At 69.0% G+C, this 56,250-nt stretch carries 56 protein-coding genes and 1 tRNA gene (1 of these 57 only partly in view); 38 read left to right on the top strand and 19 right to left on the bottom strand.

All coding sequences use genetic code 11. The annotated features are described in order from the left end of the window. The first annotated feature begins 56 nt into the window (after positions 1-56). From V3W46_RS09385 to V3W46_RS09355, 7 genes are all read left to right on the top strand, one after another. Positions 57-1,388, top strand: coding sequence for an ABC transporter substrate-binding protein (locus tag V3W46_RS09385; RefSeq protein WP_331782831.1), 1,332 nt, complete (start codon positions 57-59; stop codon positions 1,386-1,388). Between the two features lie 115 nt (positions 1,389-1,503). Then, positions 1,504-2,544, top strand: coding sequence for a carbohydrate ABC transporter permease (locus tag V3W46_RS09380; protein ID WP_331782830.1), 1,041 nt, complete (start codon positions 1,504-1,506; stop codon positions 2,542-2,544). Further along, entirely contained in the window at positions 2,541-3,440 is a 900-nt protein-coding gene (locus tag V3W46_RS09375; RefSeq protein WP_331782829.1) for a carbohydrate ABC transporter permease, read from the top strand. Before V3W46_RS09380 ends, V3W46_RS09375 begins: the two co-directional genes overlap by 4 nt. Further along, entirely contained in the window at positions 3,440-4,903 is a 1,464-nt protein-coding gene (locus tag V3W46_RS09370) for a GH1 family beta-glucosidase (protein WP_331782828.1), read from the top strand. Before V3W46_RS09375 ends, V3W46_RS09370 begins: the two co-directional genes overlap by 1 nt. Before the next feature lie 164 nt (positions 4,904-5,067). After that, positions 5,068-6,090 carry a LacI family DNA-binding transcriptional regulator gene (locus tag V3W46_RS09365; protein WP_331782864.1) on the top strand — a complete coding sequence of 341 codons (1,023 nt, stop codon included), beginning with the start codon at positions 5,068-5,070 and terminating at the stop codon, positions 6,088-6,090. A 207-nt stretch (positions 6,091-6,297) separates the two neighbouring features. Then, complete coding sequence (locus tag V3W46_RS09360; protein WP_331782827.1) at positions 6,298-6,978, top strand: PadR family transcriptional regulator; 681 nt, start codon at positions 6,298-6,300, stop codon at positions 6,976-6,978. A gap of 182 nt (positions 6,979-7,160) precedes the next feature. Continuing rightward, positions 7,161-7,760: a TetR/AcrR family transcriptional regulator gene (locus tag V3W46_RS09355; RefSeq protein ID WP_331782826.1), complete on the top strand. Its 600-nt coding sequence runs from the start codon at positions 7,161-7,163 to the stop codon at positions 7,758-7,760. 155 nt (positions 7,761-7,915) lie between these two features. Here the strand turns inward: V3W46_RS09355 and V3W46_RS09350 are convergent, their stop codons facing one another. Together V3W46_RS09350 and V3W46_RS09345 are read right to left on the bottom strand one after the other, a co-directional pair. Next, positions 7,916-8,407 (bottom strand): glutathione peroxidase, encoded by a 492-nt coding sequence (locus V3W46_RS09350; protein WP_443069962.1) that lies wholly within the window; start codon positions 8,405-8,407, stop codon positions 7,916-7,918. 2 nt (positions 8,408-8,409) lie between these two features. Next, positions 8,410-8,724 (bottom strand): EthD family reductase, encoded by a 315-nt coding sequence (locus V3W46_RS09345; RefSeq protein ID WP_331782824.1) that lies wholly within the window; start codon positions 8,722-8,724, stop codon positions 8,410-8,412. A gap of 44 nt (positions 8,725-8,768) precedes the next feature. On the opposite strand from V3W46_RS09345, the gene V3W46_RS09340 reads away from it, so the two are divergent. Together V3W46_RS09340 and V3W46_RS09335 are read left to right on the top strand one after the other, a co-directional pair. Beyond that, on the top strand, positions 8,769-9,578 hold the full coding sequence (locus tag V3W46_RS09340) for a thymidylate synthase (RefSeq protein WP_331782823.1): 810 nt from the start codon (positions 8,769-8,771) through the stop codon (positions 9,576-9,578). A 7-nt stretch (positions 9,579-9,585) separates the two neighbouring features. Further along, positions 9,586-10,134 (top strand): dihydrofolate reductase, encoded by a 549-nt coding sequence (locus tag V3W46_RS09335; protein ID WP_331782822.1) that lies wholly within the window; start codon positions 9,586-9,588, stop codon positions 10,132-10,134. A 111-nt stretch (positions 10,135-10,245) separates the two neighbouring features. Here the strand turns inward: V3W46_RS09335 and V3W46_RS09330 are convergent, their stop codons facing one another. From V3W46_RS09330 to V3W46_RS09320, 3 genes are all read right to left on the bottom strand, one after another. Beyond that, positions 10,246-11,118, bottom strand: coding sequence for an HpcH/HpaI aldolase/citrate lyase family protein (locus tag V3W46_RS09330; RefSeq protein WP_331782821.1), 873 nt, complete (start codon positions 11,116-11,118; stop codon positions 10,246-10,248). A gap of 155 nt (positions 11,119-11,273) precedes the next feature. Next, positions 11,274-12,089: a mycofactocin-coupled SDR family oxidoreductase gene (locus tag V3W46_RS09325; protein ID WP_331782820.1), complete on the bottom strand. Its 816-nt coding sequence runs from the start codon at positions 12,087-12,089 to the stop codon at positions 11,274-11,276. A gap of 130 nt (positions 12,090-12,219) precedes the next feature. Next, positions 12,220-12,987, bottom strand: a complete 768-nt coding sequence (locus tag V3W46_RS09320; protein WP_331782819.1) for an alpha/beta fold hydrolase — start codon at positions 12,985-12,987, stop codon at positions 12,220-12,222. A 131-nt stretch (positions 12,988-13,118) separates the two neighbouring features. On the opposite strand from V3W46_RS09320, the gene V3W46_RS09315 reads away from it, so the two are divergent. The 7 genes from V3W46_RS09315 (at position 13,119) to V3W46_RS09285 (ending at position 19,701) form a co-directional block, all read left to right on the top strand. Next, positions 13,119-14,288 (top strand): LolA family protein, encoded by a 1,170-nt coding sequence (locus tag V3W46_RS09315; RefSeq protein WP_331782818.1) that lies wholly within the window; start codon positions 13,119-13,121, stop codon positions 14,286-14,288. A gap of 48 nt (positions 14,289-14,336) precedes the next feature. Further along, on the top strand, positions 14,337-15,305 hold the full coding sequence (locus V3W46_RS09310) for an ABC transporter ATP-binding protein (protein WP_331782817.1): 969 nt from the start codon (positions 14,337-14,339) through the stop codon (positions 15,303-15,305). Between the two features lie 79 nt (positions 15,306-15,384). Further along, positions 15,385-16,185, top strand: coding sequence for an ABC transporter permease (locus tag V3W46_RS09305; RefSeq protein WP_331782863.1), 801 nt, complete (start codon positions 15,385-15,387; stop codon positions 16,183-16,185). A 212-nt stretch (positions 16,186-16,397) separates the two neighbouring features. Then, the gene (locus V3W46_RS09300; protein WP_331782816.1) at positions 16,398-17,513 is read left to right on the top strand and encodes a fatty acid desaturase family protein; all 1,116 of its coding nucleotides are present in this window, start codon (positions 16,398-16,400) and stop codon (positions 17,511-17,513) included. A 100-nt stretch (positions 17,514-17,613) separates the two neighbouring features. After that, positions 17,614-18,276: a hypothetical protein gene (locus V3W46_RS09295; RefSeq protein WP_331782815.1), complete on the top strand. Its 663-nt coding sequence runs from the start codon at positions 17,614-17,616 to the stop codon at positions 18,274-18,276. A gap of 105 nt (positions 18,277-18,381) precedes the next feature. Further along, entirely contained in the window at positions 18,382-19,026 is a 645-nt protein-coding gene (locus V3W46_RS09290) for an FMN-dependent NADH-azoreductase (RefSeq protein WP_331782814.1), read from the top strand. A gap of 120 nt (positions 19,027-19,146) precedes the next feature. After that, entirely contained in the window at positions 19,147-19,701 is a 555-nt protein-coding gene (locus V3W46_RS09285) for a hypothetical protein (protein ID WP_331782813.1), read from the top strand. Between the two features lie 63 nt (positions 19,702-19,764). Here V3W46_RS09285 and V3W46_RS09280 read toward each other — a convergent pair whose 3' ends face one another. Beyond that, complete coding sequence (locus V3W46_RS09280) at positions 19,765-21,000, bottom strand: MFS transporter (RefSeq protein WP_331782812.1); 1,236 nt, start codon at positions 20,998-21,000, stop codon at positions 19,765-19,767. A gap of 112 nt (positions 21,001-21,112) precedes the next feature. Between V3W46_RS09280 and V3W46_RS09275 the strand changes: the two genes are divergently transcribed. Continuing rightward, on the top strand, positions 21,113-22,360 hold the full coding sequence (locus V3W46_RS09275; RefSeq protein WP_331782811.1) for an MFS transporter: 1,248 nt from the start codon (positions 21,113-21,115) through the stop codon (positions 22,358-22,360). Between the two features lie 32 nt (positions 22,361-22,392). On the opposite strand, the gene V3W46_RS09270 is transcribed toward V3W46_RS09275, so the two are convergent. Continuing rightward, the gene (locus tag V3W46_RS09270; protein WP_331782810.1) at positions 22,393-23,892 is read right to left on the bottom strand and encodes an MFS transporter; all 1,500 of its coding nucleotides are present in this window, start codon (positions 23,890-23,892) and stop codon (positions 22,393-22,395) included. A 121-nt stretch (positions 23,893-24,013) separates the two neighbouring features. Here V3W46_RS09270 and V3W46_RS09265 point away from each other — a divergent pair, with 121 nt between their 5' ends. Next, complete coding sequence (locus V3W46_RS09265; RefSeq protein WP_331782809.1) at positions 24,014-24,841, top strand: SGNH/GDSL hydrolase family protein; 828 nt, start codon at positions 24,014-24,016, stop codon at positions 24,839-24,841. Between the two features lie 55 nt (positions 24,842-24,896). Next, positions 24,897-24,968, top strand: a tRNA-Gly gene (locus V3W46_RS09260). A gap of 187 nt (positions 24,969-25,155) precedes the next feature. Here the strand turns inward: V3W46_RS09260 and V3W46_RS09255 are convergent. Next, the gene (locus V3W46_RS09255; protein WP_331782808.1) at positions 25,156-26,460 is read right to left on the bottom strand and encodes an alpha/beta hydrolase-fold protein; all 1,305 of its coding nucleotides are present in this window, start codon (positions 26,458-26,460) and stop codon (positions 25,156-25,158) included. A 138-nt stretch (positions 26,461-26,598) separates the two neighbouring features. Here V3W46_RS09255 and V3W46_RS09250 point away from each other — a divergent pair, with 138 nt between their 5' ends. Beyond that, a complete protein-coding gene (locus tag V3W46_RS09250; protein WP_331782807.1) occupies positions 26,599-27,987 on the top strand; it encodes a glycine--tRNA ligase in 1,389 nt (462 codons plus the stop codon). 38 nt (positions 27,988-28,025) lie between these two features. Here V3W46_RS09250 and V3W46_RS09245 read toward each other — a convergent pair whose 3' ends face one another. Further along, positions 28,026-28,568: a hypothetical protein gene (locus tag V3W46_RS09245; protein ID WP_331782806.1), complete on the bottom strand. Its 543-nt coding sequence runs from the start codon at positions 28,566-28,568 to the stop codon at positions 28,026-28,028. A gap of 193 nt (positions 28,569-28,761) precedes the next feature. Between V3W46_RS09245 and V3W46_RS09240 the strand changes: the two genes are divergently transcribed. Next, entirely contained in the window at positions 28,762-29,346 is a 585-nt protein-coding gene (locus tag V3W46_RS09240) for a LysR substrate-binding domain-containing protein (RefSeq protein ID WP_331782805.1), read from the top strand. Between the two features lie 124 nt (positions 29,347-29,470). On the opposite strand, the gene V3W46_RS09235 is transcribed toward V3W46_RS09240, so the two are convergent. From V3W46_RS09235 to V3W46_RS09225, 3 genes are all read right to left on the bottom strand, one after another. Beyond that, positions 29,471-29,737, bottom strand: a complete 267-nt coding sequence (locus V3W46_RS09235; protein WP_331782804.1) for a hypothetical protein — start codon at positions 29,735-29,737, stop codon at positions 29,471-29,473. Position 29,738: 1 nt separating this feature from the next. After that, positions 29,739-30,056, bottom strand: a complete 318-nt coding sequence (locus V3W46_RS09230; RefSeq protein ID WP_331782803.1) for a hypothetical protein — start codon at positions 30,054-30,056, stop codon at positions 29,739-29,741. A gap of 63 nt (positions 30,057-30,119) precedes the next feature. Then, positions 30,120-30,851 (bottom strand): hypothetical protein, encoded by a 732-nt coding sequence (locus V3W46_RS09225; RefSeq protein WP_331782802.1) that lies wholly within the window; start codon positions 30,849-30,851, stop codon positions 30,120-30,122. 56 nt (positions 30,852-30,907) lie between these two features. On the opposite strand from V3W46_RS09225, the gene V3W46_RS09220 reads away from it, so the two are divergent. After that, the gene (locus V3W46_RS09220) at positions 30,908-31,792 is read left to right on the top strand and encodes an alpha/beta hydrolase fold domain-containing protein (RefSeq protein ID WP_331782801.1); all 885 of its coding nucleotides are present in this window, start codon (positions 30,908-30,910) and stop codon (positions 31,790-31,792) included. A gap of 108 nt (positions 31,793-31,900) precedes the next feature. Here the strand turns inward: V3W46_RS09220 and V3W46_RS09215 are convergent, their stop codons facing one another. The 3 genes from V3W46_RS09215 to V3W46_RS09205 all read right to left on the bottom strand — a co-directional run bounded on the left by V3W46_RS09215 (position 31,901) and on the right by V3W46_RS09205 (position 33,712). After that, positions 31,901-32,452 (bottom strand): flavin reductase family protein, encoded by a 552-nt coding sequence (locus tag V3W46_RS09215; RefSeq protein WP_331782800.1) that lies wholly within the window; start codon positions 32,450-32,452, stop codon positions 31,901-31,903. Positions 32,453-32,487: 35 nt separating this feature from the next. After that, entirely contained in the window at positions 32,488-33,030 is a 543-nt protein-coding gene (locus tag V3W46_RS09210) for an NADPH-dependent FMN reductase (protein WP_331782799.1), read from the bottom strand. Between the two features lie 346 nt (positions 33,031-33,376). Then, entirely contained in the window at positions 33,377-33,712 is a 336-nt protein-coding gene (locus tag V3W46_RS09205) for a tryptophan synthase subunit alpha (RefSeq protein ID WP_331782798.1), read from the bottom strand. A gap of 139 nt (positions 33,713-33,851) precedes the next feature. Between V3W46_RS09205 and V3W46_RS09200 the strand changes: the two genes are divergently transcribed. From V3W46_RS09200 to V3W46_RS09190, 3 genes are read left to right on the top strand one after another with little or no spacing between them, the layout of a single operon-like run. Then, positions 33,852-34,373: a GNAT family N-acetyltransferase gene (locus tag V3W46_RS09200; protein ID WP_331782797.1), complete on the top strand. Its 522-nt coding sequence runs from the start codon at positions 33,852-33,854 to the stop codon at positions 34,371-34,373. Beyond that, a complete protein-coding gene (locus V3W46_RS09195; RefSeq protein ID WP_331782796.1) occupies positions 34,373-35,212 on the top strand; it encodes a thioesterase family protein in 840 nt (279 codons plus the stop codon). The genes V3W46_RS09200 and V3W46_RS09195 overlap by 1 nt, the downstream gene beginning before the upstream one ends. Before the next feature lie 45 nt (positions 35,213-35,257). Then, positions 35,258-36,781: an HNH endonuclease signature motif containing protein gene (locus tag V3W46_RS09190; RefSeq protein WP_331782795.1), complete on the top strand. Its 1,524-nt coding sequence runs from the start codon at positions 35,258-35,260 to the stop codon at positions 36,779-36,781. A gap of 321 nt (positions 36,782-37,102) precedes the next feature. On the opposite strand, the gene V3W46_RS09185 is transcribed toward V3W46_RS09190, so the two are convergent. Both V3W46_RS09185 and V3W46_RS09180 read right to left on the bottom strand, forming a co-directional pair. Next, the gene (locus V3W46_RS09185) at positions 37,103-37,483 is read right to left on the bottom strand and encodes a VOC family protein (RefSeq protein WP_331782794.1); all 381 of its coding nucleotides are present in this window, start codon (positions 37,481-37,483) and stop codon (positions 37,103-37,105) included. Positions 37,484-37,607: 124 nt separating this feature from the next. Then, entirely contained in the window at positions 37,608-40,037 is a 2,430-nt protein-coding gene (locus V3W46_RS09180; RefSeq protein WP_331782793.1) for an alpha/beta fold hydrolase, read from the bottom strand. Positions 40,038-40,103: 66 nt separating this feature from the next. On the opposite strand from V3W46_RS09180, the gene V3W46_RS09175 reads away from it, so the two are divergent. Beyond that, positions 40,104-40,775: a TetR/AcrR family transcriptional regulator gene (locus V3W46_RS09175; protein WP_331782792.1), complete on the top strand. Its 672-nt coding sequence runs from the start codon at positions 40,104-40,106 to the stop codon at positions 40,773-40,775. Between the two features lie 10 nt (positions 40,776-40,785). Beyond that, positions 40,786-41,658 (top strand): 3-hydroxyacyl-CoA dehydrogenase, encoded by an 873-nt coding sequence (locus V3W46_RS09170; RefSeq protein ID WP_331782791.1) that lies wholly within the window; start codon positions 40,786-40,788, stop codon positions 41,656-41,658. A 12-nt stretch (positions 41,659-41,670) separates the two neighbouring features. On the opposite strand, the gene V3W46_RS09165 is transcribed toward V3W46_RS09170, so the two are convergent. Continuing rightward, positions 41,671-42,843, bottom strand: a complete 1,173-nt coding sequence (locus V3W46_RS09165; protein WP_331782790.1) for an acyl-CoA dehydrogenase family protein — start codon at positions 42,841-42,843, stop codon at positions 41,671-41,673. A 108-nt stretch (positions 42,844-42,951) separates the two neighbouring features. Between V3W46_RS09165 and V3W46_RS09160 the strand changes: the two genes are divergently transcribed. Then, a complete protein-coding gene (locus V3W46_RS09160) occupies positions 42,952-44,403 on the top strand; it encodes a flavin-containing monooxygenase (RefSeq protein ID WP_331782789.1) in 1,452 nt (483 codons plus the stop codon). On the opposite strand, the gene V3W46_RS09155 is transcribed toward V3W46_RS09160, so the two are convergent. Further along, entirely contained in the window at positions 44,305-44,814 is a 510-nt protein-coding gene (locus tag V3W46_RS09155; protein ID WP_331782788.1) for a winged helix-turn-helix domain-containing protein, read from the bottom strand. The two genes, V3W46_RS09160 and V3W46_RS09155, sit on opposite strands and share 99 nt — an antisense overlap. A 313-nt stretch (positions 44,815-45,127) precedes the next feature. Here V3W46_RS09155 and V3W46_RS09150 point away from each other — a divergent pair, with 313 nt between their 5' ends. The 10 genes from V3W46_RS09150 to V3W46_RS09105 all read left to right on the top strand — a co-directional run. After that, a complete protein-coding gene (locus V3W46_RS09150) occupies positions 45,128-46,765 on the top strand; it encodes an ABC transporter substrate-binding protein (RefSeq protein WP_331782787.1) in 1,638 nt (545 codons plus the stop codon). After that, positions 46,762-47,733, top strand: a complete 972-nt coding sequence (locus V3W46_RS09145) for an ABC transporter permease (protein WP_331782786.1) — start codon at positions 46,762-46,764, stop codon at positions 47,731-47,733. Before V3W46_RS09150 ends, V3W46_RS09145 begins: the two co-directional genes overlap by 4 nt. After that, positions 47,730-48,605 (top strand): ABC transporter permease, encoded by an 876-nt coding sequence (locus tag V3W46_RS09140; RefSeq protein ID WP_443069961.1) that lies wholly within the window; start codon positions 47,730-47,732, stop codon positions 48,603-48,605. Before V3W46_RS09145 ends, V3W46_RS09140 begins: the two co-directional genes overlap by 4 nt. Further along, complete coding sequence (locus V3W46_RS09135) at positions 48,605-50,281, top strand: ABC transporter ATP-binding protein (RefSeq protein WP_331782785.1); 1,677 nt, start codon at positions 48,605-48,607, stop codon at positions 50,279-50,281. Before V3W46_RS09140 ends, V3W46_RS09135 begins: the two co-directional genes overlap by 1 nt. A gap of 110 nt (positions 50,282-50,391) precedes the next feature. After that, positions 50,392-51,756: an NtaA/DmoA family FMN-dependent monooxygenase gene (locus V3W46_RS09130; protein ID WP_331782784.1), complete on the top strand. Its 1,365-nt coding sequence runs from the start codon at positions 50,392-50,394 to the stop codon at positions 51,754-51,756. Then, a complete protein-coding gene (locus V3W46_RS09125) occupies positions 51,753-53,084 on the top strand; it encodes an acyl-CoA dehydrogenase family protein (RefSeq protein WP_331782783.1) in 1,332 nt (443 codons plus the stop codon). Before V3W46_RS09130 ends, V3W46_RS09125 begins: the two co-directional genes overlap by 4 nt. After that, complete coding sequence (locus V3W46_RS09120) at positions 53,081-54,301, top strand: acyl-CoA dehydrogenase family protein (protein ID WP_331782782.1); 1,221 nt, start codon at positions 53,081-53,083, stop codon at positions 54,299-54,301. Before V3W46_RS09125 ends, V3W46_RS09120 begins: the two co-directional genes overlap by 4 nt. A gap of 30 nt (positions 54,302-54,331) precedes the next feature. Then, a complete protein-coding gene (locus tag V3W46_RS09115) occupies positions 54,332-55,495 on the top strand; it encodes an epoxide hydrolase family protein (RefSeq protein WP_331782781.1) in 1,164 nt (387 codons plus the stop codon). A 214-nt stretch (positions 55,496-55,709) separates the two neighbouring features. Further along, entirely contained in the window at positions 55,710-56,060 is a 351-nt protein-coding gene (locus V3W46_RS09110) for a hypothetical protein (protein WP_331782780.1), read from the top strand. Between the two features lie 85 nt (positions 56,061-56,145). Next, positions 56,146-56,250 carry the start of an NYN domain-containing protein gene (locus tag V3W46_RS09105; RefSeq protein ID WP_331782779.1) on the top strand. The gene runs 1,020 nt beyond the window's last position, so 105 of the gene's 1,125 nt are visible here — the first part of the coding sequence; the start codon lies at positions 56,146-56,148; the stop codon falls past the right edge of the window.

Here is a 56,250-nt window from a genome sequence, read left to right as displayed (position 1 = left end):
TTCGTGAGAGCGCTCTCAGATTGTCCCATCCACACCACGCACACAAAGGAGTGACCGTGAAACTGTCACGACGCACCACAGGAGCAGCCGCGCTGGCAGGCGTTGCAGCATTTGCTCTGCTCGCCACCGGATGCTCGAGCGGAGGTTCTGCCAGCAGCACCGGCAGCTCCACCGACCCGATCACACTGACGGTCACGACGTTCGGAACCATGGGTTACGACGACCTGTACAAGCAGTACGAGTCGCTGCACCCGAACATCACCATCAAGGCCACCAACATCGACACAGGTGACAACGCCAAGACCGACTGGCAGACGAAAGAGGCGGCTGGGGCGGGCCTGCCCGACGTGCAGGCCGTCGAAGAGGGCTGGCTGAGCGCCGTCATGCAGGTCTCCGACCAGTTCAACGACCTGAGCCAGTACGGCGCCAATGACATCAAAGACCGCTGGGTACCCTGGAAGCTCGCTCAGGCCACCGACGCCAACGGCCGCATCATCGGCTACGGCTCAGACATCGGGCCCGAGGGCCTCTGCTACAACAGCGCCGACTTCGCAGCAGCCGGCCTGCCCACCGACCGCGACCAGGTCGCCGCGCTCTTCGGCGGCGACAACGCCACCTGGGACGACTACTTCAAGGTCGGCGAGCAGTACAAGGCAGCCACGGGCAAGGCCTTCTACGACCAGTCGGGCTTCATCTGGAACGCGATGGTGAACCAGCAGAAGGAGGGCTACTACAAGACCGACGGCACCCTGAACGTCGACGGCAACACCACCCTCGAAGGCCTCTGGAACAAGCTCGCCACGGCGACTTCGTCGGGCCTCTCTGCGAACCAGACCGCCTGGGACTGGGGGAAGGGCAAGGCCTTCACCGACGGAACGTTCTCGACGTTCGTCTGCCCCGGCTGGATGCTCGGGGTGGTCAAGGGCCAGGTCGAATCCGCCGGCGGCAGCGCCACGACGGGCTGGGACTTCGCGAACGTGTTCCCGGGCGGCGCAGCCAACTGGGGCGGGAGCTTCCTGACCGTTCCGACCCAGTCGAAGCACCCCCAGGAGGCGGCCGACCTCGCCGCATTCCTGACCAACCCGCAGTCGCAGGCGGCCGCGTTCGGTGTGGCGGGAACGTTCCCGAGCGACACGGCTGCACAGACCGACCCGGCTGTGACCGGAACGAACGACCTGTCGACGTTCTTCAACAACGCACCGATCGGCACGATCCTCGGCGAACGCGCCAAGGGCGTCGTCGCGCAGTACAAGGGCCCTGACGACTCGGTGATCCAGTCGCAGGTGTTCGGCCCGGCGGTGCAGGAGATCGACTCCGGCAAGGCCGATGGCCCGACCTCATGGAACGACGCCATCACCCTGCTGAACCAGCTCGTCGTCAACCAGTAAGCAGATTCGCCACAACTCGGTCTCGATACGGCCTGCGGCCTACTCGACCAGCGAACAACCGCCGGTCGAGTAGGCCCGCAGGGCCGTATCGAAACCCACCCCGGGAAAGAGCCTCATGACCGCAACACTCACGCCACCGCAGGAGCAGAAGCCCGCGACGGCAGCGCCGGGCACGAAGCCGAAGGCGCCGCTGCGGCACCGGCTGAACCGGCTCGACGTCAAAGCGTCGCCGTACCTCTACATCGCCCCCTTCTTCATTCTGTTCGGGCTCGTCGGCCTCTTTCCGCTCGGCTACACCTTCGTCGTGTCGCTGAACAAGTGGAACCTGCTGTCGGGCCCCGGCGGGTTCGTCGGGCTCGGCAACTACGTGACCGAGCTGAATGATCCCTTCTTCTGGAACTCGCTGTTCAACACGATCAGCATCTTCCTGCTGTCGGCCGTGCCCCAGCTCGTCGCGGCGGTGGTCATCGCCGCGGTGCTCGACCAGAACATCCGCGGCAAGACGTTCTGGCGCATGAGCGTGCTCATCCCCTACGTCGTCACCCCGGTCGCCGTGACGCTGATCTTCTCTAGCGCCTTCGACGAGAAGTACGGCGCGATCAACAACCTGCTGCAGTTCTTCCACCTCAATCCGATCATGTGGAAGACCGAGACCTTTCCGTCGCACATTGCGATCGCCTCGATGGTGAACTGGCGCTGGACCGGCTACAACGCCCTCATCCTGCTCGCGGCGATGCAGGCCGTGCCGCGCGACATCTACGAATCGGCCGCTCTCGACGGCGCGGGCGCGATCAGGCGCTTCTTCTCGATGACACTGCCGAGCATCCGCCCCACCATGATCTTCGTGATCATCACGGCCACCGTGGGCGGTCTGCAGATCTTCACCGAGCCCAAGCTCTTCAACCCCACCACGGCCACCCCGGGCGGCCCGCAGCGGCAGTACCAGACCACCGTGCTCTATCTGTGGGATCTCGCCTTCAACCGGCAGAACTTCGGCAAGGCCTCGGCCGTCGCCTGGCTGCTCTTTCTCATCATCGTGCTGTTCGGCGTTCTCAACTTTCTGATCTCGAGGCGCATCGCGTCGACCGAGGCCCGCATCTCGAAACGCCGAACAGCCCGAAGACTCGCCGAATACAACCGGAACAAGATCTCATGACAACTCTGACAGTTCGCCCGCCGGCACCGCAGCCCGCCGGCCCGGAGGCCCCGCGCCCGGTACGCCGCAAGGCGCTCGGCATCGACCGCCGCCCCGGTTTTCTCACCTACGGCCTGCTGATCGTGTTCTTCATCGGCGGCACGTACCCGCTGTACTGGTCGTTCATCGCCGGGTCGAGCCCGAGTTCTGTGCTCACCCAGACATGGCCGCCACTGCTGCCGGGCGGCCTGTTCTGGCAGAACGTCGCCGAGGTGGTCGACACCGTTCCGTTCTGGATGTCGCTGCTGAACAGCATCATCGTCTCGACGGTGATCACGATCTCGGTGGTGCTGTTCTCGACCCTCGCCGGCTACTCGTTCGCCAAGCTCAAGTTCCGGGGCCGCGAGGGCCTGCTCGTGTTCGTCATCGCGACGCTCGCGGTGCCCACCCAGCTCGGCATCATTCCGCTGTTCATGGTGATGAAGCAGTTCGGCTGGACAGGCACGCTCGGCGCCGTCATCATTCCGACCCTCGTGACGGCGTTCGGCGTGTTCTTCATGAGGCAGTACCTCGTCGACGTCATACCCGAAGAGCTGATCGAAGCCGCCCGGGTCGACGGAGCGAGCATGATCGGAACGTTCTGGCACGTGGGCATCCCGGCCGCCCGGCCGGCCATGGCCATTCTCGGGCTGTTCACCTTCATGACCGCCTGGACCGACTACCTCTGGCCGCTGCTGGTCGTTCCGCAGAACCCCACGCTGCAGGTGGCGCTCAGCCAGCTGCAGTCGGCGAAGTACGTCGACTACTCGATCGTGCTCGCCGGAGCGGTGCTCGCGACGGTTCCGTTGCTCATCCTGTTCATCCTCGCCGGGCGCCAGCTCGTGTCGGGCATCATGGCCGGGGCGGTGAAGGGCTGATGGCCAGAGCGAACGAGGCGATCGACCTCGCCCGGCACCCCTGGCCCGACGGCTTCATCTGGGGTTCGGCCACCGCCGCCGCGCAGATCGAGGGCGCCGCGCACGAAGACGGGCGTGAGGATTCGATCTGGGATCACTTCGCCCGCATCCCCGGCGCTGTGATCGGCGGAGACACCCCCGAGGTCGCCGTCGACCACTACCACCGCATGCCGCACGACGTCGCCCTGATGAAAGAGCTCGGCCTCGCCTCGTACCGGTTCTCGACCAGCTGGGCCAGGGTGAAGCCCGGTGACCGGTTCGTCAACCAGAAGGGCCTCGACTTCTATTCGCGGCTGGTCGACGAGCTGCTCGAGGCGGGCATCCTGCCGTGGCTGACGCTCTACCACTGGGATCTGCCGCAGGCGGTCGAAGAGACCGGCGGCTGGGCGAACCGCGACACCGCCTACCGGTTCGCCGACTACGCCGAGGTCGTCTACCGCGTGCTCGGCGACCGGGTCAGAAACTGGACCACCTTCAACGAGCCGCTCTGCTCGTCGCTCATCGGCTACACGGCGGGCGAGCACGCGCCCGGCCGGCGTGATCCGCGGGCCGGCCTCGCCGCCGTGCACCACCAGCATCTCGGCCACGGACTCGCCGTGCAACGCCTGCGGCGCCTGGGCGCGGCGGCGTTCGACGGCGAGGCGGGCGACAAGATCGGCATCACCCTCAACCTCACCACGGCGGTGCCGAACGACCCGGCAGACCCGGTCGACATCGAGGCCGCCCGGCGCATCGACGCGCTGTGGAACCGCATGTACCTCGAACCCCTGCTGCTCGGAGCGTACCCCGCCGACCTGCTTCAGGATGTTCGCGACTACGGCCTCGCCGAGCTGGTGCTGCCCGGCGATCTCGACCTCGTGTCTGCTCCCCTCGACTTCATCGGAGTGAACCACTACCACGACGACAACGTCAGCGGACACCCGCTGCCGGCGTCGCCGCCCTCGAACACGGCCGCCCCGTCGGCGCGGGAGAAGCGCTCGCCATTCGTCGGCTCGGAGTACGTCACGTTTCCGCCGCGCGACCTGCCGCACACGGCGATGGGCTGGGAAGTGCATCCCCAGGGCCTGTACGACCTGCTGCTGCGGCTCGGGCGTGACTACCCGACCCTGCCGCCGCTGTACGTCACCGAGAACGGGGCCTCGTACGACGACGTCGTGTCGGCCGACGGCGAGGTGCACGACCCGCTGCGGGTGTCGTACCTGCAGTCGCACATCGACGCCGTGGGCCGGGCCATCGCCGACGGCGCCGACGTGCGGGGCTACTTCGTGTGGTCGCTGCTCGACAACTTCGAGTGGGCCTGGGGGTACGACAAGCGCTTCGGCATCGTGCACGTCGACTACGACACCCAGCGCAGAACCATCAAAGACAGCGGCCGTGTCTACGCGCAGATCATCGAAGGGGTGCGTGAACGCGCTTACAATTGACCGCAACCGAGAATGTTGTGGAGGGTGCCGTGACGGTGGAGACGCCCAGTACGCAGGCGCCCGATACGCAGGCGCCCGACCCAGAGTCGGCAACCGGTACGCCGGCTGACGGTCTCGGCCTCGGCACCCACGCCATCGGCCCCGACGCCATCGGCCCGGATTTTATGGGCCCAGAGCCGCGCAGGCCGGTTCCGACGCTCGAGATGGTGGCGGCCCTGGCCGGAGTGTCGCGGGCGACGGTCTCGCGGGTCGTCAACGCGTCGCCGAAGGTCACGCCCCAGGTCGTCGAGGCGGTGAACGAGGCGATCGCGCAGCTCAACTATGTGCCGAACCGCGCTGCCCGCTCGCTCGCCAGCCGGCGCACGCAGGTGATCGCCCTCGTCGTGCCCGAGACGACGGCGAAGGTGTTCAGCGATCCGTTCTTCGCCACTGTGGTGCAGGGCATCGCCCTCTACCTCTCTGACACCGACTACACCCTGAACATGCTGATCTCGTCAGAGACGAAGTCGGAGAAGACCCGCCGCTACCTCATGGGCGGCAACGCCGACGGGGCGATCGTGGTCTCGCACCACAGCGGCGACCACTCCTATTCGCGGCTGGGGCAGTCGATGCCGATCGTGTTCGGCGGCCGGCCGCTGCTCGGGTCAGAGACCGACAGCTACTTCGTCGACGTCGACAACGCTGCCGGAGCCGCGGGGGCGACCCAGCACCTGGTCGACACCGGGCGCCGTCACATCGCCACGATCGCGGGCCCGCAAGACATGCCGCCCGGGCTCGACCGGCTCGCCGGCTGGCGCCGCACTCTGAAGGCCAACGGGCTCGGGCACTCGCTCGTCGAGGTCGGCGACTTCACGCCGGAGTCGGGGGCCGTGGCAATGCGCCGGCTGCTCGACCGCGGCGAGCCGATCGACGCCGTCTTCGCCGCGAACGACCAGATGGCGGCGGGGGCGTACTCGGCGATCTACGAGCGTGGGCTGAGCATCCCAGGCGACATCGCGGTCGCGGGCTTCGACGACAACTACTACGGATCGACGGCCACTCCCGCACTGACCACCGTGCACCAGCCGTCGCACGAACTCGGGGCGAAGATGGCCGAGGTGCTGGTCGCCCTCATCGAGGGCAAGACCGTCGACCGCGTCACCATGATGCCGACCACGCTCCTCCCCCGCGCCTCGACGGTCTCCTGACGTCGCATTCCGCGCGCCCGCCGGAGCCACCTCGGGCATCTCGAAACCGCCCCACGCCGTCTGGTTGGGGCGGTTTTGTGATTCACGTGAACGGGTGTTGACAGAACGATAGTTTGCGATATATCGTTAACACATCGCCGAAGATCGGTAATACATCAAACTTTGACCAGCCTGCCCGAGACGGCAGACAGAAAGGTGAACGCGATCATGAAACGCACTCACTCCAACAACTTCGACTATTCAGGCTCCGACCGCTCCGACCGCTCCGACGGCCGCGGCCGTCCTGACGCACACACCTCACGCGAGCACGCCATGCGCGGCCCGCACGGCCACCGCGGTGGCGGCTTCGGCGGCGCGAGCGCGGGCTTCGGCCCGGGCGCCGGTGCCGGCTTCGGTTTCGGCCACGGTGGCCCCGGGTTCGGCCCGGGCTTCGGCCCGCGCGGCCCGCGCCGTGCCGGCAAGGGTGACATCCGTTCGGTCATCCTCTCGCTTCTCGGCGAAGGGCCCTCGAACGGCTACGGCCTGATCAAGGCCATCGCCGAGCGCACCGGCGGCACCTGGCGCCCGAGCCCCGGCTCGGTCTATCCCACACTGCAGCAACTCGTCGACGAAGAACTCATCGTCGCGAAGGGCGACGGCCGCCGCACCGAGTTCGAGCTCACCGAGGCGGGCACCGCCTACCTCGCCGAGCACGCCGACGAGATCACCAAGGCCTGGGAGGCGACTCCCGGCCGCTCGCAGAGCGACACCGCGTTCTTCGAGAGCGTGGGCAAGCTCATGGGAGTCGTGCAGCAGTTCAGGCACTCGGCGACGGATGCCCAGCGCACCGCTGCCGCCGAGAAACTCGATGACGCCCGGCGCGCCCTCTACCTGATTCTGGCCGACTAGGCCTGAATCGCCATCGATTCACGAGTTCGGGTGGGTTGCGCACCGCCGCACTGTTCCGAACGCATGACTCGATTCACGCCGAAAGGCCGGCCTCCCTGTGGGGGGCCGGCCTTTCGGTGTGGGTCGGGAGGGATCGGTGGCAAAAGCAACGAGGGTTGCCTTACGGGCGTACGATTGGCGTCATGAACACGCAGACGGCGACGACGCCGGCGACCCACGACGCTGCACAGACCGCGGCGGCGGCCGCGCCGGCCCGGCGCACGGGCGGCCGCAGCGCCCTGGTGCTGTCAGCCGTGCGCGCAGCCGTCGAAGACCTCGTCAAGGAGCGCGGTGCCGAGCGGGTCACCGTTCCGATGATCGCCGAGCGCGCAGGAGTCAACCCCACGAGCATCTACCGCCGCTGGGGCGACCTGCCGACCCTGCTCAACGAGATCGCCACCTACCACCTCGACCCGGCGCGGCCCCTGCCGGCGAGCGGTGACCTGCGCACCGACCTGCTGGGCTGGGCGACCGAGATCATCGAGCACTACAGCACGCCCGTGAACGCCGCCCTGCTGCGGGCGGGTGCGGCGACCGCGGGCGACACCGAATCTGACTGCCTGCGCAACCGCCGGGCCGAGGCGACCCTGTTCGTCGAGCGCACCGAGAATGCGGCCGTCACCGTCGACCAGGTGATCGACCACCTCGTCGCCCCGATCATCTACCGCGTGATCTTTCTGCCGTCGAGCATCCGGCCCGCAACGGCAGAACGCCTCGTCGCCGAACTCTTCGACCGCGGCTGAGACTGCCGAGCCGTACCCGGTGGGCCAGGTTCGCCCACCGGGCCTCTGCGAGACGAGCGCGCGGGTCGGGCTTGCCAGGCGGGCTGCGGGTCGGGCTTGCGAGAAGGACTTCCGAGACGAGCTCGCGGGTCGGGGTCGCGGGTCGGGCTCGCGGGTCAGGCCCCTGCGGGCAACGACTGCTCGATGAGGCTCACGATGGCCGGGTCGTCCGGCTCGGTGCGCGGACGGAAACGGTGAACGGCGCCGTCGAGGGTGATGACGAACTTCTCGAAGTTCCACTTCACGCGCCCGGCCTTGCCTTCGGCATCCGGAGCCTTCTTCAGCTCGGTGTAGAGGGGGTGCTCGCCGCGGCCGTTGACCTTGATCTTCTCGAACATCGGAAACGTGATGCCCCACGTCGTGGAGCAGTACTCGGCGATGGCCTCTTCGCTGCCCAGCTCCTGCAAAAACTGGTTGCTCGGAAAGCCCAGCACTGTGAACCCGCGGTCGCCGTAGGTCTTCTGCAGGTCTTCGAGTTTCTCGTACTGCGGAGCAAGACCGCAGCGCGAGGCGACGTTGACGATGAGCTTCACCTTGTCGCCGTACTCGGCGAGCGAGGTCTCGGCTCCGGTGATCGTGACGATCGGAATCTCGTTCAGGTCGGCCACGGTCACGCCCCCTCTTCGATGTCGGAGAAGAGGATGCGCACGCCACCGGTCGCGAGACCGAAGATCGACGGAAAGAGTTCGGCGGCCTCGGCCGTGGCGACGGCGGCCGACGCGGTGTCGTAGTCGTCGAAGTACAGGTCGAACATGCGGTACGCCGGGGTCGGGGTGCCGTCTTCCTTCGGCCACACCTTCGAGCTCTCGAACCTGACGACTCCGGGCAGCTTCTTGGCGAGTTCGACCTGGCCGGCCGAGTACCCCTCTTCGAAGGCCGCAGCATCGGTGGGGTTGTCGTAGATCACAGTGATTTTCGTGGGCATGAATCTCACGCTACTCCCGCGAAACGTCAAATAGGCTGGTGGCGATGAATACGTCACTCGCCACCCCCTACGAAGACCTGCTGCGGCACACGCTCGAGACGGGCGCGGCGAAATCCGACCGCACGGGCACCGGCACCACGAGCGTGTTCGGCGCGCAGCTGCGGTTCGACCTGAACGCCGGCTTTCCGCTGATCACGACGAAGCGCGTGCACTTCAAGTCGATCGCCTACGAGCTGCTGTGGTTCCTGCGCGGCGAGAGCAACGTGGGCTGGTTGCGCGAGCACGGCGTGACCATCTGGGACGAGTGGGCCGACGCCGACGGCGAACTCGGCCCGGTGTACGGGGTGCAGTGGCGCTCCTGGCCGACCCCGTCGGGCGAGCACATCGACCAGATCAGCCAGGTCATGCACACCCTGAAGAGCGACCCCGACTCGAGACGCATGATCGTGTCGGCGTGGAACGTCGCCGACATCCCCTCGATGGCACTCGCCCCCTGCCATGCGTTCTTCCAGTTCTACGTGGCCGACGGAAAACTCTCGTGCCAGCTGTACCAGCGCAGCGCCGACCTCTTCCTGGGCGTGCCGTTCAACATCGCGAGCTACGCGCTGCTCACCCACATGGTGGCGGCGCAGGCCGGTCTCGAGGTGGGCGACTTCGTCTGGACGGGTGGCGACTGCCACATCTACGACAACCACCGCGAGCAGGTCATCGAACAGCTGACACGCGAGCCCTTCCCGCTGCCGACCCTGAAGCTGCTGCGCACCCCGCCGAGCATCTTCGACTATGAGTACGGCGATTTCGAGGTCGTCGACTACCAGCACCACCCCGCGATCACGGCGCCGGTGGCGGTGTGACGAGCACATGACGCTCGGGATGATCTGGGCCGAGGCCCGGGGCGGCATCATCGGCGACGGCGGCACCATTCCGTGGCGGCTGCCCGAAGACCTGGCGCACTTCAAAGAGCTGACCCTCGGCGACACGGTGCTGATGGGTCGAAAGACCTGGGATTCCCTGCCCGACCGCTTTCGGCCGCTGCCGGGGCGGCGCAACCTCGTGCTCACCCGCGACGACGCGTGGTCGGCCGAGGGAGCCGAGGTGGTGCACAGCATCGCCGACGCGACGACGATGGCCGCTGCGGGTGGCACCTCCAGGGGCGCCGCGGGCGCGTCTGGCACGGCCGCAGATGCGGGCGCGGGTGCGGATGCCCTGCTCTGGATCATCGGGGGCGGCGAGCTCTACCGGCAGGCGTTGCCCCTGGCCTCGCGGCTCGAAGTCACCGAGCTCGACCTCGGTGTGCGGGGCGACACCCGGGCGCCTGCGATCGACGCACGCTTCGCCCGCGTGGCGGCGTCGCCCTGGCTCGAGTCGACGACGGGCATCCGGTACCGCTTCGTCAGTTACGCGCGCTGACGCCCGCCCGCGCTGGTTGAGTAGCGCGCCAGCGCGTATCGAAAACCGGGAGTAGAGCGCGGGGGTCTCGATACGCGCTTCGCGCTACTCGACCGGCGATCGAATCCTGCGCTAGAGCGGGCGGATTCCGAAGGCGCGAGCCAGCTTGTCGATCTTCTGGGCACGACCGAGGCGCGGCAGGTCGCTGCCGTCGCGGATGACACGCCCGCGTGACTCGAAGTCGTCGAGGAAGTCGCGGGCCCAGGTCGCGTCAGAGCGGGTGGGGCTGATGACCTCGTTGATGACCGGCAGCTGTTCCACATCGAGGCAGAGCTTGCCCGTCAACCCGAGGGTGACGGCGAGCGCCGACTGCTCGCGCAGCACGGGGTGGCTACTGCCGACCGTGGGCCCGTCGATGGGGCCCGGCAGTCCGCCGATGCGACTCGCCACCACGAGTCGCGAGCGCGGGTAGGCCATGGCGAGGTCGTCGGCGCCGGTTCCCGTATCGCGACGATAGTCGCCGCTACCGAAGGCGAGGCGGAACGCGCCGCGGGCCTCGGCGATGGCTCGGGCCTCCTCGATGCCCAGCGCCGACTCGATCAGCGCGATGACGGGGGTCGATCCGCCGAGGCGGTCGTAGGTCTCGGTGACATGAGCGCCGAACTCGGTCTTCGCGAGCATCACGCCGCGCAGGCCGGGTAGCCCCTTCAACGCGTCGACGTCACCCGACCAGAAGTCAGAGGAGTGGTCGTTGATGCGCACCCACGCCTCGCCCCCGTTCGCCAGCCAGGCGGCGACATCGTCACGCGCCTTCGGCTTGAGCTTCGGGTCGACGGCGTCTTCGATGTCGAGAATGATCTGGTCGGCCCGTGACGAGGCCGCACTGTCGAACGTCTCGGGCCGGGTGGCGGCGACGAGCAGCCACGAACGGGCGATCTCGGCCGAGACCGGCTGGCCTCCGATGTCGAAAGTGGGCACAGAGAATTCATCGGGCAGGTCGGTCATCAGCGGCTTTCTCATTCACGTCGGCGTCGACCGTTATGGTATCGCGTCTCATCGATGGCCCCGGCCGCGACCGGATGCTCGGGCATCCGGCCGCAGGCATCCGGTCGCGGGTACCCGGGCATCCGGCCGCAGACGGCGGCCCCGCGGGCGGCGGGCTAGAAGTACTGCGAGCCGGCGTCGATGCTCAGGTGCTCGGCGGTGATGTACTTCGCATCGTCGGAGGCGAGGAAGGCCACGGCGTTCGCGATGTCTTCGGCCTCGACCGACCACACCGGCAGGAACGGCGTTCCCATGGCCGCGAGCGGCGGGTTGCTGGCGTTCGTGCGCGTGATCGCCTCGATCATGTCGCCCGACCCCATCGGCGTGTTCACGGCGCCCGGGTGCACGCTGTTCACCCTGATGCTGTGCTTGCCGAGTTCGGCCGCGAACGCCCGGGTCATGCCGGTGACCGCGTGCTTGCTCGCCGTGTAGTGCACCATGAAGGGCTGCATCTTCTTGCCGGCGTACGAACTGGTCAGGATGATCGATCCCCCGCCCGCGGTCACCAGGTGCGGTGCCCCGACCATCACGGTGTTCCACACGCCCACCACGTTCGTGTCCATGGTGACCTGGAACATCTCGGGCGTGGTCTCGTCCCACGTGGCCGGAATACAGATGCCGGCGTTGGCGACGACGATGTCGAGGTGACCGAGCTCGGCGACACCGCCGTCGACCACCCCGCGCATCTTCTCGAGGTCGCGCACGTCGCACTGCTCGGCGATGATGCGCCGGTCGAGCGCTTCGACGAGCCGCACGGTCTCGGCGAGGTCTTCGGGTGTGGCCGAGTCGTACGGCACGAGCGGAATCGGCCCGGCGAGGTCGATCGCGATGATGTCGGCGCCTTCGCTGGCGAGTTTGACGGCGTGGGCGCGGCCCTGGCCGCGCGCTGCACCGGTGACAAAGGCGACTTTGCCTTCGAGTCTTGCGGGCATTCGAGTGCTTCTTTCTGTGGCGTGACGGGTGGAGCGGCCGGCGTCGGGCCGGCTGCCCCTCACGCTAACGGCACCGGGTGCCGAAAGAAAGACTCGGGGTAGGGTCAGGCGGAGAATTCGCGGATGTCGATCAGACGAAGAACTCGCGCAGCAGCGGCGCCACGGCCGCCGCCTCGACGGCGTGGTTCTGGCCGGGCAGAACCACCGCCGTACCGTCGGCGACGACAGCCGCGATGCGCTCGGCCGCCTCGGCCGCCCATTCGTCGCTGGTACCGCCCGCGATGGCCAGCACGGGAACCGTCACGGTGGCGAGCCAGTCGCTCGACGCCGAACCGGTCACGGTGATCAGCTGGTCGTAGGGCAGCGTGTGGGCGAGGCCGAGCATCCCGGGCCAGAAGGGGGCATTCGAGATCCACTCGAGCTGCCCCTCGGGCATGCCGGTGCCGCGCAGGAACTGCTTTGCGGCGCCCTCCCGGTCGCCCTCGGCCACGAACGCCTTGAGAGTGTCGACGGTCTCGAGGGGCATCGGATGCCCGAACAGCAGGGGTGGCTCGTAGACCGCGAGCTTGCGCATCGGCACCCCGCTCGCTGCCGCATCCAGGGCCAGGATCGCTCCCGACGAGTGCCCGTAGACGAACGCCGCCTCACCCGTCGAACGGATGACCGCGTAGAGGTCTTCGAGCTCGCGTGCGACTTCGTAACCGGCGGTGCTGTCGCCGCTGTCGCCCCGCCCGCGCCGGTCGTACTCGAACACCGTGAACCGGTCGGCGAGCAGCGCGCTGAGGTCTTTGGTCGACTGTCGGGTGTTGAACGCTCCGCTGACGAGAACCAGCGCGGGGCCGTCGCCGGAGCGATCGACCTCGAGCACGGTCTCGTCGGTCGAGGTCACCTGGTACATCGGTCATCCCTTCGTCGCACGAGCAATGTAGACACCGTACACTACGGGTCGCGAATACTAAGCAAACTGACGGATTCGAGGAGTAGCGTCGGTGTGTCGGGTGAGCCCCGGCAGAGCAGTGGAGGTCGCCCGTGTCGGCAAACAACTGGAAGCGCTGGATTCCGGCTGCGGTCATTCCCGTGGTCATCGCAGGGGCCGCCATCGCGGTGCCGCTCTCGGCGAACGCCACCGCCAGCCTGCCCACCAAGACACCGCAGGAGGTGCTGGCCATGATCGGCAACAGCACCGTGACCGCCTTCTCAGGAACCGTCGAGCAGTCGGCGAACCTCGGCCTGCCCGAGCTGCCGGCCGGTGTGTCGTCGAGTTCGCTGGGCGCGTCGGGCGGTTCGAGCGACCCGTCGGCCACCGCGACGCCCGGCTCGGGGTCGGGCTCCGGCTCGACCGCCGACGCCACAAGCGCGGTCTCGTCGGCCCTCGAACTGCTCACCGGCACCCACACTGCCCGCGTCTACGTCGACGGGGCCACCAGCCAGCGCGTGCAGGTGCTCGACCAGATGGCCGAGACCGACGTGGTGCGCAACGGCAGCGACGTGTGGCTCTACGACTCGAGCAAGCAGACCGCCGTGCACAGCACGCTGCCGGCACACGACGCAGACGGGTCTGGCTCGTCAGACTCGACCACGACCATCCAGACCCCCGAGCAGCTGGCGCAGAAGTTTCTCGACGACGTCGACCCGAGCACCGACGTGTCGGTCGGCGGCGATGTGACGGTCGCCGGGCGCTCGGCCTACGACCTCATCCTGACGCCGCAGGCGACCGACACCCTCGTCGGCGCCGTGTCGATCGCGGTCGACTCTGAGACCGGCCTGCCGCTGCAGGTCAGCGTCACCGCTCGGGGGGCCGCCGACACGGCCTTCAGCACCGGGTTCACCGACCTCACACTGGCGACACCCTCGGCCGACCTCTTCACCTTCACCCCGCCCGCGGGCACGACGGTCACCGAGAAGGCCGCACCCGCCGACGGTTCGGCACCGGGCGCGAACACGGGCCCGGCTGATGCCGCCGCGGGCACGAAGCCCATCGTCACGGGTACCGGCTGGAACGCGATCGTCGAGCTCCCGGCAGGGGCCGACTCGGCCGCTCTCACCAGCTCGCCGCTGCTCGGCGAGCTGACCACGGCGGTCGACGGCGGCCACGTGCTGACCACCACGCTGGTCACGGTGTTCGTCACCGACGACGGCCGGGTCTACGCGGGCTCGGTCTCGGCCGACACGCTGCAGGCCGCGGCCGCCGCGCAGTGAGCGAACCGGGTACGCCCTGCGGCTCGGAGCGCCCGGCCGAACGCCGCAATGGCTGACACCGCAGCGAGCGCCGAGCTCGCCATCGAGACGCACGAGCTCACCAAGACCTTTGGCAGGCAGACGGCGGTGAACGGCATCGACCTCGCGGTTCCGCGCGGGTCGGTGTTCGGCTTTCTCGGGCCCAACGGCTCGGGCAAGACCACGACCATCCGGGTGCTGCTCGGGCTGGCCGGAGCCACGAGCGGCGACGTGCGCGTGCTCGGCCAGCAGCTGCCCGGGCGCCTGCCGCAGGTGCTGCCGCGCGTGGGGGCGCTCATCGAGGGGCCGGGGTTCTATCCCTTCCTGTCGGGCGCGGCGAACCTGCACCGGCTCGACGCGGCCGACCGGTTCGTGACCTCGTCGACCAGGCGAGCACGCGTCGAGACAGCGCTCGAACGCGTGGGCCTGAGTCACGCGGCCGGCAAGAAGGTGAAGGCCTACTCGCTCGGAATGAAGCAGCGCCTCGGCATCGCCAACGCGCTTCTCACCCCGCGCGACCTGATCGTGCTCGACGAGCCGACGAACGGCCTCGACCCGCAGGGCACCCGCGAGGTGCGCAACCTCGTTCGGTCGCTCACCGCAGAAGGAACCACCGTGTTCGTCTCGAGCCACCTGCTCGCCGAGATCGAGCAGATGTGCACGCACGCCGCCGTCATGCGGGCGGGCAACCTGGTGGCGCAGGGCAGCCTCGACCAGCTTCGGCGGGCCGGCCAGACGCGGGTGCGGGTCACGACGCCCGACGACCTGCGGGCCGAAGAGGTGCTTCGCCGGCTCGGGCTCGAGCCCGAGCATCCCGAGCCCCTGCACGACGGCGAGGCGGCCATCACGGCACCGCTCGCCGAGTCGCTCGCGCCCGACGCGATCGTGGCCGCCCTGGTCGCGGGTGGAGTGCGGGTGCGCGGGTTCGCGGTCGAACGGGCGACGCTCGAAGACCTGTTCGTGGCGCTCACCGGGGAGGGGTTCGACGTTGTCCAGTGAACCGCTGAACCCGGATGCTCGACCAGAACCTGAACCGATCGACGGCGTTCGCGGCCGGCCGAGCGCGGGCTGGGCGCTGATGGGGTCGGAGATCGGCGTGCTCTTCCGGCGCCGCCGAACCTGGATCATGCTCATCGCCCTCGCCCTCATCCCCGTTCTGATCGCCGTCGCAGTGCGCATCTCGTCGGCCGGTTCGACGCCCGGCCGCGGCCCGGCCTTTCTCAGCCAGATCACCGACAACGGGCTGTTCGTCGGGCTCGTGGCGCTGATCATCTGCATTCCGCTCTTCCTGCCGCTGACCGTCGGCGTCGTCGCGGGCGACACCATCGCGGGCGAGGCGAGCTCGTCGACCCTGCGGTACCTGCTGGTGGCGCCCGTGGGGCGCGGCCGGCTGCTGCTGGTCAAGTTCGTCGCGGCCGTTGCGTTCTGCGTCGCCGCCACGCTCGTCATCGTCATCGCGGGGGCGCTCATCGGGGCTGCACTGTTTCCCGTCGGGCCCGTGACGCTGCTGTCAGGCGACACGGTGAGCATCGGCGAGGCGGGCATCCGGGGCCTGCTCATCGCGGCCTATGTCAGCGTCTCACTGCTCGGCCTGACGGCGATCGGGCTGTTCATCTCCACACTCACCGACATCCCGGTCGGGGCGATGGCCGCCACCGTCGTCATCTCGATCGTCTCGCAGGTGCTCGACTCGCTGCCGCAGCTCGACTGGCTGCACCCCTGGCTGTTCACGCACTACTGGCTCGACTTCGCCGACCTGCTGCGCCAGCCCGTCGATCTCGGCTCGTTCGGGTCGAACGCCCTGCTGCAACTCGCCTACGTCGCCGTGTTCGGCGCCCTCGCCTACGGCCGCTTCACCACCAAAGACATCCTCTCGTAGCCCCAGTGCCTGCGCAGAGCGTGGTCGCCCCTCGAACCTGCTGATTTGCCGCCAAAAGGGCAAGCTGGGAGGTCGCCCCGCGCGGCTGCGCACGGGGTGCCGTAGCGTCATGAGTGGCTGCCCCAGACCTTGGTCACCAGTTGCGCGAAAGCGAGATGCCTCGGCCGCTTGCCCTTTCGCACCCGAACCGATCTGCGGAATGAGGCTCAATTATGAGCAGCCCACTGGTGACACCCGACGCCTCCAAACCCGTCGTCACCTTCACCAAGACCAAACCGGGTGGCAATCGCCAGAACCCGACCACCGAGTACTCGGCGCTGCTGCGCACCGTGCGCGACGCCGGTCTGCTGCGCCGCGCGACGACCTACTACTACCTGATGTTCGGCGGCCTCGTCGTGGCGCTCGGCGGGGTCATCACGGGCATGATCCTGCTCGGCGACTCGTGGTTCCAGCTGCTCATGGCAGCGGCGCTCGGCATCATTCTGACCCAGTTCGCCTTTCTGGCGCACGAGGCTTCGCACCGGCAGGTGTTCGAGTCGGGCAAGGCCAACGACGTCGCCGGCCGCACCCTCGCGAACCTCTTCGTCGGCATCAGCTACTCGTGGTGGATGACCAAGCACAGCCGCCACCACGCCAACCCGAACATCCGCGAGAAAGACCCCGACATCGACCGTGACGTCGTGTCGTTCACCGAGGAGCAGGCCGCTTCGACTCGCGGAATCTACGCCTGGTTCACGAAGCGCCAAGGAAAGTTCTTCTTCCCGATCCTGGTGCTCGAGGGCCTGAACCTGCACGTGCACGGCTTTCGCACCGTGTTCGGCCGGGGCAAGGTCGACAAGCGCACCGTCGAGATCGTCATGCTCGTCTCGCGCATCGGCGTCTACGTCGCCGCGATCTTCCTGCTGATGCCGCTGGGCATGGCGTTCGCGTTCATCGGTGTTCAGCTGGCCGTGTTCGGCGTCTACATGGGCTCGTCGTTCGCGCCGAACCACATCGGCATGCCCATTCTGCCCCGCGACTCGAAGGTCGACTTCCTGCGCCGCCAGGTGCTCACGTCGCGCAACGTCAGCGGTGGCTGGTTCATCAATTGGTTCATGGGCGGACTCAACTTCCAGGTCGAGCACCACCTCTTCCCGAACATGGCCCGCCCGCACCTGCGCGCCGCCCAGCAGATCGCCCGCGAATACTGCGAGACGCACACCATCCTCTACACCGAGACGACGCTGCCGCAGGCGTACGCCATCGTGGTGCAGTACATGAACAAGGTCGGGCTCGCCGCGGGGCGCGATGCATTCCAGTGCCCCGCCGCGTCGGCGTACGGCCGGTAGGGTCGACTCGCCCAGCGCGAGCACAACAGCTGCCCCTCAGAGACGTACGCGTCGTGACGGGCGGCTGTTCCTTTTCGGGCGCACATGCGACGATCGAACCGTGACCCGTGGCAGAGCACTCGACGAACGGTTCACCGGGCGCATCGCCGGATTCGGCACCACCGCCGGCCCCCGCATCGTGATCGGCATGTGGCAGTCGTCGCCGTTCGAGCGGTTCGCCGACGTCATGGTCGAACACCCGGATGGCCGCCGCCAACTGCTCGCGCCCACCGAGGCCGTGGCCGACTATGTGTCGTCGACCTACTCGTTCGATGAGGTGCGCGTCGTCGACGTGCGCTTCGGCCGCGTGACCGGCGGGCTGCGCGTGCGCGTCAGTGACCCTGCGCGCGAAGACCTCGTACCCGGCACCGGCATCCTCGATGTGCGGCTCAGCGTGGGAGGCCTCACGCCGCTGGGGCGGCTGCTGCGGGCGGTGCCGGCCCGCCTGGCGAGCGAGCCGCGGTGGCTGCGCGCGATCGATCCCGTCGCGACCGTGCTGATGCCGGGCGTGCACACGAGCGGGTCGGCCGGCGGCGGGCGGCGGGAGTACTACGGGGTCACGACGATCCGCGCGCTGACGGCGGTGTCTGGCCGGTGGGAGGGGCGCGACCTCGGGGGCATCGCACCACTCGATCCGCCCGTACGGTTCGGGTTCGGTTCTGCCCCGGCGGCGCCGAGCCTGGTCGACCTGACCACGGTCATCCGTTCGCCCTCCACCCCCTGACGTCAATAGATGCGCGTGGTGGAGCGAGCGGTGCGCCGGGCAGGACCACCCGCAGGCCGGCAGGCGGGGCGGGCGGGGCAGGCGGCGACGCGATAGCGTGGGGGGATGGCACACCTCCTGCATCTCGACTCGTCGGCCGACCCAGAGCGATCGCGGTCGCGCGCCATCGGGCGCACATTCGCCGAGGCGTGGCTGGCTGCGAATCCGGCCAACACCATCACCTACCGCGACCTGCACGCCGACCCGCTGCCGCACCTTCCCGATGCGGCGCTGCACTGGCCCGTGCGGCTGAGGCCCGAGGGGGCGAACCCGCCCGCCGAGGCCGAGGCGCTGCAGTCGACGCTGATCGCCGAGCTGACGGCGGCCGACGTGCTGCTGGTGGATGCTCCGCTGTACAACTACTCGCTGCCGTCGGCCTTGAAGGCGTGGGTCGACTACATCCACGTTCCGGCCGTCACCGCACCCTTCGACGTGCCGACGCAGCCGATGACCGGGCGCCCCGCCGTGATCGTGGCGAGCCGTGGTGCGTCGTACGACGCGGGCTCGCCGACCGACGGGTGGGATCACGCCGTGCCGGTGCTGCAGCTCATACTGGGCACGGCGCTCGGCATGGAGGTGTCGGTCATCACCACGAACCTGACGCTGGCCGACTCTGTGGCGGCGCTCGCCGACCAGCTGCCGCGCGCGGAGACCGAGCTCGCCGCGGCGCACGAGCTGGCTGCGGCGGAGGCGGCGCGGCTCGGCGCCTGACCCGCCGCCGCCCACACCCGACCGGCCGCCGCCACCCACCCCAGACCCTCCGCCTCGACCCGCGACCGACCCGCCCGGCGGGTCTGCCCGCCACCCGCCCAGCGCGGGTAAGCTCTCTTCATGGGGAGCCCGAACAGCACCACCCTCGTTCTCGTCGGAAACGAATCGCCGAACGCGTTCGGTGCCCTCGCGCGGCATGCCAACGTGCGGGCCGCCTCGCTCGCCGAGAGCAGCGACGAAGAGGCGCAGCGCTGGGTCACCCAGGCGAACGCTCCCTACGTCGTGCATGACAGGGATCCGCTGGCGCACGTGGCCGCGGCGTGGGTGGAGTTCTTTGACGACCTGTCGACGCTCGGCACGCTCGATCTCGAGGTCGAGCGTGCCTCGTCGGCCCTTCAGAGCGGCGAGGTGACCATGCCCGACTACTACATCGTGGTGTCGCCCGAGTCGCTCACCCCGACCTGGAAGCACTGGTGGCTCGGCGTGCTGCCGCAGGCGGCCCCGACCCGCGTCATTCCCTGGGAGGAGGGCCAGACGTCGCTCGCCCGCGTGCTGCGCCGCCTGCCCACGGGCCGGTCGTGGCCGACCCCGGGGCCGTGGCTGCACGAGGTGGCCCGCTCGGTTCCCGACCAGATCGGCAAAGGCTCGTCGGGCCCGACCCTGCTGGCCTCCTGACCCTGCTCGGCTCGCGCGGGCCAGAACCCCGGATGCCCGGCCGGCGTCAGCCCGCCGACGCCGTCAGCCCGCCGACGCCGTCTCACGCTGCCGCAGCAGCTGCGCCACCACCCCGATCGCCGCCACGACCAGGATGACCACCCCGAACCCCATCACCGTCACCAGCAACCCGAGAGGCGCGATGAGCTGGCCGGCGATGATCACCGAGACGCCGAACGCCAGGTACGCCACGAGGTAGACCCCGGCGAAGAGCCCTGCCCGTTCGTGCGGCTTCGCGAGCGGCCCGATGCTGCGCAGCGCGCCTGAGAACGAGGCGCCGAAGCCCACGCCGCCGATTAGCGCGCCCACCCAGAGCACCGGCAGCGACCCGACGGCGATGCCTGCGACGATGACGACGGCACCGGCGAACACTGCGACCGATCCGACGATGGTGGTGCGGCGGGCGTCGACCCGCAGGAACAGAAAACCGGCCACGGCCGCCGCGCCCGGTTCGAGGAACACGGTGATTCCGTTGACGACCCCGCTGTCGATGTGAAAGAGGTCGCGGATGATCGTCGGCACCAGCCCGAGGAACAGCCCCGCGAGCATCCACGCCGCCGTGTGCACCGGCAGCGCCGCCACGAACTCCGACCGCGCGGCGGCCGGCACGGCCACCCTCGGAATCAGAGACCGGGCCGCTCCGGCCCGCCGGCTCACCGTCTCGCGCGAGAAGACGGCGACCAGCAGCCCCACAGCCACGATGACCGACAGCGTCACGAACACCACGACATCGGGGTTCGCCGTGAACTGCACCGCCAGGCCGGCCAGCAGTGCGCCGAGCCCCAGCCCGCCGGCCGGAGCCGTGCCGCCGATGACCGACCCGAGCCGCTTGAACTTCGCGGGCGCGAGTTCGACGACCGAGGCCGTGAAGGCACTCGTGGCCGCGCCGGTGGCGATGCCCTGAACGACCCGCGCGATGATCACCCAGGTGATGTCGGTGGCGAACACGAACATCAGCATCGCGACCAGCTCGACCGCGAGCGCGCCGATCAGCACCGGCCGACGGCCGAGGTGGTCTGACAGCGATCCCACCACGAGCAGGCTGGCCAGCAGCCCGATGGCGTAGGCGGCGAACGCCACCGTCAGCACCCATGAGGGAAAACCCCACTGCTTCTCGAACAGCACCAGCAGCGAGGTGGGTGCGCCGGCCGCCAGGTAGAGGGCGGCGAACGCCAGCGCCGACCCCGCGAAGGCCGCCGTGGGCGGCAGCCTCGGGGCACGCCGGATGCCCGTGGTGGCGGGCGCCGTTTCGACTGACATCAGGCTCCTAAAGCAATTATCGTTGCGTTACGCCATCGTACGCGCGTCGGCAGGCAAAAGCAAAGGATGTTGCGTTTATGGCCTCCGCATTCGTGGGTAGGCTGGAACGACGATGCCCTTCACCACCCGCCGCCCCTTTCCCTGGGCCGTGTTCGTAGCCATCGTGCTCATCGGTTTCATTCTGCGCGGGCCCATCATCGCGGTCGCCCCCATCAGCGGAATCATGCGCCCCGACCTCGGCCTGAACGCCGCTCAGTTCGGCCTGCTGACCACTCTGCCGGTGTTGTGCTTCGCCTTGGTCACGCCGCTCGCGTCGTTCTTCGTGGGCAGGGCCGGCGCGAACTTCGCCACGATGATCGCCATTCTGGGCGTGGGCGTGGGGTCGATCATCCGGTCGGCCGGCGGCGTCGAGGCCGTGTTCGCAGGCACCATCGTCATGGGCGCGTTCATCACCATCGGCAACGTCGTGGTTCCGGTGATCATCCGGCGCGACGTCTCACCAGACCGGGTGGCGATCGTCACGGGTTCGTACACCTCGGCCCTCAACGTTAGTTCGATGATCACCTCGATCGCCACCGCGCCGCTCGCGCTCGCCTTCGGCTGGCAGCTCGCACTGCTCACCTGGACGGGCTTCGTGGTGCTGGCGGCCATCGGCTGGCTCGTCGCCATCGGCCCGCGCGCCGCGTTCCGTTTCGGGCCCCTGAAGCCCCTGATCGAGACGGGCGCGGGCGACACCGTGGCGATCGACACCAGCTCGATGCGCGCGATTCCGGATGGCCGGCCGCAGATCTGGCGCAACGCCACGGCCGTGCTGCTCGCGCTCGCCTTCGCGGGGCAGGCCTTCGCGTACTACGGGCTGACAGCCTGGTTTCCGACCATTCTCGAGAACGAGGTGGGCTTCTCGGTGACCGAGGCCGGATCGAGCTCGTCGATCTTTCAGATCGCAGCGGTGGTGGGGGCCCTCGGGGTGCCTCTGCTCTCGCGGCGCCTCGGCGTGCCACGCACCTACGCGATCGTCGCCGTGCTCTGGATGATCTGCCCCTTCGGCCTGCTCATCGCCCCGCAGGCCTGGCTGCTGTGGGCGTTCTGCGGCGGCGTGGCCCAGGGCGGCGGAATCACGATCGTGTTCATGCTCATCGTTCAGCTTGCTATGAACGGCACCCACGCACGGCGGCTCTCGGCGATGATCCAGGGCGTCGGGTATGCGCTCGGCGCCACGTCGCCCACGCTGGTCGGCGCCGTGCACGACGCGACCGGGGGCTGGCAGCTGCCGCTCGTGGTGGTCGGCATCGGCACGGTCGCGTTCAGCGTGGCCGGGTTCGCGGGGGCCGTGCGGGCGAGCAGGCCGCGGGAGTCCTGACCCGCTGCCGCCGCGCCGACCCGCCGCCGCCGCTACCCGCGCTGCTCGACCCGTTTCGGCAGCACGAACACCAGCGCGAACGCCACCACGGCGAAGGCCGCGCTCACCATCATCGCCGAGGCCGCGCTGTGCGTGAATCCGGTCGCCACCGCCTCGGGCGACGGACCGCTGATGGTCAGCGTGCCGAAGAACACGCTGCCGATGATGGCGATGCCTACGGCGCTGCCGATGCGCTGCACGCTCGAGATGACGGCGCTGGCCGACCCCGCGTCTCGCCGGTCGACGGTGGCGACGATGAACTGCAGGTTCGGCGCAATGAACAGCCCGCTGCCGATGCCGCCGATGAGCAGAGGCGCGAGCAGCAGCCAGTGCGTCAGGTCGGCCGCCGCGGTGCCCTGCAGAATCAGCCACAGCCAGATCAGCCCGATGGCCACCAGCCCCGTACCGATGATGAGAACGGTGCGACCGAGCCGCGCCGCGAGCCGGTTGCTCTGTGACGAGCCCACGATGAGGCCGCCCGCGAACGGAATGGTCACCAGCCCCGTTTCGAGGGCGGAGTGCCCCAGGCCGGTCTGCCAGAGAATCGACAGCGAGAAGAAGATGCTGGTGAACGCGGCGAAGTAGACGAGCGCCAGAATCACTCCGCCGGTGAACGACGGATGCCGGAACAGGCTCGGCGGCACCAGCGGCAGCCGGCCGCGCTTCGTGTACGCCACCTCCCAGAACCCGAACGCGGCGAGCAGCAGCACGCCGAGCGCGAGCACCACGTACGTCCAGACCGGCCAGCCCTGGTCTTCGCCCTCGATCAGCGGCACGAGCAACGCCACGAACCCGGCTGAGACGAGCAGAACGCCGATCCAGTCGACACCGCCGGCGACCTTCTGGTCGTCGGGCCGGCGTTTCGGCAGCAGCAGGGCCGCCGCGATCAGCGCGGCCACGCCGAACGGCAGGTTCACCCAGAACACCAGCCGCCAGCCGTTCTGCTCGCCGAAGGCCTGGATGATCAGGCCGCCGACGATCGGACCGAGCGCCGACGACGCGCCGATCACGGCGCCCATGATCGCGAAGGCCTTGCCGCGCGCCCGGCCCGAGAAGAGCAACTGGATGTACGCGGTGACCGCGGGCACGAAGATACCGCCGGCGAGACCCTGCACCACGCGCGAGACGACGAGCTGGGCATCCGTCTGTGCGAGCCCGCACGTGAAGCTCGCCACCGTGAACAGGGCGATGCCGGTGAAGAACACCCACTTGTGACCGATGCGGTCGCCCAGCCGCCCCGCCGGAATCAGGGCGAGGCCGAACGCGAGCGCGTAGCCCGAGATGATCCACGAGAGGGTGGCCTCTGACGCGTTCAGGTCGGTGCGGATGGTCGGCAGCGCGACATTCACGATCGTGGTGTCGAGCAAGGCCATGAACATGCCGATCAGCAGCACGACGAAGGCCTGCCACGCTCGCGGCGAGACGGCGGGGCCGGGCGCGCCGCCGGCTGCGGGCCCGGCGGAAGCAGCTGCGGTGCGGGCGGGGTCAGACATGTCGGGTCCTTTCGGGTGGTGCGCCACTCTGGCACACACGATCTTCGAGGGTCAACGGGTTGCGGGTCGCACGGGGCCCAGGTCTATCGCGCGACACCGTGCCATCGGCTAGGTTTCGATCGTGAGCACACCACGGCTGCGCAGGCGAACCGTCGCTGCGATCGTCGTCGCCGTCGTGGCGCTGGTGGTGGTCGCCCTGGTGCTGACCGTCTCGTTGCTCGGCGGCCGGGCCGGCCCTGACATCGCCTCGGGCCGTGCGACCGTGACAACACCGTCGATGGCATCGGGGGCGCCGACGCCGGGCGGCTCGACGCCAAGCGGGTCGACGCCGGGCGCGCCGACCTCGACGGCCGGGTCGACCGCCGGCTCCGCGCCTTCCGCGGCACCGCTCGTCGTCTACCTCGGCAACTCGTTCGTGGGCGGCTCGACCGAAGACTCGGGCGCCGCCGACCGGTTTCCGGCGATGGTCGCGAATGCCCTCTCGACCGACTGGCAGACCATCACGGCCGACGGGTCGGGCTACCTGGCGCCGAGCGCGGGCGGTCTCACGTTCGCCGACCTCGCCGACCAGGTGCCGTCAAACGCCGCACTCGTGGTCATTCTCGGCAGCGACAACGACGAGGGCTACTCCCGCGAGAAGATCATGGATGCCGCGCTCGACACTCTGCAGATCATCCGTCTGCACGCCCCCGCCGCGCGAGTGCTCGTGGTGAGCACCCCCTGGGTGAGTGCCGACCCGCCCGACGGAATCCTCGCCTCGCGAGACGCCGTGCGCGACGCCGCCGCCATGGACAACCTGCCCTACGTCGACCCCATCGCCGACGGGTGGTGGGTGACGGGGCCCGCCGGCCAGATCGGAGGCGACGGACTGCACCCGACAGACCTCGGGCACGACCTGATGGCCGAGCATCTCGAGCCGGTCATCCAGGGGCTGCTGCCCGGGCGGTGACCGGAGTTGCGCGCGATCGCATCGATCCGCTAGGTTCTTTTCAGCATCACCGCATGCGGGTGTATTTCAACGTCAGACTGTCGGCCTTCCCGGTCGAAGATGCAGTGTTCAACTCCTGCCACTCGCTCCCGTGCCAATCTAAGGCCGCTCAAAATCCCTCGGGCTCCCGCCCGGGGGATTTTTGCGTAACTGAAAGTGGGTTCGCCGGGCTGCGCCCGTCGGAGGGGGCGCCGCACTGTGGGGCGTGGGATCGCCGGGCTGCGCCCGTCGGGGGGCGTTTCACTGCGCGGCACCGTGAGTCAGGGCACCCTGAATCAGGGGGTGCCCTTGCTGAGGCCCAGGCGCGGGTAGAGGGCGTCGTAGCCGGCCAGCAGGCCCGCATCGAGCGCCGAGCCGTCGTGGCCCGCGCCGGCGATCTCGGTGAAGGTGGCGTTCACGCCGGCCTTGACCGCCGCGTCGTAGGTGCGCTGCACGCCGGGGCCCGCCTCGGTGTCGAGCGCGCCGACGGTGAACACGGCCGTCGTGTCGGGGTAGCTGCCCTTGGCGAAGATTTTCGCCGGCCAGGTGGCCTCGTACGCCGACTGGTCGCCGTCGAAGTACTTCTTCACCACGCTCTTGTCGTCGACGCCCGGGTACTCGTCGCCCGAGATGTCGACGATGTTGCCGAACACCGACGGGTACTTCGCCCCGAAGTAGGCCGCGCACTCTCCGCCGTTCGAGAAGCCCAGAATGGTCCAGTCCTTCGGATCTTGCGACACGTTGAAGTGCGCCTTCACGTAGGGCACCACGTCTTTCATGATGTACGTCTCGACCTTGCCGTACGAGGTCACATCGAGGCACAGCGGGTCGGTCGTCGACGAACCCAACTGGTCGGGGTTGATCACGATCGGGGCGAGGCCCTTGTTGTTCGACGCGAGCTTGTCGAGGATCTGCTTGGGATCATCCAGCCCCGGGCTGCCCGGCAAGCCGTTCAGCTGGATGATCACCGGCAGCGTCGGGGCACCCTGAACGAGCCCGGCCGGGGGCACGTATGCCAGCGCCTTGCGCGCGTCGAAGCCGGAGTTCGTGTTCGGAATGTCGATGCTGCCGACCGTGCCCTCGCTGGGCATCGTCGACGGCGGGTTCCAGCTCTGGTAGAGCGGGCCGCTCGGCGCCGGGGTCGACGGATGCGTGCCGTTGGCATCGGGCACATCGAGCGGCTTCGAGGTGTCGATGCCGATCAGGGCGGCGATCGTCTTGGTGATGCCGATGCTCGCGTTGACGCCGAGCGTGCCCGTGAGCACGAACACCACGATCGCCACGCCGGCGATCACGCGGCGCCACCAGCGGGCACCGAACATGCTCGCCACAGCGAGGCCGACGGCCGAGAAGGTGAGCACGATCCACGTGGTGGTCTCGGGCAGGAACTGGGTGCCGAACAGATCCCACACCTGGTCGGTGAGAAACACGGTGAGCAGGGCGATGCAGGCGCCCGCGAGCACGCCCACCAGGGCCGAGAGCAGCCAGATCACCGTCGGGCGCCGCACCAGCAGGTAGACGATCAGCGCGAGGCTGAGCAGAACGAACGTGATGATGACCGGACCCTCGACGATGTTCATGGTGAGGATGAAGTCAGGCATTGTGCTCCCGCCGGCCGGCAGCCCCCCTCGGGCTGGTGTCTGCGAACAATCTAGCGCCTCAGTAAGATTGCACCACCGACCCAGGTCCCCCTGGAGCGAACGACACCGGCGCCCCGTGGGCGCATCATTTGGAGAACCATGGCCGACCTGTCACGTCTCGACACCGTAATCGCTCTCGCGCAACACCGCGGGTTCGTCTACCCGTCGGGAGACATCTACGGCGGAACGCGGTCGGCGTGGGACTACGGCCCCCTCGGTGTGGCCCTCAAAGAGAACATCAAGAAGCAGTGGTGGAATGCGTTCATCCGCAGCCGCCGCGACATGGTCGGGCTCGACTCCGCGGTCATCCTGCCCACCGCCGTGTGGGAGGCGTCAGGGCACGTGAAGGTGTTCTCCGACCCGCTGACCGAGTCGCTCGTGACACACAAGCGGTACCGCGCCGACCACCTGTTCGAGGCGTACGAAGCAGAGCACGGCTTCGCCCCGGTGAACGGCCTCGACGACATTCCCGACCCCGAGCATCCCACCAAGATCGGCCAGTGGTCGCCCATCCGCCAGTTCTCGGGCATGCTCAAGACCTACCTCGGCGTCGTCGACGACGAGTCGGGCCTGCACTACCTGCGCCCCGAGACCGCCCAGGGCATCTTCACCAACTTCGCCAACGTGGTGCAGACCTCGCGCAAGAAGCCGCCGTTCGGCATCGGCCAGATCGGCAAGGCTTTCCGCAACGAGATCACGCCCGGCAACTTCATCTTCCGCACCCGCGAGTTCGAGCAGATGGAGATCGAGTTCTTCGTCAAGCCGGGCGAAGACGAAGAGTGGCAGCAGAGGTGGATGGATGCGGTCTGGGCCTGGTTTCTCGACCTCGGCATGACCGAGTCGAACATCCGCTGGTTCGAGCACCCCAGTGAGAAGCTGGCGCACTACTCGAAGCGCACCGTCGACATCGAGTACCGCTTTCAGTTCGCCGGCAACGAGTGGGGCGAGCTGATGGGCGTGGCGAATCGCACCGACTTCGACCTCAAGACGCACGCCGAGCACTCGGGCAAAGACCTCTCGTTCTTCGACCAGGCCAACAACGAACGGTACATTCCGTACGTGATCGAGCCGTCGTTCGGTCTCACCCGGGCGCTGATGGCCTTTCTCGTCGACGCCTACGACGAAGAAGAGGTTCCGAACGCCAAAGGCGGCACCGACAAGCGCACCGTGCTGCACCTCGACCCCCGCCTCGCGCCCGTGAAGGTGGCCGTGCTGCCGCTGTCGAAGAACGAGGCGCTCATGCCGCTCGCGCAGCAGATCGCCGACGACCTGGCCGAGCACTGGGACATCGACTACGACGACACCCAGGCCATCGGCCGTCGCTACCGTCGCCAAGACGAGATCGGCACCCCGTTCTGCGTGACCGTCGACTTCGATTCACTCGACGACGCCGCCGTCACGGTGCGCGACCGCGACTCCATGAAGCAGCAGCGCGTGCCGATTACCGAGCTGCAGGCCTACCTCGCCGAGCGCCTGCGCGGCGCCTGACCCCGCCGAGCGCCTGCGCGGCGCCTGAGCGTGCCGGGTCAGTTGCTCTGGGGCGACGGCGCCCAGGGATCGAGCCCGAACTCGATGTCCCAGCTCGCTGCGACGGGACCGCTGGGCCTACTGCTTTCGACGGTGTAGATGGAGTGAGCCACGCCGAGGGCGAGGCTGTCCCAGGTCGACGCGTAGCACGTACCAGAGGCTTCGCCCGTGTCTGCGTGAGTGTTCCAGAGAAGGAATGTCTGCGTCCCGTCGCTCGTTCGTCGAAATTGCATCGGGCCCGAACGAAAGAAACCGTTGGTGCAGCTGATCGACATCTGGAACGCGGTCTCCGACCCGTCAGCGAGCCCGGCGACGGCAGCCGGTTTCACGTTGTGCATCGAAACGAAGAACTCGTTGGGAATGTTGGCGATCGGCGAGAAAGGCCTGCTTTCGAAGAGGGTGGGCTTCGGCGGTGCCGGCGGCGTGTGATGACAGGCCGGCGGGGCGTCAGGACCGCCGCAGTTGGCCGGCTGTGCGTCTGCCGCCGCGCCGCTTGCTAGTGCGAGCCCGGCAACCGTCGCAGCCAGAACGGCTGCCAGCATCTTTCGTCGAATCGTCATGAACGTGACCTCTTTTCGGTGTGCGGCGCGTGTCGCCGCTCTTTGAGAGAGTCGATCTGGCACCGATCATGACGGCGGTTGCCGAAAAAGTTCTGCTGCAGGCTCGCAGCCGAAGGGGTAGATTCGCTCGGAGTCGTGGTGTTGTGCGCGTGCCGTGGAACACGGGAAGGATGGGATGACTGCCGAACCCGAGGCACTCGCGCGTCTCTCAGACCTGGCCGCCGCTTTCGCCGGCACGCCCGAGGGTGACGCGGTCGTGACGGCCGTGGCTGCCCTGCGCGAGGCGCTGGCTGTCGCCGATGACGTGCTCGCCGCGCAGCCCGCTGCGTCCGCGGCCATCCGCCCGGAGCCCGCGGCGCCCCAGGCCGCCACGCCCGCCGTCGGGGAACCCGAGCCGTACGTGGTGGCGCTGGCGCCCACAGATCCGCTCGCCGGGCGGGAGGCGGTCGAGGTGACCGAGCTCACCGAGCGGCATCTGTTGCACAACCCCGACGAGGTTCCGGAGTGGCGGGAGGTCGCCGCCGAACTGCGGGGGCCGACTATCCGTACCTCGGTGAGTTTCGCTCTCGGGCCGCTCGCGACGCTCGACCAGCAGCTCGACCACGTGGCCGCCGCGAACGGCATTCTCATCGTGCCGCGCTCACGCGTCGAGTCGGCCGGCCGCTCTGACGTGACCTTCGTCGTGGTGGCCGATGTACCGGCGCGCGTGGTCAGCCCGCGCGTGCGCGCCCGCTGGCACCGCGTCGACTCCGCCGGCTGACGCCGGCGGCGTCGTCGACGCGGCCGATCGATTCACGAGTTCGGGTGGGTGTTCGGGCACTGCACTGTTCTCAACCCGCGAATCGATTGCCCGGGGGTGCGGGTGGGGTGGAGACTCTCTGGCGTCAGTGGATGACGAGCATGAGCGCGGTGATGACGACCACGAGCCCGCCGCCGACCGCGAGGCACCAGTTGCCGCGGCTCGACGCCGCTGTCGGGGCAACAGAATTCGGGTCGCGCGGCTGAGTTGCACCGTTGAGCGCGGCGAGGCGGGCGGATGCCTCGGCGGCGGATGCCGGGCCGAACGGGCCGGCCGGGCCGACGGGCGCACCCGTGCTGAACCGGATCCACGGCGCGGCGACGCTCAACGGCGTCGAGTCGGTCAGCGCCACGTCACGACTCCCCGCCGACGGCAGGTTCGCCCACGAACTCGTGGGCCTCCCGGGCGAGTTCGGGCCACAGCTGCAGATCGCTGACCCGCACCCAGTCGCGCGACGAGTGGCCGTCGACCGTGAACGCGAATGCCACCCCCCGGTTCTTCAGGTCGCTGGCCCGGGCCCGCGGCACCTCGACGACCAGGTCGTCGCCGGCGCGGAACGCGAACACGGTGCCGTGCACCAGCAGCCCCTCGTCGGTGTGGGTGACACCCTCTTCGTCACTCATGATCACTACCAGGTCTTGCCAGGCGTCGCCGGCCGATTCGTATGCCATGACTTCATGTTAGCCACCGGGATGGCCCCGGCGCGCTGCCCCGACCCTTTCGACGCCACCGTGTCAGTGGTCGCCGATGTTCGTCACGGTGACGGTCTTGCTGGCGCTGGTACCGTCGCTGCCGACGACCGTGAGGGTATAGGTGTGGTCGTCGTAGCACTGGTAGTCGAGGTCGCTGAGGCTGCCCGAATCGGGAACCACCTGCTCATACGGCTCGGCCTGCGCGTCGGTCGTGTCGACACCGACCCAGGCTTTGGCCCCGCCCGTGCTCGACCAGCTGATGGCGAGCGGCGTGCTGCTGAACGCCGGCACGCCCGGGCCGCCCGTCGAGCACGTCACGGTCGTCGGAGACACTGAGAACGACGTGATCACGGGGGCCGCGGCACCGCCCGATCCGGAACCCGACCCCGAGCCAGAGCCGGTGCCGGAGCCCGAGCCCGACCCCGACGTCGCCGTGGGGCTCGCCGTTGCGGTGCCCGTCTTAACCGGTATCGGCGTGTGGGTCTGGGCGACGGATGCCGAGGGAGAGACGGTCGCGAGGGCGTTGCTGTTCTTCGAGTTCGACTGGGTGAACAGAACGATGAGCACGACCAACAGGATGACGATCACGGCCGCCAGCGCGATCAGTACCCAGAGCAGCGCACCGCGCCTCTTCGGCTGGCCGGCAGGCCCGGCCGGCCCACCTGTGCCACCGCCACCGGTACCGCCCGATCCACCTGTACTGCCTGATCCGCCGACTCCCCCGGCACCCGACCCACCCGTCGGGAGTAACTCTGTCGGATTCTCGTCACTCATGACTACTCCTCAGTTGCTCCCCTCCACCATGCCAGAGTCGGATGCGAAAATAAACCATGTCGCTCACAATGGCCCTGACCCGCGGGCTGCTCCGCTTCACGCCGACGAACACGGCCACGCCTCAGACGCTGCGGGCGGCACTGGCAGATCGCAAGCCGCCGGCCCCGGTGACACGCGCGATACGTCGGGTGGCGCGGGTCGAACGGTCGGTCGTGAACGGATGCCCGGTCATCCGCCTCACCCCGAAGGCCCACGCGAGTGGCAACCACCTGATCTACACGCCCGGCGGAGCCTACGTCTCGCCGATTCTCGCCACGCACTGGAACATTCTCGCGGGGCTGATCGAACGCAGCGGAGTCAGCGTGACGGTCGCGCTGTACGGGCTGGCTCCCGAGCACCACGTCGACGAGGCCTACGATCTTCTCGACACGCTCTATGAGGCGGCGCAGGCCGAATTCGGGGGCCGCGTCTTCGTGGGCGGCGACTCGGCGGGTGGCGCCCTGGCACTCGGCCAGGCCATGCGCTACCGCGACGCAGCGAAGCCGCCGCCGCTGGGTGTGGTGCTGATCTCACCGTGGGTCGACGCGACGATGAGCAACCCCGAGATCGGTGCGCTGGCACGCCTCGACCCGATGCTCGGCGCGGCAGGGCTCGCTGAGGCGGGGCGCTGGTGGGCGGGCACCTCAGACGTACGAGACCCGCTCGTGAGCCCGTTGTTCGGGCGACTCGACGCTCTGCCGCCGGTGTACATCTACCAGGGCGACCGTGATCTCTTGGTGGCCGATGCGAAACTGCTCACCCGCCGCATCGCCCAGACCGGCGGCCGGGCAGAGCTGCGCATCTACCCGGGCGCCATCCATGTCTTCGTCGGCGCCCCATGGACGCCGGAGGCCCGCCGCGCACTACGCCACCTGGGCGCGGTGCTGCGGGGTCAGGCCTGAGCGCGCAGCAGCGGCAGCGGGGTGGATGGGCGGCGGGGGTGGATGACCGGCAGGGGTGGATGACCGGCAGGGGCTCGTTCGAGAAGCCCCCGCCGGGCATCCGGTCGCTCAGCTGGCGGCGGCGTCGAGGTCGCGCAGGTGACGGTACTGGCCCTTGAAGTAGAGCAACGGCTGGCCGGTGTGCCAGTCGGCCGAGCTCATCTCGTTGACCTTGCCGATGACGATGTAGTGGTCGCCCGCCTCGTACTCGGCGTAGATGTCGCAGTCGAGCCACATGAGCGTGTTGGCGATCACCGGGTTATCGTTCTGGGTCGGCAGCCACTCGATGCCGGCCCACTTGTCGGTGCCCTTGCGCGCGAACTGGTTCGAGATCTCGTGCTGCTCGTGCGAGAGCACGTTGACGCTGAACTTGCCCGTGTCGCGGATGCGCGGGTAGGTGGTCGAGTTCAGCATGACGCTGAACGAGACCAGGGGCGGCTCGGTCGAGACCGAGTAGAACGACTGGCAGGTGAAGCCCACCGGCTCGCTGTTCTCGAGGCCGCCGATGATGGTGATGCCCGAGGCGTAGTGCCCGAGCGTGTTGCGGAACTCACGGGGGTCGATCGATTCGCCCAGCGCGGTGCCTGACTGACGCTGCGCGGTGCTGGTCTGCTGGTTCATGACGATGTCTCCTTGATTGATGTGAGTCGACAGCGCTAGACGAGTGAGGGGGTGATGGAGCGGAGGTTCGCTGCCACGTTCGACAGGCGGCGGAGGTTCGCCGCGTATTCGTCGGCCGCGGCCTGCACGAGTTCGTCGATGTGATCCATCTGGCCCGCGACGAAGTAGAAACCCCGCCCCGGCACAGACGCACCCAGTTCGACCAGCAACGGCGCGAGGTTCACGGTCGGCCCCATCGAGTGCGACAGATCGGCCCCGGTCAGAACCGGAATCGCTGTCACCCCCGCGAGACCGTTGGCCGGGTACCGGTCGAGAAACGCCTTCAACAGCCCGGTGTACGTCGCCTTGTAGGTCGGCGACGCGAACACCGCGAGGTCACTGGCAGCGACGGAGGCGTTGAGCGCCGCCATCTTCTCGCTCGGCCACGCGAAGATCTCATCCGTGTGGTCGGCCAGGTCGATGACCTCGGTCTCATAGGTGCCGGGCGCGAGCAGCTTCTCCACGAGCGTCTCGGCGACCTTGAGGGTGCGCGACTTGGGTTTGGGGTTTCCGACGATAATCGAAACTCTGAGCGTCATCTATCTCTCACTAACTGGCGTTGACAGTAAATGAGACGACCGACGGCAGATGCAGCGAAGCTGACGAGCGAACCGCGAGCTGAGTGCAAACACCATCGTGTCTCAACACACCACCGAGATTTTGTGGCCCGGTGGGCCCGCAACGGCTTACGTTGCTCTACCAGTATGCAACCCGATTGTTACAGCTGTATTGCGCGGCCCCACAACTTTTCGAACTGTTACGTGGTCGGGGCCTTTCGGCACCCGGGGCGGTGTTCTAGGTGGCTGGCGCCTGCAGCATTTGGGCAGTGCGATCAGCGGCTGGCGGTTATCAGCGGGTGGCGCCCGCGGCACCCGAACAGCGCGATCAGCGGCTGGTGGTCTGGCCACTCGGTGCCCAGCCGTGCTCGCCGAGCATCCGCCACACCGTCTGGGTGAGCTCGGGGTACGCCAGGGCGATCTGCCGCAGCACGCGGTACTCCCGGGCCGAGGATGCCCGCAGGCCCCCATTGGCATCGATGGCGTCTTTGCGCAGCAGGTACACCACGAGCTCGTCGACACTCGGCAGCTCCTCCATGAACGCCCACGGGTCTTCACCGCCCAGCAGGCGGTCGTGCACCACGGTGTCGAGCTCTTGACGGGCCTCGGCGCGCAGAACTTCGAGGCTCGCCCGGTTGCGGGGCCTGATCTCGTTCTCGCTCACCCCTCAACCCTAAGCACATTCGGCCGGCGGTTCGCGCCGGCGGGGTCTGTGTTCGGGCGGGGCCGGGTCGGTCGTCCGCGCCGGCCGGGTCGATGTTCGCGCGGGCCGGGTCGGTCGTTCGCGCGGGTAGCGTTGTCTCATGACCGACGTTCAACCCGCACCCGTCACCCTCGAATCCGTCGACTGGTTCGACCCCCGGGCCGTCGCCATGCGCGACCTGATGGACGACGAGATGCACCGCCGCTACGCCAACCGCATGCCGGGCGGCGACCCCGAGACGCAGGCCCGCGTCGACGCAGCTCTCGCCGTCGATCCCGCCGACATCGTGGCCGTAGTGCTCGCCCTCGACGTCGACGGCGCCCCCCTCGGCCACGCAGCGCTGCGGATGCTCGCGGGCGAGTGGGAGGTGAAGCGCGTGATCGTGGCCGATGCCGCGCGCGGTCGCGGGGTGGCCACAGCGATCATGGCGGAGGTTCAGCGGCTGGCCGCGCAGGGTGGCGCGCGGCGCCTGATTCTGCAGACCGGAGACCGCCAGCCCGAGGCTGTGCGCCTCTACGAGAAGATCGGCTACACACCGATACCCATCTACGAGCCGTACGTCGAGGCGATTCCGTTCTCGCTCTGCTTCGAGAAGGTCGTCGCCCCGCCGGTCGGAGCCTGATGACCGCCTATTTCGAACGGGTCGCCGCCGACCGCTACCGGCCGACGACGCACGCCGGCGGGGCGTGGAACGACGCGGAGATTCACTTCAGCCCCCTCGGCGGCCTGCTCGTGCACGCGATCGACCTGCATCGCGCCGAGAGCGCCGCGTCGGCGCCGGCATCGGCATCCGCCCCGACGTCGGCGGCGCCCGACAAGCAGCTCGGCCGCATCAGCTTCGACATCCTCGGTTTTCTCGCCGCCGACGAGTGCACGGTTCAGGTGCAGACCGTGCGGCCCGGGCGCACCATCGAGCTCGTCGAAGCATCCGTCAGCATCGGGGGCCGCACGGCCGCCACGGCGCGGGCGTGGTTCATCTCCCCCGTCGATACCGCCTCGGTCGCCGGCGGCGAGCCCGAACCCCTGCCAGCTCCCCACCCGCTCAGATCGTGGCCGATTCACGAGACGTGGTCGGGCGGCTACGTCGCGTCGCTCGACGTGCGCCCGGTCACGCCCCCGCGGCCGGGTCGCACGACGGCCTGGCTCGGCTCCGGCCTGCAGCTCGTCGCGGGCGAGCAGGCCAGCCCGCACGCGTCGTTCATCGCGCTCGTCGACACCGCCAACGGCATCGCGGTGCGGCAGACGCCCGGCAGCTGGCTGTTCCCCAACCTCGACCTGACCATCCATCTCTACCGGCAACCGACCGGCGCCTGGGTGGGGCTCGACACCACCGTCACCTTCGGGCCGCTCGGACTCGGGCTCACCAGCTCGGTGCTGCACGACGTGGCCGGCCCGGTCGGCCGGGCCGAGCAGGTGCTGACGGTGCGCCCGGCGCCGACGCTCCCTCCGCAGGGGCGGTGACGACGCGGGCGCCCCAATGTCAGAGGGTCATGATTGAGTAGTGTCATGATTCGAGCAACCCTCACTAGTGCGATCATGCTTCGCGAAGCATTTGCGCGTGCAGTCGACGCCGTCGTGGCCGACGACCGTGAGATCGCCGCCCTGCAGGCCCGACGCGCGGCTGCGGTCGACGAGGCACGACACGCCGCGCTGGCCTTGTACTCCGGCGGGCAGGCCGACCGGTCGACGGGCGGGCCGAAGTGGTCGAACACCGTCGTCATCGAACGCGTTCTGGTCACCGAACTCGCCGTCGCGCTCCGCTACAGCGAAACGGATGCCCGGCGCCTGATCGACACGAGCCAGGCCCTGCTCGGCGTCTTCGCCGACACGCGCGATGCGCTTCACGACGGGCGCATCTCGTACCGCCACGCCGAGAAGATCGTGAAGCATGCCGAGCAGGTGCCGGTTGAGCGGCACCCCGAGTTCGAGCAGGCTCTGCTGCCCGTCGCTCAGCGTGTCTGCGCCCAGCGCCTCGACAGAGAGGCCCGTGCCGCTGTCGAGCTGGCCCAGCCGACCACTGCGGTCGCCCGCCACCTGAGGGCGGCCGCCGAACGGCGCATCCGTCTCGAGGCCGCAGCAGACGGTATGGCATTCCTGACGCACTACCTGCCCGCGGTCGAAGCGGTCGCCACCTACAACCGCGCCTCAGACCTCGCCCGCTCCCTGCGAACGGCGGGCGACCCGCGCACCCTCACTCACCTGCGCGCCGACGCCCTCACCGACCTGATGCTCAACGGCGAGACGAGCATCCCGAGCGCCACCCACGGCATCCGCCCGCGGGTGCATCTCACCGTGCCCGCCCTCGCCCTGCTCACCCGCCCGAGCACCCCCGGCACCTCCGGCACAACCCGCCCCGACGGCCACCCCCATCCCCATACGGCCAGGCACCCCCGCGCAACCACGCATCCCACCGACACCGGCCCCACCCACCTCGACCGCACGACCGCGCTTACCACCGACCCCGGTTCCGCCCACCTTGAGGGCTACGGACCGATCGATCGGCTCACCGCCCTCGAGCTGACGCGCGATGCTCCCGGATTTCTGCGCGTGCTCACTGACCCGATCACCGGATGCGCCCTCACCTACGGTCGCGAGCGCTACCGCCCCCCGGCCGACCTCGACGACCTCATTCGGCTGACGCACGCCGAGTGCACCTTCCCGACCGACTGCGCGCCATCGTCACGCGCCGACCTCGATCACACCGACCCGTGGGAGGAGGGCGGCGAAACCCGCTTCGGCAACCTCAGCCCGCTCTGCTCGAGCCACCACAAAGTCAAACACCACACCGAGTGGATGGTCGAGCAGCACCCCGACGCCACCATCACCTGGACTTCCCCCGCCGGCTTCGCCTACACCGTCGCCCCGACCCCGATCGCCCGCCCCGCTCCACACTTCACCGCCCACCCGGCGCCCGAATCTGCCGAAGCTGCCGCCCGACAAGTCGGCGACTCGTGCACCCAGCCGCTGGCCGCCATCCCGCCTGCCGATGCGCGGGCGCTGGCCCTGGTAGAAGCGTCCCCACCGTTCTGACAGCCATTCCGCACCACTGGACTACCGTCATGCCTGAAACGCAACGCACACGCCTGGGATGTATCCCACATGTGAAGGGCGCACCCCATATGCCTGGGCAGCATCTCACCTGCCCGGACGCACCTCACGCACGCCTGAGGGGACGCATCCCACGTGCCCTTACCTGGGACATTACGCGCATGCCTGGGACGTATCCCCATGCGAAGGACGCATCTCACATGCCTGGAGGGCATCACCACATGCAGGCACGCACCTCACGCCAGCGATACGCCGCCGCCCAGGCTCGATCGCCGGGCAGCGCGTGGCAGGTGGTCTCGCGCGTCAGGCCGGGCCCGCGACGCCGATCAGGTTGCCGGCGGGGTCGGTGAAGTGGCCCACGACCACACCACCCTTGTCGTTGCGCGCCGGGCCCAGAACGCGGCTGCCGCCGAACCGCACGGCATCGGCAAGGGCTGCCTCGACGTCGGGCACCCCCACGTAGAACGTCGCGCGCGGCGTGCGGCCGGCACCTCCGCCGATGCCGCCCGGAATGGCGGTCGCCTCGGCCGGCGGATCGATGAACGAATACGAGGCAGTGTCGGAGACCTCGGGGGCGACGGGGGCACCGGCGGGGGCATCCCACCCGAAGAGAGCGGCATAGAAGCGCCGCAGGGCGTCTGGGTCGGGTCCGATGATCTCGAAATGGACGACGGCGTGGGGCATCTCACAACCTCCCGGGCGAGTGGCGACGTGCCCACCGTACCCAGCCGGGCTCACGCGCGAAACCCTCGGCAGAAGGTCGACCCGCCGTGTGTACGACGCGCCCGCCCCGCCGCGCCCGCCGCGCTCAGTCGCGCCCGACCACGGCACCCGTCTGGGAAGCGGTGGCGTCGACACCGTCCGCGGCCGCGGTCTCGGCGAGAAACCGCTCGAGCACCTCTGCGAACTCGTCGGGACGTTCGATCTGCGGCATGTGCCCGGTGTTCGCGAACACGTGGGTACGGGCATCCGGCAGCGCGTGGCGAGCCGCCGCGAGGTGGCTGAACGGCAGAATGTGGTCGTGGTCGCCCCACACCACCAGCGTCGGGATGCGCAGCCGCCGCAGCTTCGCCAGCAGCGCCCCGCGCCACTGCGGCCGCACCCCGCGGAACGTGCCGAGTTCGCGCGCCAGGTCGAGCGTGGTCGCGGCGTGCGTGCGGCGGCGCGAGAGCGCGAACGACTGCGCGATACGCTCATCGGTGGCGAGGGTTGCGTCGTAGAACAGCGCCCGCACCGTGCGAGCAGAGACGCCCATGTTCGGCCGCATCAGCACCGGCGCCAGCGGCCGAAGCGCCAGCAGCCGCAGCGCAATCGTCACCTCTCGGCCGAAGCCCGCGCTGTCGACGAGGGTCAGCGACGACACCCGCTCAGGATGCGCGACCGCGAACGTCATCGCCACGGCGCCGCCGAGCGAGTTGCCGACCACCGGCAGTGGCGCGGTGACTCCCATCGCGTCGAGAAAACCGGGCAGCACCCCTGCAAGGGTCTCGAGCGTCGCCACACCCGGCCTGCGGTCGGAGTATGCGAACCCCGGCAGGTCGAGGCTGTAGACGGTGTGTGTCGCCGAGAGCCTGTCGTGCTGTTCGGTGAAGTCGTCGAGGCTCTGCCCGATGCCGTGCAGCATGAGCACCGGGTCTCCCACGCCCGTGGCTCGGTACCGCAGGCGCGTGCCGTCGACGGTGACCATCGCCGTGCCCGGCAGAGCGAGCGCATCGGGCAGCGCGAGCGCATCCGGCAGAGCAACCGCATCCGGCAGCGCAAGCGCATCGGGCTGCGGCGGCACGCCGGCCCGGGCGAACCGCACGTCGTCGGTGAGCCGGCCCGCGCGCAGCAGCCTGAAATCGCGCAGGTAGTTCTGGTGCAGCCTCCACGGCGCCCGGGGCCCCTGGCGCGGCAGCAGATCGGCGCTTCGCGCGATGTAGCCCGCCTGCAGGTCGATCAGCGAGACGAGCGGGCCCGTCATGACCGAGGCGGGGGCGACCGGCACCACGGAGTCGTAGTGGTGCCGCTCGAGGTACCCGAGCAGCCGGCACACGTAGCGGGCGACGAGGTCGGCCTTCAGGGTCCACGACGCATTCGTGTAGCCGATGGTCAGCGAGAAGTTCGGCACCCCGGCCAGCATCATGCCCTTGTAGGTGAGGGTGTGCGAGACGTCGACCGGCCGGCCGTCGACGGTCAGGGTCATACCGCCCATGACCAGCAGGTTCAGCCCGGTGGCCATCACGATCACGTCGGCGTCGAGCGTGCGCCCCGAGACGAGCCGGATGCCCCTAGACGTGATCTCGTCGATGCGATCGGTGACGATCTCGGCCGTGCCTGCGCTGACCGCCCGGTACAGGTCGCCGTCGGGAATCGCGCAGAGCCGCTGGTCCCAGGGCTCGTAGGTCGGGGCGAGGTGCGTGTCGACCGCGAATTCCGCGGGCAGTTTCGCCACCGCCGACCGGCGCAGAATCGCCTTCATGGTCTCGGGCCGCCGGCGGGCGAGCTGGTAGGTGAGCATCGAGTAGCCGATGTTCTTCGCCCGCACGACCGCGTAGGCCAGCCGATCGGGCAGCACACCGCGCACCCGGTCGGCGAGGTGGTCGCGCGACGGCACGGCCGCGATGTAGGTCGGCGAGCGCTGCAGCATCGTGACGTGCGCTGCGGTCTGGGCCAGCGACGGCACGAGGGTGACCGCGGTGGCGCCGCTGCCCACGATGACCACTCGCCTGCCTGTGTGGTCGAGGTCGGCCGGCCAGTGCTGCGGATGCACGATCTGCCCCGCGAAGGCCTCAGCGCCCTCGATGACCGGCGTGTACCCCTCGTCGTAGCGGTAGTAGCCCGAGCACACCGAGAGGAACCGGCAGGTGAACGTCGCGGTCTCTCCCCCGGCACGCCGGGCCGTGACGGTCCAGCGGGCGGTCTCGCTCGACCACGCCGCGCTCTCGACCCGGTGGTTCAGTCGCAGATGCGGCTCGAGCCCCTCGTCGGCGACGGTGTCGGTGATGTAGTCGCGTATCGAGTCGCCGTCGGCGATGGCCTTGGCGTTCTGCCACGGCCGAAACGAGTAGCCCAACGTGTACATGTCGGAGTCGGAGCGCACACCGGGGTAGCGGAAGAGATCCCAGGTGCCGCCCACCGCCCCACGGGCCTCGAGAATGAGGAAGGTGTCGCCCGGGCGCTCGTGGCGCAGGTGGCTCGCCGCGCCGACTCCGCTCAGCCCGGCACCCACGATCAACACATCGACGTGCTCTGTCATAGCTTCACTATAGACACGGTGTCGACGGAATCAACACCGTGTCGACACAGTGGGTAGAGTGTGGTCATGGCTCACCGTGGGCGCAGAGCATCCCGCCTCTCCGGCGACGACCGGCAAGACGCGCTTCTCGCGACGGCCGAACGGCTGCTGGCCGAGCGCACGCTCGACGACATCTCGATCGAAGACCTCGCGACCGGCGCCGGCATCTCGCGCCCCAGTTTCTACTTCTACTTCGGCTCGAAAGACGAGGTGCTGCTGGCGCTGCTCGACCGGGTCATCGGCGAGGTGCAGGCCCGCGTCGCCGGGTTGCCGCGCAGCTTCGACACCGAACCGGCCGAGACCTGGCGCCGGTCGCTCGGCGTCTTCGTCGAGGTGTTCGCCGAACACCGCGCGGTGTCGGCGGCCGCCGTCACGGCACGCCTGCGCAACGCCGAGATCGACGCTCTCTGGTCGGCATCGATGCAGACCTGGGTCAGCTACGCGGCCGAGGCGATCGCCGCCGAACGCGCCAGGGGCGCGGCACCCGGCGGCGTCGACGCCCACGACCTCGCTGTGGCCCTGAACCTCATGAACGAGCGCACCCTCTCGGCCGCATTCAGCGGCGACTCGCCCGCCATCGACGTCGACCGAGTGCTCGACGTTCTCACGACGGTGTGGCTGCGCAGCATCTACGCCACCGACCATCCCGCCACCGACCATCCCCCAGCCGACCATCCCCCAACCGAACCCCACCGCTAGGAGTACCGCCATGCCAGCCATTCGCACCGTCACCGTTCTGGGAACAGGAGTTCTCGGTTCGCAGATCGCCTACCAGGCCGCGTTCCACGGGTACGCCGTGACGGCCTACGACGTCTCTGACGACGTGCTCGAGAAGGCACGGGCACGCTTCGCCGGCCTGGCCGAGACCTACAAGCACGACGATGTGGCCGGCGCCCGGGCAGGCAGAGCGGATGCCGCACTGGCCGGGCTCACCCTGACCGCCGACCTCGCCGCCGCCGTCGCCGACGCCGACCTCGTCATCGAGGCGGTGCCCGAGCTGCTCGACCTCAAGCGTGATGTCTACACGAAGCTCGCCGCCCTCGCTCCCGCCAAGACCATCTTCGCCACCAACTCCTCGACACTGCTGCCGAGCGACCTGAAGCAGTTCACCGGCCGACCCGACCGCTTTCTGGCGCTGCACTACGCGAACCAGGTCTGGCGGTACAACACCGCCGAGATCATGGGCACCGCAGACACCGACCCCGCGGTCTACGCCGAGGTGGTCGCGTTCGCCGAGGGCAGCGGAATGGTACCCATCGAGCTGAAGAAGGAGAAGGCCGGCTACGTGCTGAACTCACTGCTCGTGCCGCTGCTGAACGCCGCCTCGGGGCTGCTCGTCGACGGCATCGCCGACCCCGCTACCGTCGACACGACGTGGCGCATCGCCACCGGAGCACCGGCCGGGCCGTTCCAGATCTTCGATGTCGTCGGGCTCACCACCGCGTACAACATCGCCGCGGCCGGCCCCGACGCGAAGTCGCAGAAGTTCGCGGCCCTGCTCAAGGAGCGCTACATCGACAAGGGCAAGCTGGGCGTCGCGACGGGCGAGGGGTTCTACTCCTACCGGCCCGCGGCGGTCTGACCCGGCGGGCGGTCAGACGAAGGCGGCGACCCCCGTGATGGCCCGCCCCACGATGAGCGTGTTCATCTCGCGCGTGCCCTCGAACGAGTAGATGGCCTCGGCGTCGGCGAACGGCTTCGCCACACCGTAGTCGAGCACGATGCCGTTGCCTCCCATCGCCTCACGTGCCCACGCGACGGTCTCGCGCGCGCGGCTCGAGACGAAGGCCTTGGCGAGAGCGGAGTGTTCGTCGCGCTGGATGCCGGCGTCGAGCATCCGTGACACCTGCACGCACATCGCCAGGCTCGCCGTGATGTTCGCGAGGCACTTGACCAGCAGGTCTTGCACGAGCTGGTGGCCGCCGATGGGCGCACCGAACTGTCTGCGCTCGCGCGTGTAGGCCAGCGCCGCCTCGTACGCGCCGATCGCGTTGCCCACAGCGAGCCAGCCGACGCCGGCCCGCGTCAGGCGCAGCACGGTCGCGGTGTCGCTGAACGAACGGATGTTCGGCAGCCGCAGCTCGTCGGCGACCACCACCTCGTCGAGAACGATGTCGGCGTTCTGAATGAGCCTGAAACTGAGCTTGCCCTCGATCTTCGTGGCGCTGAACCCCGGTGTCGTCGTGGGCACGATGAATCCCTTCACCTGGCCGTCGGCGGTGTCGCGCGCCCACACGATGACGACGTCGGCGATGGTGCCGTTACCGATCCAGCGCTTCGCCCCGTTCAGCACCCAGGTGTCGCCCTGCCGGGTGGCCGAGGTCTGCAGGCCCCGCGCAGTGTCGGAGCCCGACAGCGGCTCGGTGAGGCCGAACGCCCCGATGACCTCGCCGCTCGCCATGCGCGGCAGCCACTCGGCGCGCTGTGCGGCTGACCCGCCCACGCCGATCGAGCCCATCGCGAGCCCGCTCTGCACCGCCGTGAAACCGCAGACGCTGGCGTCGACCCGGGCCATTTCGAGGGTGCACCAGCCCTGGTAGACCGCGCTCGAGGCGAACCGCCGCGTCTCCTCCCATTCCGGTCCGAACAGGCCGAGGGCGGCGATGCCCGGCACCAGCTGGTGCGGAAACTCGGCGCGGTTCCAGTAGTCGGTGGCGATCGGCCGCACCTCGGTCTCGAAGAACTGTCTGATCTCGGCGACCGATTCGGCCTCCCGGTCGGTCAGCTCTGCGTGGAAACCGTAGAAATCGCCCTCGAATGCCGTCACCCTCCAGATCTACACCAGTGCACGGCGGCGCGATAGTGCACTCAGGTCCCTTGTTTCGCGCGAGCGCGGGCTTCACACTGATCTGCACAGGGTGAAGGGAGGCAGCCGGTGAGACACGTTCGCGTCGCGATCATCGGCGCCGGATTCGCCGGTATCGGCATGGCCTGCCAGCTCGTACGGGCGGGCATCGACGACTTCTGCGTGCTCGAGCGTGCGGGCGAAGTCGGCGGCACCTGGCGAGACAACACCTACCCGGGCGCGGCCTGTGACATCCGCAGCGACCTGTACTCGTTCTCGTTCGCACCGAACCCCGACTGGGAGCACAGCTACGGCCGACAGCCCGAGATTCTCGACTATCTGCGCAGGGTCGCGGCCGTCTACGAGCTCGGCGACCGCGTGCAGTTGCACTGCGAGATGCTGCGCGCCGAGTGGGTCGATCGGCAGTCGCACTGGCGCATCCAGACGACGCGCGAGACGTTCACCGCCGACGTGCTGGTGTCGGGCGCCGGCCCGCTCATCGACCCCGTGTGGCCGGGCATCCCGGGCCTGCACACCTTCACCGGGCCCGCCTTCCATTCGGCGCACTGGAACCACGGTGTCGAGCTGGCCGGCCAGCGCATCGCCGTCATCGGCACCGGCGCCTCGGCCATCCAGTTCGTGCCCGAACTGCAGAAGGTCGCCGCCCAGGTGACCGTCTTCCAGCGGTCGGCACCCTGGATCATTCCGCGCAACGATCACCCCACGTCGACGCTCAGGCGGCGGGTGTTCCGCCGGGCGCCGATCGTGCAGGCGGCGTCGCGACGGCTCATCTTCGCCGAGGCAGAGACACGGTTCGCCGGCTTCCGCAGCCGCACGATCGGATCGGCGTTCCAGGCCTTCGCCACCCGCTACCTGCACTCGCAGGTGGCCGACCCCGGGCTTCGGGATGCCCTGACCCCCGACTTCCGCATCGGCTGCAAGCGCATCCTGATCTCCTCCGACTACTACAGCGCCCTGAGCCACCCCAACGTCGACCTCGTCACCGCGCCGATCGACCACGTCACGGGCGCGAACGTGGTGACCGCCGACGGGGTCGAGCGCCCGTTCGACATTCTCGTGGCCGCGACCGGCTTCAACGCCACCCACCCGCCGGTCGCCGACCTGATCGTGGGCCGGTACGGCGAGACGCTGCGGGCGACGTGGGAGCCGCACATGAGCGCCCTGCGCGGCACGACCGTCGCCGACTTTCCGAACCTCTTCCTGCTGGTCGGCCCGAACACGGTGCTCGGCCACAACAGCATCGTCTACATCATCGAGGCGCAGATCGACTACGTTCTGCAGGCGCTCGCCGGCATGGCCGAGCTCGGCGCCCGGTCAGTCGAGCCCACGCCGAACGCGCAGGAGAGGTACAACCGCAGCGTGCAGTCGACGCTGCGCAGGTCGGTGTGGTCGACCGGTGGATGCTCGAGCTACTACCTCGACTCAGGGGGGCGCAACACCACGATCTGGCCGCACCGGGCCTCGGCCTTCCGCCGTGCCGTGCACCGCTTCGATCCCGCCGAGTACGACATCGTGCGCTGAACCGAAGTCGCGCACCACGAGGTCGGGCGGCGGGCGCAGCGAGTAGCCCGAGCCGTAGTGGGCGTGCAGGGCGGTGGCGTAGGGGCCGAGTTTGATGCGCAGGCGGCCGACCACGGCATCCACCGTTCGTTCGCTCGCCCGGCCACGCTCGACGATCTCGCGGGCCAGGAGTGCCCGGCCGACCGGGCTGCCACCGGCCCTGGCCAGAGCGGCGATGAGGCGCAGTTCGGCCAGGCCGAGGGGCGTGATGTCTCCGTCGACCTCGACGCGGGCCCGGGTCAGGTCGATGATCGCGGGCGTCTGCATCTCGGCCAGATCGACGCCTGCGAGCAGCGCCTGGATGACCTGCATGCTCACGAAACCAGGGTCTCCGGCCGTGAGCGGGCCGGGGCGCGCATCGTCTTCGGTCATTCGCTCGTCGCCCTCCCTCCGTGGCCCTCGCGGTGTGGGTCTGATTGTGCCCTCGACCCGGCCGACCAGCCACGAATGTGACCCCAGGTTTCGCGCCGGCAGAGAAAGTGGCCGGTCAACGGCCGAATCGCGTGCCTTTGTTACCTCGTGTCTCGGTCTGTTACTTCACACATGCGAAGTTCTGTAACAGGCCGAGGCGCGGCTCGACGCCGTGGCTATGGTCGGTTTCGTCAGCCCGTTCTGGGCGCCGCCGGGGCCAGCACAGCCTCTGCCGGTCACAATCACCCGAACCACCGTTTCAGGAGTCGAAACCATGGCACGAAAGTCTCTGCCCATCGCCGCCGTCGCCGTCAGCGCTCTGCTGCTGCTGTCGGCGTGCGCGTCTGATCCGTCGGGCAGCGCCTCAGCCAGCGCCACCCCGAAGCCGGGCGGCACGCTCACCTACGCGACCGGTGACGACGAGCCGCCCTGCCTCGACCCGCAGAACCGTGGCAACGTTCCCCAGGCGCTCCTGGCGAGCCAGTACCTCGAAGAACTCTTCTACCAAGACGCCGACGGCAACATCGACCCGTGGCTCGCGAAGAGCTACACCGTCGCCCCCGACGGCCTGAGCGTCGACATCGTCGTGGCCGACAATGTCACGTTCTCCGACGGCACGCCGCTGGATGCCAACGCGGTCAAGGTCAACATCGAGCGGGTGCTCGACCCGGCCACCCAGTCGACCACCGGCCGGCTCGCGCTGGCGAAGGTCACCGGGGTCGACGTGATCGACCCGACCACCGCGCGCATCAACCTGTCGCAGCCCGACTCGGCGCTGCTCGAGTCGCTCTCGCAGGTGTGGCTGCCCATCGAGTCGCCCACCGCGCTGGCCCGGCCCCTGGCCGACAACTGCCTCAGCCCGGTGGGCACCGGGCCGTTCACGGTGCAGAGCTGGGTGAAGCAAGACTCGGTGACCCTCGTGAAGAACCCCGACTACACCACTCCCCCACCCGGTGCCGCGCACACGGGTGCCGCGTACCTCGACACGATCGTCTGGAAGTTCATTCCCGACGCCACGGCCCGGTTCGCCGCCCTGCAGAGCGGCCAGGTCGATGTGATCGACACGCTGCAGCCCGAGAATGCCGTTGCGGCGCAGAGCGACCCGTCGCTCGCGGTGCAGATCGCCTCGCGACCCGGCGACCCGGTGGCCATCGAACTGAACTCGGGGCGTGCCCCGTTCAACGACGAGAAGGTTCGCGAAGCGTTCATCGACTCGGCCGACGTCGACTCCGCCCTGCAGAGCGTGTACCTCGGCACCGTCGAGCGCGCAAAGTCGGTGCTGAGCTCGTCGACCCGGTACAGCGTCGACAACGCGAACTACTCGTACGACCCCGACAAGGCCAACCAACTGCTCGACGAAGCCGGCTGGACGACGAAGAACTCCGACGGCATCCGCACCAAAGACGGCACGCCGCTCACGGTCGTGATTCCGATCGCGGCGACCGTGCCGCTCGCCCAGGCGGTCTACGAGCAGATCCAGGCCACCGCGAAGACGGTCGGCTTCGACGTACAGCTGCAGCCGAAAGACACGGCCGCCTGGTGGACCCAGAACTACAACTGGGACTACGACGCCATCGGCATCTACTACACCAAGAACTCGGCCGACGTGCTGCGTATCACCTACGACTCGGCAGGCAACAACGCCGCGACCGTCGGCGCGTACCACTCGAACAACACGCACCTGGCCGACCCGACGTTCGACTCGCTGGTCGAGCAGGCGGCGGCCACGACCGACGACGTCACCCGCGCCGACCTGTACAAGCAGGCTCAGCAGATCATCGTCGACGGGTACTACACGCTGCCGATCTACGACCAGCAGACCCGCCTCGGCCTGCGGTCAGACGTCGAGGGCTTTCGGTTCCTGCCGTCGCTGAGCATGCCGACGTTCTACGACACCTGGCTGAACCGATGACAGCTGTCGTCGCACTGCCCAGCGCCAGGCGGCCGTTGACCGCCTGGCGCTGGGTGGCGACCCGTCTCGCCGGCGCGGTCTTCGTGCTCTGGGCGGTCGCCACGCTGACCTTCTTCTCCATCCGGCTGATTCCGGGCGACCCGGCCGAGGCCATCCTCGGCGGGCCCGGCTCCCGTGCGACGCCCGAGGCGCTGGCGCAGGTGCGCGAACAGTACGGCTTCAACCAGCCGCTGTTCGTGCAGTACCTGAACGAGATCGGGCGCCTCGCACGGGGCGACTTCGGCACGTCGTACGCGCTCAAGGCGCCCGTCACCACGGTCATCCTCGAGGGGGCGGGCAACACGCTCATCCTGGCCGCCGTCTCGCTGGCGGTCGCCTGGCTCATCGCCATCGGCCTGGCCGTCTGGGCGACGAGGGGCGGCCGTGTCTCGCGGGCCATCGCCACCGGGCTCGAGATCGTGTCGGCGGCGGTGCCGAACTTCTGGCTCGCCACCATCTTCATCCTGATCTTCAGCATCGGGCTGCACTGGCTGCCTCCCGTGAGCGCGCCCGGCATCCCCGGGCTCGTTCTGCCGGTGCTGACGCTGGCGATACCGCTGGCCGGCTTTCTGGGCCAGGTGATGCGCGAATCGCTGCTCAACGCACTCGACGCGCCGTTCACCCTGTCGGCGCGGGCCCGTGGCGAGAGCGAGACCGGGGTCACCCTGAAGCACGCCCTGCGCCACGCAGCGTTGCCGGGCATCAGCCTCTCGGGCTGGGCGTTCGGCTCGCTGATCAGCGGCGCGGTGGTCGTCGAGACCGTCTTCGCCCGCCCCGGGCTCGGCCGATCGCTGCTGAACGCCGTGCTCATCCGCGACATCCCCGTGGTGATCGGCGTCGTGATGGTGGTCGCGCTCGTCTACATCGTCGTCACCCTCCTCACCGATCTGGCCGACCGCATCGCCGACCCGAGATTGCGAAACCCATGACCCTCACCGCTGATCCAGCCACCGTCGAACAGAGCACCGCTGAACGCACCCACCGGGTGTCGCGGCGGCGGATGCGCCTTCGCCCTGCCGAGCTCGTCTCCGGCATCGTGCTGCTCTTTCTGCTCGTCGCGGCGGTGGCGCCGCAGCTGCTGACGTTCTACGACCCGCTGGCCATCCAGCCCTCCGACGCATTCCGCGCGCCGTCGCTCCTGCACTGGTTCGGCACCGACGAATCGGGCCGAGACGTCTACACCCGGGTGATCTACGGGGCACGCTCCTCGCTGCTCATCGGGGTGTTCGCCACGATCATCGGGCTGGGGCTGGCGCTCATCCTGGGCGCGATCGCGGGGCTCGGCAGTCGGCCGGTCGACTTCGCGGTCAACCGGCTGCTCGAAGTGCTCTTCGCGTTTCCCGGCCTGCTGCTCGCGCTGCTCTTCATCACGATCTTCGGGGTCGGCGTGGTCACGTCGACCATCGCCGTCGGGCTCGCCACCGCGCCCGGCTACGCCCGCATCATCCGCACCCAGATCATCTCCACGCGACGGTCGGGCTACGTCGAAGCCGCCACGATCCTCGGCCGCTCGCGACGCGCCGTGTTCGGCCGCAACATTCTGCCGAACGTGGCCTGGCCGCTGCTCGCCCTCGCCACCCTCGGAATCGGCCAGGCCATCGTCTGGGCGTCGGCCCTCAGCTTTCTGGGGCTCGGCGCCGTGCCGCCCGCCGCCGAATGGGGCGCGATGCTCTCGGCCGGGCGCACCTACATGACCAACGCGTGGTGGCTGACCTTCTTTCCGGGAATCTTCGTGGTGCTGAGTGCAGCCGCCGCGACGGTACTCGGCCACAGCATCCAACGCAGAAACCGTGAGCTCTGATGACGAACCCCGCCAGCACCCCCCTCCTCGACGTGCAGAACCTGTCGGTCGGCTTCCGCACCGGCGGCCAGACCACCGAGGTCGTGCACGACGTCTCGTTCACGCTCGAGGCCGGTCAGTGCCTCGCGCTCGTCGGCGAATCGGGATCGGGCAAGAGCGTCACCGCCCGCAGCATCATCGGCCTCGCCGGCGAACGCGCCGTGACCAGCGCCGACCGGCTCGCCGTCAACGGCTCGAACGTTCTCGACCTGTCACCGTCGAGGCTGCGGCGCCTGCGCGGCGCCGACGTGGGCTTCGTGCTGCAAGACGCTCTGGTCTCGCTCGACCCGCTTCGGCCGGTCGGCCGCGAGATAGCGGATGCCCTGCGGCTGCACTCGAACTCCACCGCGGCACAGCGGCGCGCCCGCGTGCTCGAGCTGCTCGACGAGGTCGGCGTTCCGCAGCCCGAGCACCGGGCGAGGCAGCGCTCGGGCGAGCTCTCGGGCGGACTGCGCCAGCGCGCCCTCATCGCGTCTGCCATCGCGCTTAACCCGCCGCTGCTCATCGCCGACGAACCGACCACGGCCCTCGACGCGACGGTGCAGGAGCAGATTCTGAAGCTGCTCGAACGCCTCAAGAACGACGGCACCGCCGTGCTGCTGATCAGCCACGATCTCGCCGTGGTGAACCGCATCGCCGACCGCATCGCGGTGATGAACGACGGCCGGATCGTCGAAGAGGGCCCGGCCGAGCGGATTCTGCACGCACCGGCCCACGAGTACACGAAGCAGCTGATCCGCGCGGTGCCGACCGGCCGGCCCCGGGGCACGACCCTGTCGGCCACGCCCATCCGGTTGTCAGAGCGCCAGCTGCGGGCCGTCGTGGGCGCTGAGACGGATGCCCGGCCGCCGTTCGCCGGCGGTGTGGTGCTCGAGGCCTCGAACCTCGTCAAGCACTACAGGAATCCCGACGGCAGCAGGCGGCTCGTGGTCGACGACGTGTCGTTCGCACTCGAGCACGGCACCACGCTCGGGCTGGTCGGCGAGTCGGGTTCGGGCAAGACGACCACCGCGCGCCTGGCGCTCGGTGTGGTGGCACCCGAGGCCGGCAGCATCCGGCTTCTCGGCGAACCGTGGAGCGAGCTCGCCGAGAAGCAGCGCCGCCCCAACCGCCGCCGTATCGGCGCGATCTACCAAGACCCACTGGGCTCGTTCGACCCCCGCTGGACGGTGCGCGAGCTGCTCACCGACGCGCTCACCTTCGGGCAGGCCTGGCGGGGTGGCTCGCAGTCTGCCGGCGTCGCCGAGCTGCTCGACGCCGTCGGGCTGCCCTCGCATGTGGCCGACCGCCGGCCGCTGCACCTCTCGGGCGGCCAGCGCCAGCGGGTGGCCATCGCCCGCGCGCTCGCCCCCGACCCCGAGGTGATCGTCTGCGACGAACCCGTCTCGGCGCTCGATGTGTCGGTTCAGGCGCAGGTGCTCGACATGCTCGACGAGCTGCAGCGCGTGCTGCAGCTGAGCTACCTCTTCATCTCGCACGACCTCGGTGTGGTGCAGCACGTCAGCGACACCGTCGCCGTGATGAGCGAGGGCCGCATCGTCGAGACCGGCACGAGCGAGCAGATCTTCACCGACCCGCAGCACGACTACACCCGCCGGCTGCTCGACGCGGCTCCGCGCCTCTCGCCGGTTGAGTAGCGGCGCAGCCGCGTATCGAAACCCGCACGACCCAGATCTCGATACGCGGCGCTGCGCGACGCTACTCGATCAGCAAAAACTCAATCAGCAGAGAACAGAAAGACACAGAAATGCCCACCCCCCTGCACTTCAACGCGTTCGTCATGAACACCGGCTCGCACATCCAGCACGGCCAGTGGCGGCACCCGGATGCCCGCCAGGCCGACTTCAACGACGTCGACGTGTGGGTCGACCTCGTCAAGACCCTCGAGCGCGGCAGGTTCGACGCCGTCTTCTTCGCCGACGTGGTGGGACTCTACGGCCCGGCCGACAGCACCTATGTTCTGAATGCGCGAGAAGGACTGCAGATTCCGAGCAACGACCCCTCGGTGCTGCTCTCGGCGCTGGCGGTCAACACCGAGCATCTCGGCCTCGCGTTCACGAGCGGTGTTCTGCAGGAGCATCCATTCAACTTCGCCCGGCAGGTGTCGACCCTCGACCACATCTCGAAGGGCCGCATCGCGTGGAACATCGTGACCGGCACCATGGAGAACGCGGCCCGCAACTTCGGCCACGACAGACTCACCGAGCACGACGAACGCTACGAATGGGCCGGCGAGTACGTCGATGTCACCTACAAGCTGTGGGAGGGCTCGTGGGATGACGGCGCCCTCGTTCGCGACCGCGAGACGGGAGTCTTCGCCGACGCCGCGAAGATCCACAAGATCAACCATGTGGGCAAGCGCTACCGGGTCGAGGGCCCGCACCTGCCCTCGCCGTCGCCGCAGCGCACACCGGTGCTCTACCAGGCCGGCGCATCCGGGGCAGGCAAGGCGTTCGCCGCCGCCAACGCGGAGGCCGTGTTCATCGCAGCCCCCACCCCCGAGGTCGCCGCCGAGGGCATCGCCGAGACCCGCGCGCTGGCGGTCGAGGCCGGGCGCCAGCCCGACGACATCAAGTTCTTCCAGGGGCTGTCGTTCGTGATCGGCCGCACCGAGGAGGAGGCCCGGGCGAAGGAGGCCGAGCTCGACGAGTACGCGAGCCTCGACGGCTACCTCACGCACATGAACTTCGGCACCAAGCCCGACGGCACGCCGTACCCGCCCGAGACCCGGCTCATCGACATCAAGACGAACGCCAGCCAGGGCATTCTCGAGTGGCTGCGCCGCAGCGTGACCGACCACGAGCCCACGGTGGCCGACCTCGGCGCCATCCTGTCGCGCCGGGCCCGCGTGGTGGGCACGCCCGAGCAGATCGCCGACCAGCTCGAGGTGTGGCAGGCCGCCGGCGTCGACGGCATCAACATCACCAACTGGCGCATCCCGAGCTCGTACGAAGAGTTCATCGACGAGGTGCTGCCGGTGCTGCAGGCCCGTGGGCTCGCCCAGACCGAGTACGCGCCCGGCACCCTGCGCCAGAAGCTGTTCGGCACCGACCACCTGAACGACCGCCACCCCGCCGCACGCTACCGCGGCGCCTTCGGAGTGAACGCATGACCCAGACGCAGACCGAACCCACGAACGCCGCCGCGACCGCGAGCGCCGCCGCGACCGCCGCCGCCACCGCCACCGCCGCCGCCACCACCGCTTCTGCCGCAGAACCGCGATCGGTCGGGCGCCCGAACAGCGACGTGGTCGACTACGCCACACTTGCCGCCCGGTTCCGCCCGGTGTTCGCCCGCATCGCCGACACGGCCGTCGAGCGCGAGCGCGGCCGGGTGCTGCCCCACGAGCCCGTCGCGTGGCTGCGTGAGGCCGGGTTCGGAGCCGTACGCATTCCGGTCGCCGACGGGGGCAGCGGAGCATCCGCGTCACAGTTCTTCGAGCTGCTCATCGAGCTCGGTGAGGCCGACTCGAACCTGCCGCAGCTGCTGCGGGCGCACTTCGGCATGGTGGAAGAACGCCTGAACGACCTCGACTCGCCCGTGCGCGACCGGTGGCTCCGCGCTGTGGTCGACGGCGCCATCATCGGCAACGCCGTCACCGAGATCGGGTCGGGGGCGCTCGGTGCCACGGCGACGACCGTCTCGGGCGACGACGAGAACGGCTGGTTCATCTCCGGTACCAAGCACTACAGCACCGGTGCCATCTTCGCCGACTACATCGCCGTCGGTGTCGCCGACGACCGCGGCGAACGGGCCTTCGCGCTCGTCTCGGCTCGTGACGCCGGCGTCGACCTGGTCGACGACTGGGCCGGGTTCGGCCAGCGGATGACCGGCTCAGGCACCACGGTGCTCGAGAGGGTGCCGGTGAACCCCGACGACATCTTCTGGTACGCCGACCGCGCGCCGAACTACATGATCGCGTTCTACCAGACCGTTCTGCTCGCCTCGCTGGCCGGAATCGGCCGGGCCGTGGTGCGCGACGGCATCGAGTTCGTACGGCGCCGCAGCAGGGTCTTCAGCCACGGCAGCGGCGCGACGGCTCGCGAAGACCCCCTGGTGCAGCAGGTGATCGGCCAGCTCTCGGGCGCCTCGTTCGCCGCCGACTCGGTGGTGCAGGCCGCCGCCGCGCAGTTCGACAGAGCGAACGGGGCTCGCGACGCCGACGGCCTCGCCGACGCCGCCCTGTTCGACGAGCTCGAGATCACGGTGTCACGGGCGCACGGCACGGTGGTCGACACCGTGCTGGCCGCCTCGACCCGGCTGTTCGAGGTGGGCGGTGCGTCATCCGTCGACGCCGCGAAGACCCTCGACAGGCACTGGCGCAACGCCAGAACCATCTCGGTGCACAACCCCGGAATCTACAAGACCCGCGACGTGGGCGACCACCTGCTGAACGGCTCGGCGCCCGCTTACGGCTGGGTCGTCGGGGTGAAGAAGTGAGCACGCTCGACCTGCTGCCCGATCCGAGCGCCGTCGAGCCGGCCGAGTACCTGCACTGGTTCGATGTGGCGCGGGGTGTGGCCGAGCGGTTGCGCGCCGACGTCGTCGAGCGCGATCGTGCCAACGAGCTGCCACGGGCCGAGGTCGAGCTGCTGCGCGGTGCGGGGCTGCTCGAGGCGGGCATCCCGAGCGAGTTCGGCGGCGGCGGGCTGCCGTGGCGGGTGACGAGCGAACTGGTGCGGCTGATCGGCCGCAGCGACGCCTCGATCGCGCACATTCTGGGTTACCACTATGTGTGGCTGCGGTACATCCAGACCTTCGAGACGCCGCAGTCGCGCCGGGCCCTGCGCGACACGGCCGCGAACCGGTGGCTGTGGGCGAGCCCCGGCAGCAACCGGGCGGTGGGGTATCCGACGATCAGCTCCCGGGGCGACGGGCACCTCGTGCACGGCGACAGCGGCTTCGCCACGGGAGCGCCCGTCGCCGACCGCCTCTTCTCGATCACCATCGACGCGCAGACCAACGAGATGGTGGTCGTGACGGTCGACCCCGCGTCGCCCGCCGTGTCGTTCACCGGCGAATGGGATGTTCTGGGCCAGCGCCTCTCGGCCAGCATGTCGATCACCCTCGACCAGCTCACCATCACCGGTGCCGAGGTGCTGAAGCGGTTCGGCGATGTCTCGCTCGGCCAGACCCCCCGCCAGTCGGTCGGCGTGCTGCACTTTCAGCTGACCTTCGCCATTCTGCACCTCGCGATCGCCGAGGGTGCGCTCGACGAGGCGGCCGCCTACACCCGTGAGCACACGCGCCCGGCACTGCACTCCACCGTGCAGCGCGGCCGCGACGAGCCGTTCATTCTGAACACCTACGGCGAGTACGTGGCCTCGGTGCAGGCGGTGTCGGCGCTCGTCGAGCGGGCGGTGGGCGCCCTGGAGTGGCTGTACGCACTCGGCGACGACGCCACGGCGGCGCAACGGGCATCCGTCGCCGAGATCATCGCGAGCGCGAAGGTGACGTCGACCGAGGTGGCACTGACCGTGAGCAGCGGGCTCTTCGAACTCACCGGCGCGCGGTCGACGGCCACGCAGTTCGCGCTCGACCGGTTCTGGCGCAACGTGCGCACGCTCAGCCTGCACGACCCGGTCGCCTACAAGCGCGACGAGCTCGGCCGGTTCTTCGTCAACGGCGAGGCGCCGGTGCCGTCGGGGTACCGCTGACCCGGGGCGGGTGCGGGGTACGGTGGTCGCATGCCAGCTGAATCGCCGATCATCCGGTCATTCGACGCCCGTGCCCCGCGCGAGCAGCTCGACGATCTGCGGCGGCGCCTGCGATCGACGCGCTGGCCCGATTCGCCGGGCGACGCCGGGTGGTCGCTCGGCACCGACCCCCGGTTTCTGAAGGAGCTCGTCGCCTACTGGATCGACGAATTCGACTGGCCGGCCGCCGAGCAACGCCTCGCGCGGCTGCCACGGTTCACGACGAAGATCGACGGCCTGGGCATCCACTTCGTGCACGCCCGCGCGGCCGATGCGGGGCGGCGAGTTCTGCCGATCATCCTGAACCACGGCTGGCCCGATTCGTTCTGGCGGTACACGAAGGTGGTCGAGCTGCTGACCGACCCGGGGGCGCACGGGGCCGACCCGGCCGATGCGTTCGACGTCGTCGTGCCCGACATTCCGGGCTTCGGCTACTCCGATCATCCGTCGCCCGCGTTGAACTCGCGCCAGGTCGCCGCGGTGTTCGCGCGCTTGATGAGCACGCTCGGCTACGACCGGTTCGTCACCGCCGGCGGCGACATCGGCAGCCACGTCAGCCGGTACCTGGCGCTCGACTTCGCCGATCGGGTCAGGGCCGTGCACCGAATGGATGCCGGGCTGCCCGCCTACGACGGCGACGTCTCACAGCTCTCGCCCGCCGAACGCGCCTGGTTCGAAGCGGTCGCCGCGTGGAACCAGGCCGAGGGTGCCTATGGGGCCATCCAGCGCACGAAGCCCGAGACCATCGCGGCCGCCCTCAACGATTCGCCCGTCGGCCTCGCGGCGTGGATCGTCGAGAAGCTGCAGTCGTGGAGCGACGGCGACATCGGCTCGGTCTACACGAAAGACGAGATACTCACCGACGTGATGATCTTCTGGCTCACCCAGAGCATCGGCTCGTCGATGCGCATGTACAACGCCAATGCGGCACTGCCCCGCGAACAGCTGACCCGACGCGTCGAGGTGCCTTCGGGTTTCTCGATCTTCGCCGGCGACATCGTGCGACCACCCCGCGAATGGATCGAGCGCACCGCGAATGCCGTGCGCATCACCGAGCCCGAGCGCGGCGGGCACTTCGCGCCGTTCGAGCAGCCCGAGCTGTACGCCCGCGAGCTGCGCGACTTCTTTCGGCCGTTCCGCGACGCCGCGATGTGACAGCCCCGTGGCGACACTGTGTGACGACACTGTGTGACGACTCCGTGTGGCGGCACTGTGTGACGACACTGTGTGATGACACCGTGTGACGACTCCGAGAAAATCCGATCCGTCAAGGCCCCGGGCAGTTTCCCACCGGCATGGGCGGCCTTGCTACTGTCTCAAGTGTTGCCCTGGACCCTGGTAGCGATCACACGCACGAAAGGGCAGATCCGTGAGCAGCGAAGCCGACATCGAGGTCGAACCCGACTCCCTGTCGTCGTTCACCGACTGGCTCGCGCAGCTGCAGGGCGGGGCCGGCGCTGCGCTGATGACGCGCATGGGCGCGGCTGACCAGACGGCCTTCGGTGAGTTCTACGACCTGACGGCGCCCCGCGTTCTGGCCATCGTGCGCGCGGTCGTGATCGACCCTGAGCTGTCAGAGGAGCTGACCGGCGAGATCTTTCTCGAGTTCTGGAAGACGGCGCCCCTGCACGCGCGCGAGTTCGAGCCGCTGCGCTCGGTCGCCCTCTTCGCCCACTACCGCGCCGAGCAGCGCCGCACCCTGCTCGACGGGCGCCGCTGACACCGCGAGTTGCCCTCGCCGCACGGCACGAGCAGACTGGAGCGACGCCGAATGCCCCGAGTCTCGCGTCGACAAGGAGTTCTCCATGACCGAACCGAATGATTCCCGTGTGGGCCTCTACATCGACTTCGACAACATCGTCATCTCGCGGTACCAGCAGCTGCACGGGCGCAACGCCTTCCAGCGCGAC

It is taken from the genome of Subtercola sp. YIM 133946 (assembly GCF_036553535.1).
GTDB lineage: Bacteria > Actinomycetota > Actinomycetes > Actinomycetales > Microbacteriaceae > Subtercola.
Note: the sequence above shows the minus strand (reverse complement) of the source record. Positions and strands in the feature narration are given on the sequence as shown.

Coding starts and splice junctions, on each gene's coding strand:
- V3W46_RS09130 (WP_331782784.1), top strand. CDS start 50,392: ATGCCCACCCCCCTGCACTTCAACGCGTTCGTCATGAACACCGGCTCG.
- V3W46_RS09310 (WP_331782817.1), top strand. CDS start 14,337: ATGGCTGACACCGCAGCGAGCGCCGAGCTCGCCATCGAGACGCACGAG.
- V3W46_RS09125 (WP_331782783.1), top strand. CDS start 51,753: ATGACCCAGACGCAGACCGAACCCACGAACGCCGCCGCGACCGCGAGC.
- V3W46_RS09290 (WP_331782814.1), top strand. CDS start 18,382: ATGGCACACCTCCTGCATCTCGACTCGTCGGCCGACCCAGAGCGATCG.
- V3W46_RS09195 (WP_331782796.1), top strand. CDS start 34,373: ATGACCGCCTATTTCGAACGGGTCGCCGCCGACCGCTACCGGCCGACG.
- V3W46_RS09140 (WP_443069961.1), top strand. CDS start 47,730: ATGACCCTCACCGCTGATCCAGCCACCGTCGAACAGAGCACCGCTGAA.
- V3W46_RS09380 (WP_331782830.1), top strand. CDS start 1,504: ATGACCGCAACACTCACGCCACCGCAGGAGCAGAAGCCCGCGACGGCA.
- V3W46_RS09325 (WP_331782820.1), bottom strand. CDS start 12,089: ATGCCCGCAAGACTCGAAGGCAAAGTCGCCTTTGTCACCGGTGCAGCG.
- V3W46_RS09155 (WP_331782788.1), bottom strand. CDS start 44,814: ATGACCGAAGACGATGCGCGCCCCGGCCCGCTCACGGCCGGAGACCCT.
- V3W46_RS09170 (WP_331782791.1), top strand. CDS start 40,786: ATGCCAGCCATTCGCACCGTCACCGTTCTGGGAACAGGAGTTCTCGGT.
- V3W46_RS09210 (WP_331782799.1), bottom strand. CDS start 33,030: ATGACGCTCAGAGTTTCGATTATCGTCGGAAACCCCAAACCCAAGTCG.
- V3W46_RS09220 (WP_331782801.1), top strand. CDS start 30,908: ATGTCGCTCACAATGGCCCTGACCCGCGGGCTGCTCCGCTTCACGCCG.
- V3W46_RS09255 (WP_331782808.1), bottom strand. CDS start 26,460: ATGCCTGACTTCATCCTCACCATGAACATCGTCGAGGGTCCGGTCATC.
- V3W46_RS09145 (WP_331782786.1), top strand. CDS start 46,762: ATGACAGCTGTCGTCGCACTGCCCAGCGCCAGGCGGCCGTTGACCGCC.
- V3W46_RS09175 (WP_331782792.1), top strand. CDS start 40,104: ATGGCTCACCGTGGGCGCAGAGCATCCCGCCTCTCCGGCGACGACCGG.
- V3W46_RS09250 (WP_331782807.1), top strand. CDS start 26,599: ATGGCCGACCTGTCACGTCTCGACACCGTAATCGCTCTCGCGCAACAC.
- V3W46_RS09365 (WP_331782864.1), top strand. CDS start 5,068: ATGGGCCCAGAGCCGCGCAGGCCGGTTCCGACGCTCGAGATGGTGGCG.
- V3W46_RS09300 (WP_331782816.1), top strand. CDS start 16,398: ATGAGCAGCCCACTGGTGACACCCGACGCCTCCAAACCCGTCGTCACC.
- V3W46_RS09190 (WP_331782795.1), top strand. CDS start 35,258: ATGATTCGAGCAACCCTCACTAGTGCGATCATGCTTCGCGAAGCATTT.
- V3W46_RS09150 (WP_331782787.1), top strand. CDS start 45,128: ATGGCACGAAAGTCTCTGCCCATCGCCGCCGTCGCCGTCAGCGCTCTG.
- V3W46_RS09355 (WP_331782826.1), top strand. CDS start 7,161: ATGAACACGCAGACGGCGACGACGCCGGCGACCCACGACGCTGCACAG.
- V3W46_RS09225 (WP_331782802.1), bottom strand. CDS start 30,851: ATGAGTGACGAGAATCCGACAGAGTTACTCCCGACGGGTGGGTCGGGT.
- V3W46_RS09340 (WP_331782823.1), top strand. CDS start 8,769: ATGAATACGTCACTCGCCACCCCCTACGAAGACCTGCTGCGGCACACG.
- V3W46_RS09375 (WP_331782829.1), top strand. CDS start 2,541: ATGACAACTCTGACAGTTCGCCCGCCGGCACCGCAGCCCGCCGGCCCG.
- V3W46_RS09345 (WP_331782824.1), bottom strand. CDS start 8,724: ATGCCCACGAAAATCACTGTGATCTACGACAACCCCACCGATGCTGCG.
- V3W46_RS09335 (WP_331782822.1), top strand. CDS start 9,586: ATGACGCTCGGGATGATCTGGGCCGAGGCCCGGGGCGGCATCATCGGC.
- V3W46_RS09370 (WP_331782828.1), top strand. CDS start 3,440: ATGGCCAGAGCGAACGAGGCGATCGACCTCGCCCGGCACCCCTGGCCC.
- V3W46_RS09115 (WP_331782781.1), top strand. CDS start 54,332: ATGCCAGCTGAATCGCCGATCATCCGGTCATTCGACGCCCGTGCCCCG.
- V3W46_RS09245 (WP_331782806.1), bottom strand. CDS start 28,568: ATGCTGGCAGCCGTTCTGGCTGCGACGGTTGCCGGGCTCGCACTAGCA.
- V3W46_RS09280 (WP_331782812.1), bottom strand. CDS start 21,000: ATGTCAGTCGAAACGGCGCCCGCCACCACGGGCATCCGGCGTGCCCCG.
- V3W46_RS09270 (WP_331782810.1), bottom strand. CDS start 23,892: ATGTCTGACCCCGCCCGCACCGCAGCTGCTTCCGCCGGGCCCGCAGCC.
- V3W46_RS09275 (WP_331782811.1), top strand. CDS start 21,113: ATGCCCTTCACCACCCGCCGCCCCTTTCCCTGGGCCGTGTTCGTAGCC.
- V3W46_RS09135 (WP_331782785.1), top strand. CDS start 48,605: ATGACGAACCCCGCCAGCACCCCCCTCCTCGACGTGCAGAACCTGTCG.
- V3W46_RS09320 (WP_331782819.1), bottom strand. CDS start 12,987: ATGTACCAGGTGACCTCGACCGACGAGACCGTGCTCGAGGTCGATCGC.
- V3W46_RS09305 (WP_331782863.1), top strand. CDS start 15,385: ATGGGGTCGGAGATCGGCGTGCTCTTCCGGCGCCGCCGAACCTGGATC.
- V3W46_RS09360 (WP_331782827.1), top strand. CDS start 6,298: ATGAAACGCACTCACTCCAACAACTTCGACTATTCAGGCTCCGACCGC.
- V3W46_RS09200 (WP_331782797.1), top strand. CDS start 33,852: ATGACCGACGTTCAACCCGCACCCGTCACCCTCGAATCCGTCGACTGG.
- V3W46_RS09185 (WP_331782794.1), bottom strand. CDS start 37,483: ATGCCCCACGCCGTCGTCCATTTCGAGATCATCGGACCCGACCCAGAC.
- V3W46_RS09230 (WP_331782803.1), bottom strand. CDS start 30,056: ATGGCATACGAATCGGCCGGCGACGCCTGGCAAGACCTGGTAGTGATC.
- V3W46_RS09215 (WP_331782800.1), bottom strand. CDS start 32,452: ATGAACCAGCAGACCAGCACCGCGCAGCGTCAGTCAGGCACCGCGCTG.
- V3W46_RS09330 (WP_331782821.1), bottom strand. CDS start 11,118: ATGACCGACCTGCCCGATGAATTCTCTGTGCCCACTTTCGACATCGGA.
- V3W46_RS09180 (WP_331782793.1), bottom strand. CDS start 40,037: ATGACAGAGCACGTCGATGTGTTGATCGTGGGTGCCGGGCTGAGCGGA.
- V3W46_RS09285 (WP_331782813.1), top strand. CDS start 19,147: ATGGGGAGCCCGAACAGCACCACCCTCGTTCTCGTCGGAAACGAATCG.
- V3W46_RS09240 (WP_331782805.1), top strand. CDS start 28,762: ATGACTGCCGAACCCGAGGCACTCGCGCGTCTCTCAGACCTGGCCGCC.